Raw genomic sequence first — 56,349 nt, forward strand, 5'->3', positions numbered from 1 at the left:
ACCTAGGGTGAGGGCGTGACCACGCCCTCACCCGACGCGCGCTTCCGCCAGACCACGCCCGCCCCGCGCGCCGTCCGCCTCGTCGCGGTGGTGATGGCGGCGCTGGGTCTCGCGGTGCTGGGCATCTCCGCCATGGGCGGTGCCGCGTCGCCCGGGGTCATCGCGGGGGTGCTGCTGATCGTCGCGGCCTTCGTGGTCGACGGGCTCCGGATCCGCATCACGCTCGACGCCGACGAGGTCGAGGTGGCGCTCGTCCCGTTCCGGCGCATCCGGATCCCGTACTCGGCCATCGCGGACTGCGCGGTCGTCGACCACCTCCGTCCGCGGACCGTCGGGGGGATCGGGGTCCGCGCGCTCCCGGGCGGCGGCGCCGCGCTCCTGCTCGACGCCGGACCGGCGATCCGCATCGAGTCGGCCGACGGCACCCGCCACCTGGTCCGCAGCACGTTCCCGCGCGAGGCCGCCACGCGGATCCGCGACCGCGCCGCCGCCGCGCCCGTGGTCGACGGCCCGGGCGACCGCCCGGCGCCCACCGCCTAGGCTCGTCGCGTGACCACCGCACCCCCCGCCGCACGCCGTCCGCGCACCTCCCGCCCCGTCGTCGTGGCGCTCGCGGTCGTCGTGCTGGTGGTCGGCTTCGTCCTCGACCAGCTCAGCAAGAGCTGGGCCGTGGACGCGCTCGGGGACGGCACGACCATCCCGCTCGTGCCGACCGTCCGCTTCGCGCTCGTCTACAACCCGGGCGTCTCCTTCGGCATGGGCGCCGAGGTCGGGCCGCTCCTCACCGTCGGGATCATGGCGCTCGCGCTCGGCCTCGCGATCTGGGTCGGCTGGCAGATCCGCCACCGCGCGTCGCTTCTCCAGGTGCTCCTGCTCTCCGCCGTGCTCGCGGGCGCGCTCGGCAACCTCTTCGACCGCGTGACGCGCGCGGAGGACGGGCCGCTCTCCGGCCACGTCGTCGACTTCATCGCCGTCGAGTGGTTCGCGGTCTTCAACGTGGCCGACATCCTCACCGTGTGCGGCATGATCGCGTGGGCCCTCACCACGGTGTTCGGGCGCGACCACGTGGCGGACGCGCGCGCCGACTCCGAGCGGGACGCGGACGCGGAGCGGGACGCGAGCACGGACGCCGGCGTCGACGCCGGTCCCGCCCCCGCCGACCGCGCCTGACGCCCCGGCGTACCGTGAGGGGATGACCACGATCCCCACCCTGGAACTGTCCGACGGGAACCGCATCCCCGCCATCGGCCTCGGCACGTACGGGCTGGACGACGACGCGGGCGCCGAGCTCGTGTCCGGCGCGATCGGCGCCGGCTACCGCCTGCTCGACACGGCCCTCAACTACGGCAACGAGGCCGCGGTGGGCGAGGGCATGCGCCGCTCCGGCGTCCCCCGCGAGGAGCTCTTCCTCACCACCAAGCTGCCCGGCCGTCACCACGGCTACGACGAGACGCTCGCCTCGTTCGAGGAGTCGCGCGCCTCGCTCGGCGTCGACGTCGTGGACCTCTACCTCATCCACTGGCCGAACCCGAGCGTCGGGAGGTACGTCGACAGCTGGCGCGCGTTCATCGAGCTGAAGGAGCGCGGCCTCGTCCGCTCCATCGGCGTCTCGAACTTCACGCCCGCCCACCTGCAGCGCCTCGAGGACGAGACGGGCGTGCTGCCCGTCGTCAACCAGGTCGAGCTGCACCCGTCGTTCACGCAGGTCGAGCTCCGCGCCGAGCACGCCCGGCGGGGGATCGTCACGGAGAGCTGGTCGCCGTTCGGCACGCGAGAGCAGCTGATGCAGGACCCGCACGTGGTCGCGGCTGCGGAGGCGCACGGCGTGACGCCGGCCCAGACCGTCCTGCGCTGGCACATCCAGTCCGGCGCGCTCCCCATCCCGCGCTCGACGAATCCCGAGCGCCAGCGCCGGAACCTCGACGTCTTCGGCTTCGAGCTGAGCGAGGAGGAGGTGCGCGCGGTCGGCTCCGGCCCGCAGTCGCGCCTCTGGGACGGCGACCCGGACACGCACGAGGAGATGTAGCGGCGCGCGCCCGTCGCCCGCGGCCGTCGCGTCCCGAGGGGCGCGGCGGCCGCGTCACGTGGGGGACGCGCCGTGGGTCAGGCGCCGAGGAGCGTCGGGATCCCGAGCAGCAGCGCCCCGCCGACCAGGCACGCGGCCGCGACGAGCACGAGCACGCCGACCCAGAGGATCCCGGGCAGGTGCGTGAGCCGCCCGAGCTGATCGGCGTCGGACGCGCCCCCGCCCCGGCGGGACCGCGAGCGCTGCAGCTCCAGCGTCGCCCGCAGCGCGCCGAGGAGCAGGAAGAGCGCGAGCGCGTGCGCCGCGACGCCCTGCACGACCACGGGCGCGACCCCGGCCACCACGCCGACGACGACGCCGGCCACGAGGCACGACCAGAGACCGAACCAGTTGCGCACCTGGACCACCACGAGCGCCAGCAGCAGCAGCCAGAGCCACAGCACCGCGGCCGACCGGCCGGATCCCGCGAGCCAGGCCGCCCCGAGCCCCGCCAGCGCCGGCGCCGGGTAGCCCGCGAGCAGCGTCACCACCATGCCGGGGCCGCGCGGCCGGCCGACGCTGACGGTGAGGCCCGACGTGTCGGAGTGCAGCCGGATCCCCGCGAGCCGCCGACCGCTCAGCGTCGCCGCGAGCCCGTGGCCGCCCTCGTGCACGATCGTGACGGCGTGACGCGCGAGCCGCCACGCGGCCGGCACGAGCACGAGAGCCGCGGCGAGCGCCACGGCGGCGAGCGCGGGCCCCGCCTCGAGCGGCGCCTGGACGGCGGTCGCGCGCGCCACGACGTCGCGCAGGATCTCGACGGGGTCCATCGGGTGCTCCTCGGGGCGGGTGCGGCGGGCGGGGAGCGCCCAGCCCACCACACCCGCCTGACGGACGGCCCTCGCCGGGCCACCGACTACCGTTGTCGGGTGCCCGACACCCCCGTCTCCGACCTCGTCCGCTCCCTGCTGCTCACCGTCCCGGACTTCCCGCAGCCCGGGATCCTCTTCCGCGACCTGACGCCCGTCCTCGCCGACGGCCCCGCGCTCCGCGCCGTGGTCGACGACCTCGTGGCCGCCGGGGGACCCGTCGACGCGGTCGCGGGCGTCGAGGCGCGCGGGTTCCTCCTCGCGGCGGCCGCCGCGTACGCGTCCGGCGTCGGCACCCTGGCGGTCCGGAAGGCCGGCAAGCTCCCCGGCGAGGTGCTGCGCGAGTCCTACGACCTCGAGTACGGCGACGCGGCCATCGAGCTCCACCCCGGCCAGCTGCCCGTCGGATCCCGCGTGCTGCTCCTCGACGACGTGCTCGCGACCGGCGGCACCCTCGAGGCCGCGGCCCGGCTCCTGGAGCGCGCCGGCTACGAGGTCGCGGGCATCGGCGTGGTGCTCGAGCTCGAGGGCCTCGGCGGCCGCGCGCGGCTCGCGGGCCGCGACGTGCACGCCATCATCGCGCTCTGACGCGCACCTCCCAGGTGGTCCGCCGGTCGACCCGCCGCTGCGGGGACCTGCCGGCACGGGGTCATCCGCGAGGACGGGATCATCGGGACAGGGCGTCACGGCACCGGCACCTCCGACGGATCCGACGCCCGCGATGAGGCCGGATGATGGACGGATGCTCCTCCGCCACCCCGTCCTCGGATCCGCCACGGCCCTGTACCTCGGCCTGGTCGCCTGGATCACGCTGTCGCCGGAGCCGTACGACCGCCGCCTCGACGGCTTCCTGTCCCGCGCGCTGCAGGCCCTCCACCGGCACGGCGGCCCGTCGTGGATCACGTACGCGGCCGTCGAGGGGGCCGCGAACGTCGCGATGTTCCTGCCCGTCGGCATGTTCCTGGTGCTCCTCCTCGGGCGATCCCGGTGGTGGCTCGCCGTCGCGCTCGGCGTCGGCCTCTCGGCCCTCATCGAGACCGCGCAGCTGCTCCTGCCTACGCGCGTCTCCGACGTCCGCGACCTCGTGCACAACGGGCTGGGCGCGCTGCTCGGCGTCGTGCTCGTCCTGATCCTCACGGCTCGCTCCGAGAACGCCCGCCGCCGCGCGCTCCGCCGTCGCCCGCCGGCCGCGTCCACGGGCCCGCAGCCACGGGTCTCCCTGTCCCGCTGACCCCGGCGGGGCACCCCCGACGGCGCCGCCCGCCGCCCCGCCCGCGGTTCGGGGGCGTCACCTCGGCTCGATAGGATTGACGCCGGAATTCCAAGGGGTGTGCAGGTGACCGGTACGGAGCTGGAGCGCGAGCGCGAGTACGTCACGCGCCTCTACGGACGACTCGACGCGGTGCGGGCGGAGACCCGCGATCAGCTGACGGCGGTGCGCGACAGCCCCACCGGCGGCACGCACCAGAACCGGTCGGAGCGCGACGCGTTCGCCCGCATCTACGAGGACCGCCTGCAGGCGCTCCGCGAGGTCGACGAGCGCCTGGTCTTCGGCCGCCTCGAGTTCGAGGACGGCCACCTCCCGGAGGACGAGCCGCGGGGTGCCGCGCCCGCGGGGGAGTCCGCCGACGGCGATCCCGTCTCCCGCGCAGAGCCCGTGTACAGGTACATCGGCCGCATCGGCCTCCGCGACGACGACCTCCAGCCGCTCCTCCTCGACTGGCGCGTGCCGCAGGCGAGCGCCTTCTACCAGGCCACCGCCGCCACCCCGCTCGGCGCCCGGGCCCGTCGGCACCTCACGACGCGCGGTCGCGAGGTCGTGCACGTCGAGGACGAGATCTTCGACCCCGCGCTCCTCGACGAGGGCCGCACGAGCCTCCAGGGCGAGGGCGCGCTGCTCGCCGCGCTCTCCGCGGGCCGCACCGGGCGGATGAACGACATCGTCGCGACCATCCAGGCCGAGCAGGACCGCATCATCCGCTCCGACCTCCGCGGCGTGCTCGTCGTGCAGGGCGGGCCCGGCACCGGCAAGACCGCCGTCGCGCTGCACCGCGCGGCGTACCTCCTGTACTCGCACCGCGACCGCCTCGCGTCCTCGGGGGTCCTCGTCGTCGGGCCCAGCCGCTCCTTCCTCCAGTACATCGAGGCCGTGCTGCCGTCCCTCGGCGAGACGGGCGTCGTGCTCGCGAGCGTCGGCCAGCTGTTCCCCGGCGTGGAGGCGACCGCCGAGGACGCCCCCGAGGTCGCGGCCGTGAAGGGCGGATCCGAGATGGCCGGCCTCCTGCAGCGCGCGGTGCGCTCGCGCCAGGTCGCGCCCACCGAGCCCGTGACCCTCGACGTGAACGGCGAGCGCATCGTGCTCGAGCCGTCGCTCGTGGCGAGCGCGCTCCGGCGCGCGCAGGACAGCCGGAAGCCCCACAACGAGGCCCGGGTCGTCTTCAACAAGGCCGCGCTCGGATCCCTCGCGCAGGTCCTCGCGTCGCAGATGCGCCGCAACGGCAGCGCGCTCGACGACAGCGACCTGGCCATGCTCCGCGAGGACCTCCGCACCTCCTACGACGTGAAGGTCGCGCTCAACACCGCCTGGCTCCCGCTCACGCCGGAGAAGCTCGTGCAGGACCTCTACGCGCGGCCGCAGTGGCTGGCCTCGCTCACGCCGCGGTGGAGCCCGGAGAAGCGCGCGCTCCTCCGCCGCGACCGCGACGCGCCGTTCACCATCGCGGACGTGCCGCTGCTCGACGAGGCCGCGGAGCTCCTCGGCGAGTTCAGCGCGCAGGCCGACGCGAGCGCCCGCGAGCGCGAGCAGCAGCGCCTCCGCGACATCGAGAACGCCGAGCAGGCCATCGAGAACATGGGCGTCGGCGGCATGGTCACGGCCGAGCGCCTCGCGGAGGGCTTCGCCGAGCAGGCCGCCCGCCGCACGACGGCCGAGCGCGCCGCGTCCGACCGCACCTGGACCTACGGCCACATCGTGGTCGACGAGGCGCAGGAGCTGAGCCCCATGCAGTGGCGCGTGCTCCTCCGCCGCTGCCCGCTCCGGTCCTTCACGATCGTGGGCGACGTCGCGCAGGCCAGCTCCGCCGTCGGCGTCACCAGCTGGCAGGACGCGCTCGGCCCGGTGCTCGGCCGCGAGTGGCGTCTCGAGGAGCTCACGGTCAACTACCGCACCCCTGCGCGGATCGCCGAGGCCGCCGAGCGCATGGCCATCGCGCACGGCCTCCCCGTCACCCGCTCGCGCGCCGTCCGCGAGGGCGAGCACCCCATCGACACCGTCGAGGTCGCGGCCGACGAGGTCGTCTCCGAGGTCGTCGACGTGGTCGACGAGGAGCGCGAGGGCGGCGACCAGGGCACGCTCGCGGTCATCGCCCGCGACGACCGGGTCGAGGAGCTGCACCGGGCGCTCGCCGAGCGGTTCGGGTCCTCGGTCGGCATCGGCGTCGGCGGTCTCGGCCGGCCCATCGCGGTGCTCGGCTCGCAGGAGGCGAAGGGCCTCGAGTTCGACGTGGTGGTCATCGCCGAGCCGGACGAGATCCTCGCCCACACCTCCCGCGGCGCGGCCGGCCTCTACGTCGCGATGACCCGCCCCACGCAGCGCCTGCACATCGTCACCTCGACGGGCTTCTCCGCCTGATCCGCCGCCGTCGGCGACCGGCGCGGCGCCGCGCGTGAACACTATGGAGACAAGTGGCATCCGGGCCGGCACGCGCGGAGGATGGGCCGGTCATGACCCCTCCTCCCGCAGCACCCGGCCCCTCGTCCGCCTCCGGCAGGGGGAAGGACCCCGCCCCCGGCGACGCGGCGGATCCCGCGCCCGAGGGCGCCGCGTCGGCCCCGACCGCACGGTCTGACGCGTCAGTCGCTGCCACCCGCCGGGCCCGTCGCACGCGCCTGGTCCAGGTGGTCGTCATCGTCGCCGTCGCGGTCGGCATCGCCCTCGTGCCGCCGCCCGCCGGGGTCGACCCGCGCGGCATGCACATGGCCGGGATCTTCGTCGGCACGGTCCTCGCGCTCATCCTCCAGCCGCTGCCCACCGCGCCCGTCGCGCTCATCGGCCTCGCGGTCGCGATGCTCACGGGCACCATGGCCACCGACGGCGAGGCGCTCGAGGGCTTCGCGAACCCCACCATCTGGCTCATCGTCGCGTCGTTCTTCATCGCGGACGGCTTCCTCGTGACGGGCCTCGGCCGCCGCATCGCGCTCGCGTTCGTGGCGCGGCTGGGCGGATCCAGCCTCGGCCTCGCCTACGGCATGGCGCTCACCGACCTGGTGCTCGCGCCGGCGACGCCGTCGAACACCGCGCGCGCGGGCGGCGTCGTGTACCCGATCGTCGCGTCCCTCAGCCGCGTGCAGGGGTCGAGCCCCGAGTCCGACGCCTCGCGCCGCCGCCTCGGCTCGTACCTCGCGCTCACGAGCGTGCAGGTGAACACCGTCACGTCGGCCATGTTCGTCACGGCGATGGCCGGCAACCCGGTCGCGCAGAAGGCGGCCGCCGACCTCGGCATCGAGATCACCTGGGGCGGCTGGGCGCTGGCCGCGCTCGTGCCGGGACTCCTCAGCCTGGTGGTCGTTCCGTGGGCGATGTCGCGCGTCTACCCGCCGACGCTGACCCGCACCCCCGAGGCCCCCGCGCACGCCCGCGCGGAGCTGCGCGGGCTCGGACCGCTGTCCGGCCACGAGCGGATCATGGCGGCCACGTTCGTCCTGCTGCTCGTCCTGTGGTGCGGCGGATCCCTCCTCGGGATCCCCGCCACCGCCGCGGCGTTCGGCGGCATCGCGGTGCTGCTCGTCACGGGCGTCCTCCGGTGGTCGCACCTCGCGGCCAACGCGTCCGCGTGGTCGACGCTCGTCTTCTTCGCGGTGCTCGTGGGCATGGCCGACCAGCTCGACGCGCTGGGCGTCATCGACCTCGTGGGCGGAGCCGTCTCGGGATCCGTCGGCGGCCTGCCCTGGCCCGTGGCCTTCGCGGTGCTCGCGCTCGTCTACTTCTTCTCGCACTACCTGTTCGCGTCGAACACGGCCCACATCGTCGCGATGTACGCGGTCTTCCTCGGCGCCGCGGTGGCGACCGGCACGCCGCCGCTGTTCGCCGCGCTCGTGCTGGGCTTCGTCGGCAACCTCTTCGGCGGCATCTCGCACTACGCGTCGGGGCCGTCCGGCGTGGTCTTCGGATCCGGCTACGTGACGACCCGGGAGTGGTTCCGCGTCGGCTTCGCGATGGCCGTGGTGCTCATCGTCATCTGGGGCGTCGTCGGCACGGCGTGGATGGGCGTCCTCGGCCTCCTGGCCTGACCGCCGTCCGCCGGGGCGCGGAGATGGGCCGGCCCGATGACGGGCCGACCCGGCGGTCGTGGTGCCGGCGCCGAGACCCCTCTCCGTGCGCCGTCCGTGCGACCGCTCTCCCCATGACATCCGGACCCGTGGTGCATCGCGTCTCTGGTGGTCCGGAGCATTGCGGTCTCTTCGGAGCGCCCGGGCGATCGGATGGGTACCAAAGATGACGAAACGCTGAGGGACATTGATGTGTGACTTGTCCATCAATTGGAGACCGCGGAAGCTGGGTCTTTGTTTGACGCTCAAACTAACACGTGGACTTTAAGCGGTTGCAGAATGGATACAAGCGCGGCGCAAGGGTCCAACTCTGTACTTCACAGTGGCCCCTCAACGTTTTCTACGTACCACAACGCACTGATTTTAGCATCATCACTTTTTGGAATCGGATTTGCATTCCGGACGCGAAAGGTAGTGGGGACGCTCACGGCGCTACCGAAAATAAGGGCGTGCTGTTTTGGCAGAGATGGCAGGCGAGTCATGACCGCTTCGGACACGAATGGGGCCATGCGTCGGATGTGCTGTAAGTCCTCCGGATTTTGAATGCGGTGCACGACGTAGTTGGAACATTGCGACAGTACAGTACCGGACAATTCACTCGGGCGCTGAGACGCAAGCATCAAGAACAACCCGTATTTCCGACCCTCTTTCGCGATGCGATCAAATATACGAGAGGCATCGAGTGCATAGTCTGACGGTCGCGCGGCCACGTATCGGTGAGCTTCTTCCAAGATTACGTTAACGGGCGTTGAGTTCCTAGGCTCTCGCCGGCGCAATCGTTCAAAGATTAACCGACTTGTTACAGCGGCAATAATCTCGACGGCTTCATCTTCACTTTCGTTCAGATCTATAATGGTAATTTGCGACATCTTTTTATTTTCGCCGCCGCCTTCGGGTTGCCAGCCGAGTATAAGATTTACGTACTCAATTACACTCCGCTCGTGAGGAGCCATTGTCTGGGGATCGACGCGAAGGAAGGCATAGTCTGCCCTCGTAGAGACACTTTTAAGTCGTGTAAGCAGGGACGAGCAGTAGTCACGAATTTGACGGTTGCCGTGAGACTCCTCATACAGAATAGCGAGCTCCAGTGCAGGGCCTAATGTCTCGAATGCGAAAGGAGCATTAGAGTATTCGGGAATGACTATGTCATCGAGTACATACTCATCAAGATAATTATTAAGTTCATCTGCTTTGATAAGTTGGCCGTAATTTAGCGCCGTCAGTCGAGTGATCTTACTTCGCGTAATGTTCTCTGTGTTGAAGGTGTTTATCAGCCCTTGGATTCGTGATGCACTCGACGTGCCACTGTCGCTTGTTGCTAATATACTTCGTATAGCGGACGCAAGAATATGGTCCTTGGTTGACTCAAGTCCTGGTCCTGGTGTTGCAAAGAGTGATGTCAAGCCAAGGGCTGAACGAAGAGCGGGTCGCTGAGCTTTTTGGCTCGCCTGTAGGAGCAGGTCCCATTCCTCAGCGGACAGGAACCAGTGAGGCAATGTATAAGCCAGCGCTGATTCTTGACCGTTGATTACTTCTAGTTGTTGCGTCTCTGCGCCCGAAAGCTTTGCGTAAGTACGCCGGATGGGTGAACGAAATTCACTAAGTGCCTCTCGGTACTCGCCGTTTGTGTCAAATACAACAAAACTTGCCCCAATTGGATAGTGTCGCTCGGGCTTATTAAATATTGATTGTAAGATTGACGCTACGGTACAAGATTTGCCACTCCCTGTATTTCCGAGAATTGCGGCATGTCCGCCGAAGAACTCGTTGACTCGCACTTTTACTGCGTAATCATCGAAGACCACTGAGGTGCCGACGTCAAAAGCCCGCGTGCGAGTGTGGGTGCTGCCGGTGCTGGCCGGCTCAGTGGCGCCGGATACATCTAGAATGCGATCAAGGTCGTGTGTCTGCGTGTAAAGAGCGTCCGCATACAAGGGGGGAAAAACGGATATGCCAAACCGAAAAGGAGAGTCCAACCTGAATGGCAAGGTTCCTACGGGCACTACTTCGAGCGACTTTGATGAACCTATTGCCGCTGATTCGGCGTAATCGAAGCCGGTTGGCGCATTTGTAGCTCCATCTGTCTCTCGAAGTCCGACTACTTCCGCGACGATGTAAGCCGTCTGAACGGGTATCAAAACATAAGAACCGATTCGGGCCACGTAGTGTTGCCCGTCGAATCCGACCAACGTAAAACTATCACTTCCCTGTCGAAGCTGCACTGTGAATCGATCAGCACTTACGGAGCTTACTGTGCCGAGCGAGCGGCGACTGTCCAGTCGGCTACTCACTAGTTCTGCTCCTTTGGATTCGACTGGATTATGGATCGTAGGAGATTCTCGATTGCGGAGTCTGTTGGATCTTCTCCCAGCGAGGGCATAATGTCGTCTACGAAGTTGACGAAGTAGTGCGCCTTCCATTCGGCAGTTGATTCTTCTGTGCCGATTATCCAAATTCGGGGGTCATCAAGCTCCCGTAGCTGGCGCACAAGAGGACTGGCGTCGGGGTCAACGAAAGCTACTAGGCGGAATGTCGGAATGGTAAGCGCTTGGAAAATAATGTTGTTAACGTGCTCATCGCCGAACCCGTAGCCGATCGTTATAAGAGCGCTTTGCTCGCGCGCGACTCGGGACTGCAGCTCTCGAAACATGTCAGAGTACGGGGAAGCGAAACTTGCGTTTTGTTTTGCTGGTGTCGGGTAGATCAAGAGAGTGTCCAGCTTTAGCTCTGACTCATGGGGCCATGATTCGACCACGGGAAATAGGCCGTCTCGTGTTGATTGCCAACTTAGTGACCCATGAAGTTTGGCAAAGTACAAAAGGCTTTCCACAGAACTCCATCTGTGCTGACTTATGTTCATTTGCTCTGCAATGGTGTAGCGAAATGTTGACGGATTGAATCTACGCTCGATGGATCCTTGGAAGCCGTTGATATAAGGAATGCTGAGTCGATCCATGGCGAGCTCGTTGAACAGGTCGTAGTTTGTAGTGAAGATCCATGGTCGAGCCAAGTTCTTGTCGCGCTGTGAAAGCCTGCGATAAAAGCGCTCGTAGGTTTTCAAAACCGTGCCATCTGAATCGTCGGTTTGCCCAGTAATGCAGACCTTCAGGACGTGAAGTTTGACAGCGGATATTACCTCATTGACTAGCGGCAATGCCGCTGCCAAAGTGTGATTCTCGACCTGCTCCAGGGTGAATCGGAATCCGTATAAGACTTCCATGAGGCGCTCTAGATTGTTTGAAAAAGCTGGATCTTGCAGGTCCAGCCCTAAAGTTTTCTTTAGCTCAGCTTTTTTGTCTTCCGATACTGCGCCGGAAGTCAGGAAGGCTTTGGCTAGTGGGCCCATTGTAGGAATGCCTAATTCTTTGGATCCATTCCAGCTAGACGAGCACCCTGAGCCGAGCAAAAATGACAGGTGCTTCGAGTTCATTGCATCGGCTACATCGCGTCGAACAATCGCAAGCGCATCGTTGGGTGTAGAGCCCGCCGAACCCGCCAGGACGTTGTGTCGGCCCTTGTATATCGCAACTTGTTTCGGAGGCTGTGCGGCAATAGGGTCGGTGTCGCTCATAACGAAATCCTCCAACTGGTGCTGCGCGGCGCGGCTCCATCTGGTGCCAAGCTAGATGACCGGAGGGGGCTGTTGGGCTCCTTTGCCTACCCCCGATATGGGGGCTTGTTGGAATCGCAGTTGCGGCCACTGTAGATCCCATGGGGCGAAGCCCTCCGAGCCGAGGCATAGTCCACTGTTTGTGTTCAGAAGACGGGGATCGCTTCAGCGCAAAGGCCCAAGTCGCGTGTGCTGTCATTTTTGATGACGTCTGGTTACAACGAATTCCCGGCTTGCGCGGGCGCCGGCCAGCGCACGTCGTCGGAGGAGACGAGCGGCGCATCCGCGCACCCGTCGAGCACGCGCGCCATGGCGTCGCGCTCGGCCCGCGTGACGCTGAGCTCGGTGCGCACCTTGACGGACACCTGCCGGGCCACGAGCGCGCACGCGTCCCGCGGGTCCTCCGGCAGCCACGCGTCCGCCGTCGCGTCCGACTTCGAAGCGTTCTCGGCACCGGACGCGGCCACCAGCTCGAGCGGGTCGTTCGCGAACGCCGCGCGGTAGTCCGCGTCCCACCGCCACGCGCCCGACGACCAGGCGTCCGACAGCGACACGACGTGGTCGATCTGCACCGCCTCCGGATCCCGCGACCGGTCGAAGCGGATCCGCTCTCCCGAGTACGGGTCCTCGAGCACGCCCGCCTGCACGACGCAGCCGCGCGTGCCGTCGCGGATCTCGGCGTCCCGGAGGTCGCGCCGCAGCACGTCGTTGCGGGTGTCGCAGCCGTTGCGGTCCACGTCCTCGCGCCACGCGAAGGACTCCCGGTCGTAGCCGGGCACCCGGTCCTCGGTCCGCACCTCGAGCCCGTCGAGGGCGAGGCGCGCGGATCCGGTCGCCCCCGGCTCCGCGCCGAGCCCCGACCCCGGCGCCCCGCCCACCGAGCCCGCACCGGGTCCGGATCCCGGGTCGCCGCGCCACTGCACGAGCCCTGCGACGATCACCAGCACGAGCGCCGCGAGCGTCACCAGCACCGGGGTCCGCCGCCGCCGCCGCCGCGTCACGGGGTGGGGTTCCGGGAGTCGTAGTGCTCGAACGACGGCAGCGCCCGGATGAGGATCCACACCACCACCGCGATGAGCAGTCCGCCCACGAGGGACGGCACCCACAGCGCCGCGAACGCGGTCACGATGCCGATGTAGGCGTCGCCGAGCCGCGGCCCGCCCGTCACCACGACGATGAAGATGCCCTGCAGCCGCCCGCGCATGTTGTCGGGCACCGCGGTCTGCAGCATGGTGTTGCGGAAGATCGAGGAGATGTTGTCGGCCGCGCCCGTGCAGGCGAGGAGCACGGAGGCGGCGACGATGCCGGGCACGCTGGCATCCTCGATGCGCGATCCGATGCCGTGCAGCACGCCCGGCTGGGACGCGAGGAGGAGCACGAGCCCGAACCCGGCGGTCGAGAGGCCGTAGGCGACGATGGCCCAGCGGATCGCGCGGCCGTGCCGCGTCACGCGTCCGACGGAGCCGCTCAGCAGGCTGCTCACGAGGCTGCCGACGGCGCCCGCCGCCGTCAGGATGCCGACGGTCACCGGCCCGCCGCCCAGGACCACCGCGCCCACCGCGGGGAAGAGCACGCGGGGCTGCCCGAAGGTCATGGCGATGATGTCGACGATGAACGACATGCGGATGTTGGGCGCGGTCCGGAGGAACCCGATCCCGTAGCGGATGGACGCGAGTCCCGGCCTCTGCACCTCGCCCTCGGGCGCGATCCGCGGCAGCGCGAGCACGCCCGTGAACGCGGCGAGGAAGAGGACGGCGTCCACCGTGTAGGTCCACTGGAACCCGACGGTCGCCACGAGCACGCCCGCGAGCGCCGGGCCGACCGTGACCATGACGCCCAGGCTGATCCCGCCGAGCGCGCTGGCCGCGGGCAGGAGGTGCGCCGGGAGGATGCGGGGGAGGATCGCCTGCCGGCTCGTGCCGATCACGGTCGCCGCGACCGCGTTGAGGATGCTCAGCGCGTAGAGCGACCACACGGTCTCCGCGTGCGTCCACGCGAGCAGCGCCAGCGCGATGGTCGAGCCCCACGCGGCGCACGACGCGATGAGCGCGACCTTCCGCCGGTCGAAGGCGTCCGCGAGCATCCCGCCGTAGAGGCCCGCGAGGATCATCGGCACGAGCGACAGCACGCCCACGAGCGCCACGGCCCCGGTGGATCCGGTGATCTCGTACACGTGCAGCCCGATCGCCACGATGGTCATCTGGCTGCCGATGCCCGCGATCGCGTTGCCCGCCCAGAGCCGGGCGAAGGCCGGGCTCTCCCGCAGGGGCGTCAGGTCGACGAAGTGGCTGCCGCGCACCTGCCGCTCGTCGGGGATGGGGATGGGGGAGGTCTCTGGCGGGGTGCTCACGTGTCGCTGCGTCGTCTCTCTGGAGTGGATTTCCACGCTAGCCGAGATCACCGACGCGGCCGCCGTCGCGCCGCGTGCGCCAGCGGGTGCGGCCCTCTCCCTCTGGTATGCTCGTGCGGTTGCCGTCTGAACGGCCGCGGATCAAGAGAGCTCGCACATCCTGTGACGGGCGCCGCGCAACGAACACGAGAGGGGATCATCACATGGCTCTGGAAGCAGACGTCAAGAAGGCGATCATCGACGAGTACGCGACCCACCCCGGTGACACCGGATCCCCCGAGGTGCAGATCGCGCTCCTCACCAAGCGGATCACGGGCCTCACCGAGCACCTGAAGGAGCACAAGCACGACCACCACACGCGTCGTGGCCTGCTCCTCCTGGTCGGCCAGCGTCGTCGTCTCCTCGGCTACCTGTCCAACGTCGACATCGAGCGCTACCGCGCCCTGATCGTCCGCCTGGGCATCCGCCGCTGACACGCACCACGCGTCGCTGATCGCATCACGACGAACGCGCGAGCCGTCACCCTCCGGGGTGGCGGCTCGTCCGCGGTTAAGGGGAGCGTCGCCCGCCCGACACCCGGCGATCCCGGTCCTCCGGGGCCCGGAAGGGGTCCGGTGCTACCATGGACGCAGTGATCCGACGGGCGCCCAGCGTCACGACGGGATCACGACAGATGGAGCTGGCCGGCAGGAGCTGGCCGTTGGTGGTGGTATTCCGAGTCGCTCGGAGCATTCCCACTGATGGTCAGACATGCGCCCGCCGCCGTCGGCCACCGGCCGCCGAGCGGAACCAGCCGCGCACGTGCACCCGGGATCCGCATCAGGCGGACCCCGACGTGTCGCCTCGCCCGCTCCTCCTCTGTCGCAGGAGGTCCGCATCCACACGGGATGCAGGACGAGCGCCCGACGGGCGTCGCCGAGAGGCGCAACACGAAGGAGAGAGACCTCAATGGAAGGTCCAGAGATCAAGTTCGCCGAGGCAGTCCTCGACAACGGCAAGTACGGAACGCGCACGGTCCGGTTCGAGGCCGGCCGCCTCGCGCAGCAGGCGCAGGGCGCGGTCGCCGCGTACCTCGACGAGGACACCATGCTGCTGTCCGCCACCTCGGTGGGCAAGCACCCGAAGGACAACTTCGACTTCTTCCCCCTGACCATCGACGTCGAGGAGCGCAGCTACGCCGCGGGCAAGATCCCCGGCTCGTTCTTCCGCCGCGAGGGCCGCCCCTCCACCGAGGCGATCCTCGTCTGCCGCCTCATCGACCGGCCGCTGCGCCCGTCGTTCATCACGGGCCTCCGCAACGAGGTCCAGGTCGTCATCACCGTCCTCAGCATCGCGCCGGACGAGTTCTACGACAGCCTCGCCATCAACGCGGCGAGCGCCTCGAGCATGCTCTCGGGCATCCCGTTCTCCGGCCCCATCGCGGGTGTGCGCCTCGCGCTCATCGGCGACCAGTGGGTCGTCTTCCCGAAGCACTCGCAGCTCAAGGAGGCCGTCTTCGACATCACCGTCGCCGGCCGCGTCGTCACCGACTCTGAGGGCAACGAGGACGTCGCGATCATGATGGTCGAGGCCGAGGCCACCGAGGGTGCCTGGGACCTCATCCAGGCCGGCGCCACCAAGCCCGACGAGGCCGTCGTCGCGCAGGGCCTCGAGGCCGCGAAGCCGTTCATCCAGCAGCTCGTCGCCGCGCAGGCCTCGCTCGCGCAGCAGGCCGCGAAGCCCACGGTCGACTACCCCGTCTTCCTGCCGTACGCGCAGGAGTCGTACGACGCCGTCTCGGCCCTCGCCCTCGACGAGCTGGGCACCGTGTACCAGATCGCCGACAAGATCGAGCGCCAGGACGCCGACGACGCGCTCAAGACCCGCACCAAGGAGGCCGTGGCCGCCAAGGTCGAGGCCGGCGAGCTGCCGCAGTCGGCGCTCACCGAGTTCTCCGCGGCGTACAAGTCCGTCACGAAGACCGTCGTCCGCGGCCGGATCCTCCGCGACGGCATCCGCATGGACGGGCGCGGCCTCGCCGACATCCGCCCGCTCGACGCCGAGGTGCAGGTCATCCCGCGCGTCCACGGCTCGGCCATCTTCCAGCGCGGCGAGACCCAGATCCTGGGCGTCACCACGCTGAACATGCTCAAGATGGAGCAGCAGATCGACTCGCTGAGCCCCATCACGAAGAAGCGCTACCTGCACCACTACAACTTCCCGCCCTACTCCACCGGTGAGACCGGTCGCGTCGGGTCGCCGAAGCGCCGCGAGATCGGGCACGGCTTCCTCGCCGAGCGCGCCCTCGTGCCGGTGCTGCCGAGCCGCGAGGACTTCCCCTACGCGATCCGCCAGGTGTCCGAGGCCCTCGGGTCCAACGGCTCCACGTCGATGGGCTCCGTCTGCGCCTCGACCCTGTCGCTGCTGAACGCAGGTGTGCCGCTGCGCGCGCCCGTCGCCGGCATCGCCATGGGCCTCGTGTCCGACACCGTCGACGGCCAGGTCCGCTACGCCGCCCTCACCGACATCCTCGGTGCCGAGGACGCGCTCGGCGACATGGACTTCAAGGTCGCCGGCACGTCCGAGTTCGTCACGGCCATCCAGCTGGACACGAAGCTCGACGGCATCCCCACGTCGGTCCTCGACGGCGCCCTCAAGCAGGCGAAGGAGGCCCGCACGGCCATCCTCGGCGTGCTGAACCAGGCCATCGACGCCCCCGACGAGATGGCCCCGACCGCGCCTCGCGTGATCTCGGTCAACATCCCCGTCGACAAGATCGGCGAGCTGATCGGCCCGAAGGGCAAGACGATCAACGCCATCCAGGACGAGACCGGCGCCGACATCTCCATCGAGGAGGACGGCACCGTCTACATCGGCGCCGTCGACGGCCCGTCGGCGGAGGCCGCGCGTGCGCAGGTCAACGCCATCGCGAACCCGACGAACCCCGAGGTCGGCGAGTCCTTCCTCGGCACCGTCGTCAAGATCGCGACGTTCGGCGCGTTCGTCTCGCTGCTCCCCGGCAAGGACGGCCTGCTGCACATCAGCGAGGTCCGCAAGCTCGCCGGCGGCAAGCGCGTCGAGAACGTCGAGGACGTGCTCGGCGTCGGCCAGAAGATCCTGGTGGAGATCACCAAGATCGACGACCGCGGCAAGCTCTCGCTCGCCCCGGTGATGGAGGAGCCCGCCGATCAGGAGGGCCGCGACGCCGCGAGCGAGGGCCCCGAGGCCCCCGCCGAGGGCTAGTCCCGACGCACCCCGCACGACCCGGATGCCCGTCCCACCTCGGTGGGGCGGGCATCCGTCGTGTGCGGGCCGTCCTGCGACGCCCCGGGGAGCGCGCTCAGCGAGCCCGGGTGCGGCCGGGCTACTTCCCGTCGTCCGGATCCGTGGGGTACGGGACGTCACGTGCCGGCGGCACCGAGATGGACGGCACCGGGGCGAGGTCGCCGGTGGGGCTCGGCGCGGGCGTCGGAGCCGGGGTCCCCGTGTCGGTCGGCGTCGGCGTCGGCACGGGCGATGGCGTGGTGCCCGGCGTCGTCCGGGGCTCCCCGGTGGCGGGCACGGGCGACGTGGGCCCCGTCGGCTCGCCGCCCGGGGACAGCGCGGTCGCCGCGATGATCCCGGCGACCACGAGCGCCGCCGCGACCAGCGCGATCACGAGCGCGAGCCGGCGACGGCGGGGCGGGGCGTCGTCGCCCGCGTCCGCCGCCGTCCGCCCCTCGCCGTGCCGCGTCATGACGTGCCCCGCATCCGGTCCGGTCAGTCCGCGACGGTGATCGCGGTGCCGACGAGCTGGGCGCGCCCGATTACGTGCGGCAGCATCAGGAAGCCGAGGATCGCGGGGGTCGCGCCCTCGGGGACGTCGACCGACTCGACGTCGAGCGCGGTCACGGTGAAGTAGTACCGGTGCGTGCCGTGGCCGGCCGGCGGCGTCGCCCCGGCGAAGCGCGTCTCGCGCGCCTCGTTGTGCATGGTGACGGCGCCCTCGGGCAGCAGGCCGGCGTCCGGGTCGCCCGCTCCGGCCGGGAGCGAGGTCGTGTCGGCGGGGATCCCGCGCACGGCCCAGTGCCAGAAGCCGCTGCCCGTGGGCGCGTCGGGGTCGTAGGCGGTGAGCACGTAGCTGCGCGTGCCCTCCGGCGCGCCGGTCCAGTTCAGGGCGGGGGACAGGTCCTGCCCGCCCTGGCCCGCACCGCGTGCGGAGCCGGGGAGCGGTGCCCCGTCGGCGAAGTCGGGGCTGGTGAGGTGGAAGGGGGCGGCATCCGGCAGGCGGTGCAGCGGGTCGTTGGGCACAGGGGTTCCTCTCGGTCGTGCTGACGCCCCAGCCTCGCACGATGCCCCGATACCCCGCCGGGAGCCGTCCACGAGGCGCATGCCGGTGGTCGGCTCTCGCCGCGGTGCGGGGTCGGAGACCCTCCGCACCCCCGAAGAGGGGCTGGGGCCCGGTGAGGATCGGTCGATAGCGTGGGTTCTGCAGGCGGGTCCACGCGACCGCCTGCCTCCGGGGGACGCATCGGGGGATGCAGGCCGCCGAGGGGTGCCGGGGTCGGGGGATCCACGGCACCCCTTCCTGCGTCCGGTCGACGCGGATCGCTGCGCGCGCCTCGCCGGAGCAGCGCTCCGCCGCTCCCGCGACGCGGCGTCGCGACGTCCGGGCCGTGGATCCGCACCCTCGCACACCGCCCGGTGCCGCGCATGTCCCGACGACGAACCGGGCCCGTCGCAATCACTTGGTACCCAAACGTTTCGCGCGCTGGGCGGTACGCTGGGACACGTGACGACGTCTCTTCCCCTCGCCTCGAACGTCGTCCCCGGCTCCCCGCCCCGGCGCCATCGCGGCGGACCTCTCGGGGCCCTCCTCACGCGGAACGCCGAGACGGCGCCCAAGCCCGTGACTGCGCCCATCGTCGATGCCACCGTGCAGGCGGCCGGTGCCCTCGTCCAGTCAGCCGCCGAGCCCGGCCTGCGCACGGGCGGGAGCATCCCGAGCCCGGCACGTCGACGCGCGATCGGCGACACCGACCTCCGCGTCTTCCCCCTCGCGCTCGGCGGGAACGTGTTCGGCTGGACGGCCGGCCCCGACGACACCTCCGCCATCCTCGACCGGTACCAGGAGGCGGGCGGCAACTTCATCGACACCGCCGACTCCTACGCGAGCGGCCGCAGCGAGCACATGATCGGCACGTGGATGCGCGAGCGCCGCAACCGCGACTCCATGGTCGTCGCCACCAAGATCGGCAAGAGCGAGGACTTCCCCGGCCTCGGCGGATCCCGCATCGAGCGCGCCGTCGATGCGAGCCTGTCGCGGCTCGGCACCGACTTCATCGACCTCCTCTACTTCCACTGGGACGACCTCGACGTCCCGCTCGAGGAGAGCCTCTCCGCGGCCAGCCTCCTCATCGCGTCCGGCAAGGTGCGGCACCTCGCCGCGTCGAACTACGCGGCCGAGCGCCTGCTGCACGCCCGGATCATCGGCGGCCTGTACGACGCGCCCCGCTTCGTCGCGCTCCAGACGCACTACAACCTCGTCAACCGCGCGCCCTACGAGTCGGAGTTCCTCGACGTCGTCCGTGGTCAGCAGCTCGCGGTCATGCCGTACTTCGCGCTCGCGAACGGCTTCCTCACCGGCAAGTACCGCACGCGCGACTCCGTGCGCGAGGGCGCCCGCGGGCAGCGCGCGGCGAAGTACCTCAACCGACGCGGCCTCCGCGTGCTCACGGCGCTCGACGAGATCGCCGAGCACCACTCGACGAGCATCGGGACCATCGCCCTGGCCTGGCTCCTCGCCAAGCCGGGGGTCGTCGCGCCCGTCGCGAGCGCGAGCCGCCCCGAGCAGGTGCACGACCTGGTGCAGGCGGCGCACGTCCAGCTCTCGCGCCACGAGGTCGCCCGCCTCGACCGCATCACCGAGTAGCCCCTCCCCAGGCGCCGTCGGCGCGCGTCCGTCCGCGCGGTGTGGACCGACGCGGCCGTGCTCGCACGCTCTCGGCTAGCTTTCCCGGACCCGTGACGCGCGGATGACCGAGCATGTGCGCGCGGGCATCCGAACGGCCCGGGGGAGAACACCTTGCACGAACGAGCGCGCGACCTGACGCTGCGACGACGAGGCGGAGCGGCGGCGTGCGCGCTGGCCGCGGTGATCGCGATCCCGGTGCTGGCCGGCTGCACGGCGCCTCCGCCCGAAGCGCCCGCCCGCACGCCGGCGCCGTCCCCGTCGCTGACGCAGGAGCAGCAGGACGACCAGGCGTTCCGGGATGTCGTCACGCGGTACGTGGATCTCGACGCAAACACCGACACGGAAGACGACCTCGCGCAGCTCTTGACAGGAAACGTCCTGGATGGCGAGAAGTCCGGCCTGGCCGATGCGCGGGGAAGGGGAATCAATACGAGTGGCAAGAGCGTCGTATCCGGCTTTGACGTCACGGATCGCGGGATCGACCCGGAAGGCGCTCAGTACATGATTGCGCAGCTGTGCCTCGATGTCGGCGGCACGCGGTTCACGGACGCCAGCGGGACGGACGTCACTCCTCAGCGCGACCCACGCCTCTCGCTCCAGGTGAAGGCAGTGAAGTCCGAGGAGGCGCTCTGGCGGATCAGCGACATAGTCCGAAACGAGGATGTGCACGCATGCGAGTGACGGCGATCCCGGTGGGGCTCGTCATGATCCTCGGTCTCATGCCCGCGCAGATGGCCGCAGCGTACGCTGCGGACGCCGGCTGCGAATTCGCGCACAGTCAATCCAGTGCGTGCACGTCAGGAAGCATCGCCGGAGGAGCTGCCGCTCTCCATGCCCAGGACGAGATCGGTCGCTCTCCCGCTACCACGGACGCTGCGCCCGTCAGGAGCGTAGGAGGGGGACCACGAAGCTCCTCAGTGCCTCTGGTCCTCCATCCGGTGCCGCGGCAGGACCGTCTGGCCGCGGACGTGGACACGGCGTGTCGACCGGGGAGGGGCGCCTGCCTCGACGGGCAGCATGCGTTCCTCCCGCCCGCGCGGCCGCCCGTGAGGCCCGCCGATCCGGCCCCTGCCGCGCCCGCGGATCCGGGGGTGATGTTGGAGGACGTGGCGCAGTTCGTCCCGCGGTCCGCATCGATCCGGTCGCAGCCGAACGGGTGGGCGCTGGTCGGGGCGCCGGTGAACCTGCTCACGGACGCGTCCGCGCAGGTGGTCGACGGGACGCTGCTGGGAAGGCCGGCGCAGGTGCGGTTCGTGCCGGTGTCGTTCACCTGGGATCACGGCGACGGCACCGCCACGACGGTCGAGGGTCCGGGGGCGTCGTGGAAGCAGCTCGGTCAGCAGGACTTCACCCCCACGGACACGAGCCATGTCTATGCGAGCGTCGGGGACCGGCAGATCTCCCTCACGATCGCGTATGCGCCGTCCTACCGGTTCGACGGGGGCGGGTGGCAGCAGATCCCGGGCACGCTCCCGGTGCTGGTCGGTCCGGTGGTGATCCATGTGCTGCAGGGCTCCACGGTCCTGGTCGGCGGGGCGTGCGGATCGGCCCATGCCGGCCCCGGGCTGCTGACGCCTACCACCGCCCTCACCCCGCATCCGCCCCGATCCGAGACCAGGCCCGTGGCGTAGGGTGACGCTGATGTCCCGCGCCGTAGAACTCCCCCTCGACCTCCCCGAGCTCACCGTGCAGTCGGCGGGCGGTGCCCGCGTCCGACGCTCCGTCCTCCCGTCCGGCGTCCGGATCCTCAGCGAGGACGTGCCCGGCAGCAGCAGCGCCACCATCGGCATGTGGGTCGCGGTCGGGTCCCGCGACGAGCAGCCCGGCGACCTCGGATCCACGCACTTCCTCGAGCACCTGCTCTTCAAGGGCACCCCGTCGCGCTCGGCGCTCGACATCGCCGTGGCCTTCGACGCAGTCGGCGGCGAGCACAACGCCGTCACCGCCAAGGAGTACACGTGCTACTACGCCAAGGTGCGGGATCGCGACCTGGGCATGGCCGTCGACGTGCTGGCCGACATGGTCACGTCCAGCCTCATCGACGCCGAGGAGTTCGAGACCGAGCGCGGGGTCATCCTCGAGGAGCTCGCCATGGCGGACGACGACCCGGGCGACGTCACGAGCGAGCGCTTCTTCGAGGCCGTGCTCGGGGATCACCCGCTCGGCCGGCCCATCGGCGGCAGCCCCGCGGACATCGAGGCCGCCGAGCGCGACGCCGTCGTCGCCCACTACCGCCGCAACTACCGCCCGCAGGACCTCGTCATCACCGCGGCCGGTGCGGTGGACCACGATGCCCTCGTCGCCCGGGTCACCGCAGGCCTGGAGCGCGCCGGATGGGACCTGTCCGTCCTCGCCGCCCCCGTCGCCCGTCGCACCGGCGATGTCGGCGTCATCACGCGCGGCAGCGACCTCGTCGTCGTCGACCGCCCCATCGAGCAGACCAACATCCTGCTCGGCGTGCCGGGCCTCGCCGCGTCCGACGACCGGCGGCCCGCCCTCGCCATGCTCAACTCGGTGCTCGGCGGCGGCATGTCGTCGCGCCTGTTCCAGGAGGTGCGCGAGAAGCGCGGCCTCGCCTACTCCGTCTACTCCTTCGGCGCCTCCTACTCGGACGCCGGCGTCTTCGGCCTCTACGCGGGATGCACCGCGGCCAAGACCGCGCAGGTCTCCCGCCTCATGGTCGACGAGTTCCGGCGCCTCGCCGAGGACCACGTGACCGACGAGGAGCTGACCCGCGCCTTCGGCCAGCTCTCCGGGCAGTCCGCCCTCGCGCTCGAGGACTCGGACACGCGCATGTCGCGGCTCGGCCGCTCGGAGATCACGACGGGCGAGTACGTCGACCTCGACGAGACGCTCACCCGCCTGTCCCGCGTCACCGCCGAGGACGTCCGCTCCCTCGCAGCCGACCTCGTCTCCCGTCCGCTCTCGATCGCCGCTGTGGGCACCGTCGGCGCCGACGCGTTCGCCCCGCTGCTCGAGACCCGCTCGCTCCTCTAGGAGGAACCGTGTCCCACTACATCTACCTCGTCCGCCACGGCGAGCAGCAGGACGCCGAGCACGGGCTGCCCGACGGCCCGCTCTCCGGTCGCGGCAAGCGCCAGGCGCACTGCATCGCCGACCGGCTGAGCGGGGTGCCGTTCACGTCGGTGCGCCACTCGCCGCTCGCGCGCGCGGAGGAGACGGCGGCGATCATGGCCCAGCGCATGCCGGCCGTCGAGCCGGAGCCGTCGTCCCTGCTGTTCGACTGCATCCCGTCGGGCCCCGTGCCGGACATGCCGCACGCCTTCGAGTCGTTCTTCGGCGGGGTGACCGAGGAGGAGATCGACGCGGGCAGCGCCCAGATGTCCGACGCGGTGAGCGAGTTCCTGGCGCCGGCGCGCGGGGACCGGCACGACCTCCTCATCACGCACAACTTCGTCATCGCGTGGTTCGTGCGGCACGTGTTCGACGCCCCCGAGTGGCGCTGGATGGGGATCAACCAGGCCAACTGCGGCCTCACGATCATCCGGGTGCGCTCCGCGAAGCCGCCCGTCCTGGTGGTGCACAACGACCTCGGCCACCTCCCGGTGGAGCTGCGCACGGGACTGCCGGAGCAGCAGCCCTACTAGGCCGATCCGCCCGGCCGGCCAGCGTCGGCGCGGACCGCGCCGGTACGCTGGCGGGATGACAACCACGGTCGCCGTCGTCGGCGCAACGGGCCGCATGGGCCAGCTGATCACGCAGATCGTCGAGGCGAGCGCCGAGTTCGAGCTCGTCGCCAGCCTCGACTCGAAGGACGAGCTGTCCGACATGCTCGGCGCCGACATCGCGGTCGACGTCACGCTCCCGGCGGTCAGCCAGGGGGTCGTCGAGTACGCGGTCGCGCACGGCATGAACGTGCTCGTGGGCACCAGCGGCTGGACGGGTGAGCGGATCCAGGACCTCGAGCGGCGGATCACGGGCAACCTCGCCGTGGGCGTCGTCATCATCCCGAACTTCTCGGTCGGCAGCGTCCTCGCGACGTCCTTCGCGCAGATGGCGGCGCGCTTCTACGACTCCATCGAGATCGTCGAGGCGCACGGCGCCACGAAGATCGACTCGCCGTCGGGCACGGCCGTGCGCACCGCGGAGCTCATGTCGCAGGCCCGCGGCGCGCGCGGCCCGGTGCAGGCGCCGCACATCGACCAGCGCGCCCGCGGCCAGCAGGTGGCGAGCATCCCCGTGCACAGCCTCCGGATGCAGGGCGTCGTCGCCAAGCAGGACGTCGTGTTCGGCGGCAACGGCGAGGTCCTCACCATCAGCCATGACACGCTCGCGCCGAGCGCGTACGAGGCGGGGATCCTGCTCGCCCTCCGCGCGGTCCGCACCGCGCGGGGCGTGGTGGTCGGGCTCGACCGCCTCATCGACCTCGACGGGTCGCGCGAGCGCGCCACGCGGGACGCCGCCGCCGCGCCGACCGGTCCCGTGGACGACGGCGGGCCGAGCGGCCAGGCGGCCACCGTCACGAGCTCCTGATGGGCACGCGCATCGGCGTGGGCCTCATGGCCGTGCTCATGGTGCTGTACCTGGCGGTGGCCGGGCAGTTCGCCGTGCTGCTCATCGTGTCGGGCGAGCTCGTCGGCGTGGTGCTCGGCCTCAGCCTCGTCTTCCTGTCGCTCGTCGGCGCGTGGGCCCTCGTCCGCGAGCTCCTCTTCGGGATCCGCAGCGCACGGCTCACGCGGATCCTCGACGAGGAGGGCGGCCTGCCCGTCGCCGACCTGCCGACCCGCGCGAGCGGCCGGCCCCTGCGGGACGCGGCCGACGCCGCCTTCCCCGCATACCAGGCCGAGGTCGAGGCGGAGCCGGCCAGCTGGCGGGCGTGGTTCCGTCTGGGCCTCGCGTACGACGCGAGCGGCGACCGACGACGCGCGCGCGGAGCGATCCGCCGCGCGATCGCCCTGCACGGGTCGGTGCCGTCCGCCTGACCCGACCGGGCGACGGCGCGAACCCGGGGCTCAGGCCCTCGTGAGCAGCCGGTCGATCGCGAGCTCCACGGTGGGGTCGCGGAAGGCGAAGCCGTCGGCGAGGAGCTTCTCGGGGCGCGCGGGCTGGCTGGACAGCAGCAGCTCCTGGCCCGCGTCCCGCAGCGCCAGCCGGATGAGGGCCTCCGGCGCGGGCACGAGGTAGGGGCGGTGCATGCGCTTCGCGAGGTGGCGCATGAGGCGGTCGGCCATCACGGGCTCGGGACCGGTGAGGTTCACCGGGCCCGACAGCGGGGATGTCAGCAGGTGCACGATGGCGGCGGCCTCGTCGCGGAGGGAGATCCACGGCCAGACCTGCCCGCCCGTGCCGAGCTTCCCCGCCAGCCCCAGGTTCGTGAGGAGGCGCAGCGGGGCGAGGGCGCCCGCCTGCGCGAGCACGAGGCCGGTGCGGAGGGCGACGACGCGCACGTCGCCGGACGCCTCGAAGGCCTCGGCCTCCCACGCCTCCACGACCTCCGCGAGGAAGCCCGTCCCGCGCGGCGAGTCCTCGGTGAGGCGCTCGGCGGGGCGGTCGCCGTAGAACCCCACGGCGGATCCGTTCAGCAGCACCCGCGGCGGCGTCGACGCCGACGCCAGGGCGCCCACGATGGTGCGCGTGGCCTGCACGCGCGAGGACCGGATCTCCTCCTGGTACGGCTTCGTCCACGGAAGGCGGCTGATGGACGCGCCCGACAGGTTCACGACCGCGTCCACGCCGTCGAGCACGGCCGGATCCAGGCGGCCCTCCGCCGGCTGCCACTCGTGCTCGTCCGGACCCGAGGGGGCGTGCCGCACCAGCTTCTCCACGCGGTGCCCGGCCGCGCGCAGCTGCGCCTGCAGCTCGGTGCCGATGGTGCCGTCCGCGCCGGAGATCAGGACGGTGAGCGGGGCGGGGGATGCGGTGCTGTCGGACATGGTCGAGCCCTTCGTCGGTGCCCGACAGCCTACGGCCCGGTCCTCCCACGACCCGGGGCGGTCGCCGCGGGCGGTCGCGTACAGTGACGGTCGTGCCCCACGACGACATCGCCTTCCGATCCGACATGACCGTGGAGCTCGTCCGCTCGAGCGCCCACGACTCCGACGTGATCTTCGCCGCCCGCGTCTCGACCGCCGGCGAGAAGACCCTCGAGCATGCGCTCGACGAGCCGGACGGCCAGGACCGCGCCCTCGAGGGCGACGTCGACACGGAGGCCGAGGAGAAGCGCGTGAAGCGCGACCGCGGCCTCATCAACTACCTCATGCGCGACCGCCACGGATCGCCCTTCGAGCACAACTCCATGACCTTCTACGTGCAGGCGCCGATCTTCGTCTTCCGCGAGTTCATGCGCCACCGCATGGCCTCCTACAACGAGGAGTCGGGCCGCTACAAGGAGCTCGACCCCGTGTTCTACGTGCCCGGGCCCGAGCGCAACCTCGTGCAGGTCGGCAAGCCCGGCGCGTACGAGTTCCTCGCCGGGAGCCCGGAGCAGACCGAGCTCGTCCAGGCCGAGACCCGCCGCACCTCGACCGAGGCGTACGCGTCCTACCAGCGGATGCTCGGCGAGGGCGTGGCCCGCGAGGTCGCCCGCATCGTCCTGCCGCTCAACATCTACTCGTCCATGTACGTGACGCTCAACGCGCGCGCCCTCATGAACTTCCTGTCGCTGCGCACCAAGCACGAGGACTCGACGTTCCCGAGCTTCCCGCAGCGCGAGATCGAGATGTGCGCCGAGAGGATGGAGATGGAGTTCGAGCGGCTCATGCCCCTCACCCACGCGGCCTTCCAGAAGAACGGCCGCGTCGCGCCGTAGCGCGCCCGGACCCGACGACCGCCGACCGATACGATGGGTGCCGTGTCCACAGAGAACCCCTTCGGCCAGGTCCTGGTGGCGCTCGTCACCCCGTTCACGGCCGACGGCGAGGTCGACTGGCCGGGCGTCGAGAAGCACATCGACGACGTGATCGTGGCGGGCGCGGACGGCATCGTCGTCACGGGCACCACGGGCGAGACCAGCACGCTGACGGACCCGGAGAAGGTCAAGCTCGTCGAGGTCGGCCGCTCGGTGAGCGCGGGCCGGGCGAAGATCATCACGGGCGGCGGGTCGAACGAGACCGCGCACGCCATGCAGCTCGCCCGCCAGAGCGAGAAGGCCGGCGCGGACGGGAACATGATCGTCACGCCGTACTACAACAAGCCCACGCAGGCCGGCGTCCTCACCCACTTCCGGATGATCGCCGACGCCACCGACCTGCCGGTCATCCTGTACGACATCCCCGGCCGCACGGGCATCCCCATCCAGTACGAGACGATCCTCCGGGCCGCCAAGCACCCGAACATCCTCGCCATCAAGGACGCGAAGGGCGACCTCGCGCAGGCCAGCCGCGTGCTCAACCAGACGGGCCTCATGTACTTCGCGGGCGACGACGCGAACGCGCTGCCGACGCTCGCCATCGGCGGCACCGGCCTCATCGGGGTCACCGCCAACGTCACCGCCACGCCCTACCGCACCATGGTCGACGCCGTGAACGAGGGCGACCTGGCCGCCGCCACGCACGCGCACCAGCAGCTCGAGCCGCTCGTCCGCGCGGTGATGACGCACGTGCCCGGCACGGTCGCCGCGAAGTACATCCTCCACGGCCTCGGCCGCATCGGCAGCCCCCGCGTGCGCCTGCCCCTCGTAGGTCCGGAGGAGTGGGAGGCCGCCCAGATCGAGGACGAGATCGACCTCGTCCGCGACGTCCCCGGCGTCGACTTCCGCAACTTCCGCCCCGACCGCAACGCCGCCGCCGGCGGAGCGCTGCCGAAGATCGCGGGCACCACGCGCTGACGCGCCCACGCACATCCCCCGCCGGCCCCTTCGGGCCGCACCGCCGACCGAGGAGCCCCATGCCCCAGACGATCTACGATCCCCCCGCGCTCAAGCCCGGCATCCTGCGCATCACCCCCATCGGCGGCCTGGGCGAGATCGGCCGCAACATGACCACGTTCGAGATCGACGGCAAGATCCTCGTCGTCGACTGCGGCGTGCTCTTCCCCGAGGAGCACCAGCCGGGCGTCGACCTGATCCTCCCCGACTTCTCCTCCATCGCGGACCGCCTCGACGACGTCGTCGGCATCGTGCTCACGCACGGCCACGAGGACCACATCGGCGCGGTGCCCTACCTCCTCAAGCTGAAGCAGGACATCCCGCTGATCGGCTCCGGCCTCACGCTCGCCCTCATCGAGGCGAAGCTCAAGGAGCACCGGATCAAGCCGTACACGTTCCAGGTCAAGGAGGGCGACCGCGAGCGCCTCGGGCCGTTCGAGCTCGAGTTCGTGGCGGTCAACCACTCCATCCCGGACGCCCTGGCCGTCGCCATCAAAACCGAGGCCGGCAGCGTGCTGCACACCGGCGACTTCAAGATGGACCAGCTGCCGCTCGACGACCGCATCACCGACCTGCGCGCCTTCGCGCGCCTCGGCGAGGCCGGCATCGACCTCTTCATGTCCGACTCCACCAACGCGGACGTCCCGGGCTTCACGCCCACCGAGCGCTCGATCGGGCCGGTCCTCGAGGCCGTCATCTCGAAGGCGCCGCGCCGCGTCATCGTCGCGAGCTTCTCCAGCCACGTCCATCGCGTGCAGCAGGTGCTCGACGCCGCCGCCGCCAACGGGCGCCGCGTGGCGTTCATCGGCCGCTCGATGATCCGCAACATGACCATCGCGGCCGAGCTCGGCTACCTCAAGGTGCCGGAGGGGGTCCTCATCGACTCCAAGAAGGCCGTCAACCTGCCGGACGACGAGATCGTCTACATGAGCACCGGGTCGCAGGGCGAGCCGATGGCGGTGCTGAGCCGCATGGTCAACTCGGAGCACCAGATCGAGATCGGCCAGGACGACACGGTCATCCTCGCCTCGAGCCTCATCCCCGGCAACGAGAACGCCGTGTACCGGATCATCAACGGGCTCACGAAGCTCGGCGCGAACGTCGTGCACAAGGCCAACGCGAAGGTCCACGTCTCGGGCCACGCCGCCGCGGGCGAGCTGCTGTACTGCTACAACATCCTCAAGCCGCGGAACGTGCTCCCGGTGCACGGCGAGTACCGTCACCTGGTCGCGAACCAGCAGCTCGCGATCCAGACGGGCGTGCCGGAGCGCAACACGTTCCTCGCGGAGGACGGCACCGTCCTCGACATGAAGGACGGCCACGTGCGCGTCACGGGCCAGCTCGACATCGGCTACGTCTACGTCGACGGCTCCACCGTGGGCGAGATCACCGACGCCGACCTCAAGGACCGTCGCATCCTCTCCGAGGAGGGCTTCGTCACGATCTTCGCGGTCGTCGAGCCGCAGACCGGCAAGGTCATCGTGGGTCCGGAGATCGAGGCGCGCGGCTTCGCCGAGGACAGCAAGGTCTTCGACAGCGTCAAGCCGCTCGTCGTCAAGGCGCTCGCGGAGGCCGCGGCCAACGGAACCCGCGACACGCACGCGTACTCGCAGGTCGTCCGGCGCACGGTCGGCCGCTGGGTCAACTCGTCGCACCGGCGCCGGCCGATGATCATCCCGGTGGTCATCGAGGCGTAGCGCCACGGCCGCCGCCGGCGGAGCAGCGCGTCCCGGAGGGGGCGGGGGAGGCCCCGCCCCCTCCGTCGTCCCCGGCGTCGGCCGGTCCCTCGTCCGCACGTCCCGCCCGCCTCCTCCCGGGGCCCCCCGCCGCGGGCGCGCATGTCATCCCCGCGGCCGACCCGCCCGCCGTGCTCCGCCCCTAGCGTCGAGGGTGACCGGACGGACCGCTGGGGGACGCCGGGGAAGGAGCGGCCGTGGGCGTCTGGCGGAGATGGATCCTCCCGATCACGAGGCTCGTCGTGCTGGCCGCCATCGCGGCGGCCCTCGTGCGCATGGCGTTCTTCGGCACGACGGCGGAGGAGGCCTCCGAGGTGCCGACGGGCTCCGTGGTCGAGTCGCAGGTCGCGGCGTCGATCGCGACGGTGGTCAACGACGTGACCGTGAAGGGCAGCATCCAGCCCGACCCCGCCGTCCCCGTGAAGGCGACCCTGCAGGGCAAGGTCTCCAAGCTCGTCGCCGGGCAGGGAGCCACGGTCGCGGTCGGCGACCCGATCCTCGTCATCCGCCAGGAGACCCCGGTCGACCCGGTGGTCGCCGCGGACGGCACGGTCACGCAGCCGAAGCCCAAGGTCGTCACCGAGACGGTCACCGCGAAGGCGGCCGGCTCGCTCACCGAGCTCGGCGTCCTCGTGGGCCAGGAGGTCGCCGTCGGCGACGCGGTCGGCCGCATCTCGCCGCCCACCTTCCGCGCGAGCGCCCCGCTCACCGCGGAGGAGCAGTACCGGCTCGTGACCCAGCCGGCCGCGGCGCGCGTCGCGATCGCGTCGGGCCCCGCGCCCTTCGAGTGCGCCGACCTCCGCATCGGCCAGCCGTCCGCGGCTGCCGGCGACGGCGCGACGGGCGGCGCGGGCGACGCGGGGTCCACGGGAGCCGCCGGAGGCGCGGAGTCGGCGTCCACCGGCGCGACCGTCTCCTGCGCCGTGCCCGCCGGCACGCGCGTGTTCCCCGGCCTCGCCGCCGAGATCACGATCCCCGCGGGCGAGGCGCCCGACGTCCTCACCCTCCCCACCACCGCCGTCGAGGGCCTCGCCGACACGGGCAACGTCTGGCTGCCGTCGGAGTCCGGCGAGCCGGAGGAGCGCGCGGTCGGCCTCGGCATCAGCGACGGGAAGGTCGTGCAGATCACCTCCGGCCTCGCGGAGGGCGACATGGTGCTCGAGTTCGTGCCCGGCGCACCGGCGCCCACGGAGGACCCGATGATGATGCAGGGCGGGTACGGCGGATGAGCCTCATCCGCCTCGAGCAGGTGACCCGCACGGTCCTCCGCCCGGACGACGAGCCGCTGACGATCCTGCACGGCGTCGACCTCGACGTCTCGGTGGGCGACCACGTGTCGATCGTCGGCCGCTCCGGATCCGGCAAGTCGACGCTGCTCAACATCCTCGGCCTGCTCGACACCCCGACCACCGGCGAGGTCCTCCTCGACGACGTGCCCATGGCCCGCGTCTCGGGCTCCCGTCGCGACCGGGCCCGGGGCGGGGACATCGGCTTCATCTTCCAGCAGTTCAACCTGCTGCAGGGGCGCACGGCGCGCGAGAACGTGATGACGCCGCTGCTCTACTCCACCGGCCGCACCTTCTGGCGCCGCGCGTCCATCGCGGCCGACATGCTCGAGCGCGTCGGCCTCGGCCACCGGATCGACTCCATGCCGGAGACCCTGTCCGGCGGCGAGCAGCAGCGCGTCGCCATCGCGCGCGCCCTCGTCCGCTCGCCGCGGCTGATCCTCGCCGACGAGCCCACGGGCGCCCTCGACATCGAGACCGGCGCGACGGTCATGACCCTGCTGGCGGAGGTCGCGCACGCGTCCGGCGCGGCGCTCGTCACCATCACGCACGACCCGACCGTCGCGGCGCGCGCCGACCGGCACCACCGGCTGGAGGCCGGCGTGCTCGCGCCCGCCGAGGCGCTGGTCCGCGAGGTGCTCGCGTGAGCGGCTGGCTCGCCCGCACGGGCACGGGCCTCGTCGGCGCGGTCGTCGAGGCGTGGGCGGAGCTGCGGATCCACCGCACGCGCGTCCTCCTCTCCCTCATCGGCGTCGCCGTCGCGGTCACGGCCATCACCTCCGTCGTCGGCCTAGGCGGGGTGGTCGAGCAGGCGCAGACCGAGCAGTTCGAGCGCGAGTCCGGCCGGCCCGCGGCGCTGTCCGTGTCCACCTACTCGGAGACGGGGGCCGGGATGCCGTACGCGGACCAGCGGACGCTCCTCGCCGAGATCGCCGACCGCTACGGCATCACGTGGTCCACGGTGATCGCCTCCTCGCCGTTCCCGGTCGAGCTCCCGGGCGGCGCCGTCGAGGTGCAGGCGACCGTCGTGGACGTGGACTACGGCGAGATGCGCCGGGTCGACCTGGCCGACGGGCGGTGGTTCGACGACCGCGACGCCGACCGGCTCGCCCCGCCGATCGTGGTCAACGCGGCCTTCATGGCGGCCCTCGGATCGCCGGAGCTCGCGACGCACCCCACCGCCGTGCTGCGGGGAGCGGAGGGCGACGCCACCGGCGTCGTGGTGGGCGTCACGCCGAACCGGTATGCGGAGGAGCCGCCCGCGATGCTCCTGCTCGCCGCGTCGGCGGAGCGGCTGATGGGCCCGACCGGGCTGGACGCGACGCAGCCGCAGATGGAGTTCTGGGTGCCGGAGGCGGAGTCCGAGGGGCTGATGGCGGCGATCCAGTCGACGGACGTGGCGGCATCGGCTCCCGACGGCGTGCAGGCGTCCGTCAACCGGACCGACTACGGCACGTACGACTACGACCCGCTCCTCTCGCTGAAGATCCTGGTCGGGGGAGTGGCCGGCCTCGTGCTCCTCCTCGGCGCGCTCGGCCTCGTGAACATCTCGCTCGTCACCGTCGCCCAGCGGATCCGCGAGATCGGCGTCCGCCGGAGCTTCGGCGCGAGCGCGGGCCGCGTGTTCTTCGCCGTGATGATGGAGAGCGTCGTCGCGACGACGGCCGCGGGCGTGGTCGGCGTGATGGCGGCCGTCGCGATCGTCAAGAACCCCTGGATCCTCTCGTTCGTCGCCTCGGGCGTCACGGAGTTCCCGCCGTTCCCGCTCGATGCCGCGCTCCTCGGGCTCGGCGCCTCGCTCGTGGTCGGCGCCATCGCGGGCCTGCTCCCGGCGCTCGTCGCGGTGCGGGTCTCCGTCATCGATGCGATCCGGTACTGATGCCGGGTCCGGGCGGCGAGGGTCGCGCCCGGCTCGGCGGACGTCCGGCGACGGCGGCGCGGGATAACGTGGGTCGCATGGCTACGAGCACCAGGTCGACCAGTCGCGCCGGGAAGACCTCCTCGCCCGCGCCGCGCGCCACGCCCCCGCGCAAGGGGCGTGCCGCCGAGACGAAGCAGCAGACCGTCGCCTACCCCGTCCAGGCGGAGCGCCGCGGCCCGCTGGTCGTCGCGTGGATGGGCCTCGCCCACGCCACCGGGGCCCTCTTCCGCGCCCTGGGCCCCGAGAAGCTGGCGAAGGAGGAGCGCCGGGACGGCATCCCCTTCCTCCTCGTGGTCCTCGCGATCGCCGGCGTCGTGGTCGAGTGGTTCAACCCGCTGAACGACGTGGCGATGGCCTTCGACGCATACACGTTCGGCGGCCTCTTCGGCCGGGTCGCGTTCGCGCTGCCCATCGTGATGGTGCTCCTCGCGCTCTGGCTCTTCCGCCATCCGGCGTCCGTCAGCGACAACGGGCGGATCGGCATCGGCGTCACGCTCTTCCTCGTCTCCATCTCGGCGCTGTGCCACCTCTTCAACGGGGCGCCGGATCCGCGCGACGGCATGCTCGCGCTGGCCCGCGCGGGCGGCGTCCTCGGCTGGGTGCTCGCGGCCCCGCTCGCCCTCCTCATCACGCCGGTCGGCGCGGGCGTCGTGGCGGGGATCCTGCTCGTGCTGTCCCTCTTCATCATCACGCGCACGCCGCCGAACCGCGTCGGGGTCCGCCTCCGCGAGCTCTACTCCTACCTCTTCGGCGCCCCGCCGGTGGACGAGGAGCAGCGCGCGGCCGACCGTGCCGCCCGCCGGTCCGGCGCGACCGAGCAGGTCGAGCTCGACGGCCTCGATGACGGCCCCGTGGACACCGACAGCCTCCCGTGGTGGCGCCGCAACCGCAGCCAGCGCGAGGACGCGCCGGCGTTCGACAGCCCGGTGCTCGCGCCGCACGCCGGATCCGACGACGCGGACGAGGATCGGGACGACGACCGCGACCGGGGCCGCGGCCGTCGCGGTCGGCCCGCCGCCGAGGCTCCCACCGCCGTCATCGACCGCACCGTGGACCCGGACGCCTCCCGTCCCGAGCCCGGCGCCTTCGCCGGCGACGACGCCGCGACCCGGCGCATCGACCTCGCCGAGCCCGTCGCCGACCAGGCGGCCACCGCGATCCTCCCGTCCGTCCCCGCGCATCCCACGGGCATCCGCGACGACGACGAGCCCGCCGTGCTCCCCGGCTTCGAGGACGACGGATCCGACGCGGCGACCGTGTCGGGGGAGTCGGACACCCCGCAGGCTCCCTATCGACTGCCCGCGGCGAGCACGCTCTCGCCCGGCACGCCCGCGAAGTCGCGCTCGTCGGTCAACGACGAGGTGGTCCGCGCGCTCACCGAGGTGCTCACCAACTTCCAGGTCGACGCGACGGTCACCGGCTTCTCGCGCGGTCCGACGGTCACGCGCTACGAGCTCGAGCTGGCGCCCGGCGTCAAGGTCGAGCGCGTCACGGCGCTCGCCAAGAACATCAGCTACGCGGTCGCCTCCAACGAGGTCCGCATCCTCTCGCCCATCCCGGGCCGCAGCGCCATCGGCGTGGAGATCCCCAACACCGACCGCGAGATCGTCTCCCTCGGCGACGTCCTCCGCTCGTCGGCCGCCACGAACAGCGCGCACCCGATGACCATCGGCGTCGGCAAGGACGTCGAGGGCGGCTACGTCATCGCCAACCTCGCCAAGATGCCCCACCTCCTGGTCGCGGGATCCACGGGCTCCGGCAAGTCGAGCTTCGTGAACTCGATGATCACGTCGCTCCTCATGCGCGCGAAGCCCAGCGACGTGCGCATGGTCCTCATCGACCCGAAGCGCGTCGAGCTCACCATCTACGCGGGCGTGCCGCACCTCATCACGCCCATCATCACCAATCCGAAAAAGGCGGCCGAGGCGCTGCAGTGGGTGGTGAAGGAGATGGACATGAGGTACGACGACCTCGCCAGCTTCGGCTTCCGCCACATCGACGACTTCAACAAGGCCGTCACGAGCGGATCGATCGTGCTCCCCGAGGGCAGCGAGCGGACCCTCCGCCCGTACCCCTACCTCCTCGTCGTGGTGGACGAGCTCGCCGACCTCATGATGGTGGCGCCGCGCGACGTCGAGGACTCCATCGTCCGCATCACGCAGCTCGCGCGCGCGGCCGGCATCCACCTGGTGCTCGCCACGCAGCGCCCCTCGGTCGACGTCGTCACGGGCCTCATCAAGGCGAACGTGCCGTCCCGCCTCGCCTTCGCGGTGTCGAGCATGACCGACTCCCGCGTGATCCTCGACCAGCCGGGCGCCGACAAGCTCATCGGCCAGGGCGACGGCCTCTTCCTCCCCATGGGCGCCAACAAGGCGGTCCGCGTGCAGGGCGCGTGGGTGCAGGAGGCGGAGATCGCGAAGGTCGTCGAGCACGTGACGCGCCAGGCCCGCCCGGACTACCGCCAGGACGTCGCCGTCGCCGCGGAGCGCAAGGAGATCGACGCCGACATCGGCGACGACCTCGAGGTGCTGCTCGCCGCCGCCGAGCTCGTGGTCAGCACCCAGTTCGGCTCGACCTCGATGCTGCAGCGGAAGCTGCGGGTCGGGTTCGCCAAGGCCGGCCGCCTCATGGACCTCCTCGAGGCGCGCGAGATCGTCGGCCCGTCGGAGGGGTCGAAGGCGCGCGACGTGCTCGTCTCGGCGGAGCAGCTGCCGGGCGTCCTCGCGACGCTGCGGGGGGAGACACCCGCCGCCGCGCCCGTGGCGCCCACCGCGGCAGCGCCTGCCGCGGTCGCCGCCGAGCCGGTCGACGACGACCGCTACCCGTCGGATCCGCTCCACAAGGACCTCGACGCCTACGAGCAGGTGGAGGCCGAGGGCGACGACGACGCCTGGGGCCTCACGGGCAGGGACTGAACCGTGGCCGAGTCGAGCGGATCGGGCGCCACCGGGATCGGGGCACCGCGCGTCTGGCGCGCGGGCGACTCCCCGGCGAGCCCCTGGAACGTCGCCAACGTCCTCACGATGGCCCGGATCCTGCTGGCCCCGGTCTTCGTCGTCCTGCTCGTGGCGGACGACGGCGCCGACGGGCCGCTCCGCTACGCGGCCGCCGCGCTGTTCGTGATCGCCATCGCGACCGACGGCGTCGACGGGCACATCGCGCGCAGCCGCAACCTCGTGACCGACCTCGGCAAGCTCCTCGACCCCATCGCCGACAAGGTGCTGACGGGCGCGGCCCTCGTGATGCTGTCCGTGCTCGGCGAGCTCCCGTGGTGGGTGACGATCGCGATCCTCGTCCGCGAGCTCGGGATCACGGCCTACCGCTTCGCGGTGCTCCGCGACCGGGTCGTGGCCGCGTCGCGCGGCGGCAAGCTGAAGACGGTCGCGCAGGCCGTGGCCATCAGCGTCGCGCTGCTGCCCCTGTGGGACGTCGTGGGCGACGGGATGCACGTCGTGAACACGGTGCTGATGTCGATCGCCTTCGCCCTCACGATCCTCTCCGGCCTCGACTACGTGCGGCAGGCGCTGCGAGCGGAGCGCGCGTCATGAGCGCCGTCGACGACGCGACCGACGAGCAGCTCGCCGAGTGCGTGATCGCCGCCCTCGTCGCCAGCGGGCGCCGCATCGCGGTCGCGGAGTCACTCACGGGCGGCCTGCTCACGGCGGCCCTCGTCGGCGTCCCCGGAGCCTCCCGCGCCCTGTCGGGCGGGATCGTCTCCTACGACACGGCCCTCAAGCGCACGATCCTCGGCGTCGAGTCGTCGATCCTCGCGGTCCACGGAGCGGTGCATCCGGACGTCGCGCGGCAGATGGCCCGCGGCGTGCGCAAGGTCTGCGCGGTCGACGGACGCCCGGCGGACGTGGGCGTCTCCACCACGGGAGCCGCGGGTCCCGACCCGCAGGACGGACAGCGGCCGGGCACGGCGTTCGTGGGCCTCTCCATCGACGGCGACTCGCGCGCCGTCGCCCTCCACCTCGACGGGGACCGCCAGGCGGTCCGGGCCGGGGTGGTCCGGGAGGCCCTAGTGGCCCTCGTCGACGCGCTCGAATCCGGCGGGAACATCTGATGCGGGTCCCGCGTTGTCATGATCAGGTTCACAAGCAACGCCCAGTGGCCCTGCTTAGCCTGAGGCCTCGGCCGGATGCTCACCCATCAGCCCCGGACCTCCGGTTCGATCAGGCACCAGGCGCAACGAGGAGGGTCCCGTGGTACTAGTCCGTCAGGAGATCGGCGACGTCCTTCGGGACTTCCGCCTGCAGAAGGGGCGCACGCTCCGACAGGTCGCCAGCAAGGCCAGCGTCGCGCTCGGCTACCTCAGCGAGGTCGAGCGGGGTCAGAAGGAGGCGTCGAGCGAGATCCTCGCGTCCGTCGCCGACGCGCTGGACACGCCCATCTCGGTCATCATGCGCGAGGTCGGCGACCGCCTCGCGGTCATCGAGGGGCTCAACCCCATCCCGGACACGATCCCCGACGAGCTCGTCGCCGGCTTCGACAGCGGGCTCGTCGCACGCTGACCCCATCACCACGACCTCGCGCCCCGCCCGTCCTCGCGACGGGCGGGGCGTCGTCGTCCCGGGCGCAGCGGGTAGCGTGAGGGCATGCGACTGAGCGAGTTCCAGCGGGCCGTCTCCGACGAGTTCGGTGCCGGCTACGGGCCGGTGCTCGTCGCGGACCTCGTGCTCGGCGATCTCGGCGGGCGCACGTGCGCGCAGGCGCTGAAGGACGGCACGCCCGCCCGCGAGGTCTGGCTCGCCCTCTGCCGGGCGCAGGACGTGCCGCGCTCGCGCTGGAACGGCGCCGGCGTGCCCGAGCCGCGGGCCTGAGGGCTCCTCGCCGCCCGTCCACGCGGGATCCCCTGGCGACACGCGGCGCGCCGTTCGAATATCCCTTCGAACGCGCGTAGTCTCCCCACAGGAGCGATTCGAAGCGCGGACTGCACAGGTCCGGCCTCGACGGCAGCGATGTCGTCGGTGCCGCATAACGTGCACCTCGCGGAGATCACCCGTCGCCTTGTCGGTGCCGGATCCCGCGGCCAGCGGGAGCGGAGCGACAGCCTGCAGGCACATCACCTTCGACACGAGGAGCACCCCATGGCATCATCGGCAGACCGCGAGAAGTCCCTCGAGACCGCGCTCGCCCAGATCGACCGTCAGTTCGGAAAGGGCTCGGTCATGCGCCTGGGCAGCGACGAGCGCGCGCCCGTCGCCGTCATCCCCACCGGCTCCGTCGCGCTCGACGTGGCCCTCGGCATCGGCGGGCTCCCGCGCGGCCGCATCGTCGAGATCTACGGCCCGGAGTCCTCGGGGAAGACCACGCTGACGCTGCACGCCATCGCGAACGCGCAGCGCGCCGGCGGCATCGCCGCCTTCATCGACGCGGAGCACGCGCTCGACCCGGAGTACGCGAAGAAGCTCGGCGTCGACATCGACGCGCTCCTCGTCTCCCAGCCCGACACGGGTGAGCAGGCCCTCGAGATCGCGGACATGCTCGTGCGCTCGGGCTCCATCGACCTGGTCGTCATCGACTCGGTGGCGGCGCTCGTGCCGCGCGCCGAGATCGAGGGCGAGATGGGCGACTCGCACGTCGGCCTCCAGGCGCGCCTCATGTCGCAGGCGCTCCGCAAGCTCACGGGCGGTCTCAGCCAGACGCAGACCACCATGATCTTCATCAACCAGCTCCGCGAGAAGATCGGCGTGTTCTTCGGCAGCCCGGAGACCACCGCGGGTGGCAAGGCGCTCAAGTTCTACGCGTCCGTGCGCCTCGACATCCGTCGCATCGAGACCCTGAAGGACGGCACCGACGCGGTCGGGAACCGCACCCGCGTCAAGGTCGTCAAGAACAAGATGGCGCCGCCCTTCAAGCAGGCGGAGTTCGACATCCTCTACGGCACGGGCATCTCGCGCGAGGGCAGCCTCATCGACTTCGGCGTCGAGCACGAGATCGTCCGCAAGTCCGGCGCCTGGTACACGTACGACGGCGACCAGCTCGGGCAGGGCAAGGAGAACTCGCGCAAGCACCTCCTCAACAACCCGGAGATCGCGGCCGAGATCGAGCAGAAGATCAAGGTCAAGCTCGGCCTCGTGAAGGACCCGAACGCCGACGCGGCCGCGGCCGACGCGGCTCCGGCGCCCGTCGCCGCCGTGGCGCCGAAGGCGTCCGCCCGCAAGAGCGCCTGACCCGGCGCTCCACCGGCGGGGCGCGTCGAGCCGACGCGCCCCGCATTCCGCATGACACCGGCACGACGCTGCGACCCGCGCTCCGCGGGATCCGCCGTCGTCCACCCGAGGACGGAAGCACCATGGTCAGATTCCCCTCCGAGGACGAGCAGGGCACCGGCCCCGGCCCGGACGAGGTGGCGCCCGTCGCGTCGCTCGCCGACCGCCGCTCCCGCCGCGCCGCCGCTCGACCGTCCCTCGAGCCGGCGGCACCCGTCGAGGAGCCGCCCGCGCCGCGGGTCGAGCCCACGCATCCGTCACGGGGCCGCACGGTCACCGAGGTCGACGGCATCGTCACGATCGGCGCCGCGGTCGACGCCTCCGAGGCGGGTCGTGCGCTGGCCGCGCAGGAGCGCATCGCCGAGGCGCGCCGCGTCCTGGCGGAGGCCGAGGCGCAGGCGGCTCGAGGGGCGTCCGACTCCGGATCCGCTCCGTGGGCGGAGCTGTCTGCGGACGAGACCGGCCCCGAGCCCGACGAGACCCCCGCAGCCTGGCGCGCTGAGCAGGAGCGTGCGGAACGCGCACGCGCGAAGGCCGAGCAGGACGAGGCGTACCGGCAGGACATGCTCCGGCTCGAGGAGGACCGCGTCGAGGACGCGCGTCGTGAGGCGGAAGCCGAGGAGGAGCGCGCCGCCGAGCGCACGCCGGAGCGCCAGCGTCGGCGCGCCGACAACGTGCTGGCCAACCGCCTGCGCGGCCGGGGCCTCTCGCTCGCCGAGGCGCGCGAGGTGCTCGACGGCGCCGAGATCGACCCCGACATCGCCGAGGAGACGCTCGCGCGCTACGTGTCCCTGCAGTACATTGACGAGGCGGCGCTGGCGGAGCAGATCCTGCACACGCACCTCGACCGCAAGGGCCTCGGGCGGCGCTCGGTCGAGATGGAGATGCGACGCCGCAGGCTCGACCCCCTCGTCATCGAGGAGGCCATGGCCGAGCAGCCCGACGAGGAGCTCGCCCGCGCCACCGAGGTGGCGATGAAGCGCGTCGGGCAGCTCTCGTCCTACGACGACGAGACCGCCGAGCGCCGCCTCACGTCGTTCCTCATGCGTCGCGGGTACGGCGGCGGCGTCGTGCGCGATGCCGCGAAGGCGGCGTTGGCCACGCGTCGTGGATCGTCGCGCGTGCGCTTCCGCTGACCGGCCGGCGGGGAGCGCGGGGCACGCCCGCACGTAGGATCGAGTCATCATGAGCACCGTCGCCGAGCACGTCCGTGTCGCCGTCCCGCCCGCCGCCGACCGGCCGCGGACGTACGAGGTCCGCACGTACGGCTGTCAGATGAACGTCCACGACTCCGAGCGCCTCACCGGGTCTCTCGAGGCCGCCGGCTACGTCTCCGCGGAGGGCGCCGAGGCCGACATCGTCGTCATCAACACCTGCGCCGTGCGCGAGAACGCGGACAACAAGCTCTACGGCAACCTCGGCCACCTCGCCGGGGTGAAGCGCCGGCACGAGGGCATGCAGATCGCCGTCGGGGGCTGCCTGGCGCAGAAGGACCGGGCCACGGTCCTCGAGAAGGCGCCGTGGGTGGACGTCGTGTTCGGGACCCACAACATGGGCGCCCTCCCCACGCTGCTCGAGCGCGCGCGGCACAACGGCGAGGCGCAGCTCGAGATCCTCGAGAGCCTCGAGACGTTCCCGTCGACGCTCCCCACCAAGCGCGACGAGATCGCGAGCGGCTGGGTCTCCATCTCCGTCGGGTGCAACAACACGTGCACGTTCTGCATCGTGCCTGCGCTACGGGGGAAGGAGAAGGACCGCCGGCCCGGCGACATCCTCGCCGAGATCCAGGCCCTCGTGGACGACGGCGCGGTCGAGGTCACGCTGCTCGGCCAGAACGTGAACTCCTACGGCGTCGAGTTCGGCGACCGGCAGGCGTTCGGCAAGCTCCTGCGGGCCGCGGGCGCCATCGAGGGGCTCGAGCGGATCCGCTTCACCAGCCCGCACCCGGCGGCCTTCACGGACGACGTGATCGACGCGATGGCCGAGACGCCCGCCGTCATGCCGCAGCTGCACATGCCGCTGCAGTCGGGCTCCGACCGCATCCTCAAGGCCATGCGGCGGTCCTATCGTTCTGAGCGGTTCCTCGGGATCCTCGACCGGGTGCGCACGCGCATCCCGGACGCGGCCATCACCACCGACATCATCGTCGGCTTCCCCGGCGAGACCGAGGAGGACTTCCAGGAGACCCTGCGCGTGGTGGAGGCCGCGCGCTTCTCCTCCGCGTTCACGTTCCAGTACTCCATCCGCCCGGGCACCCCCGCCGCGACCATGGACGAGCAGGTCCCCGCGGACGTCGTGAAGGAGCGCTACGCCCGCCTCACCGCGCTGCAGGAGCGCATCAGCCACGAGGAGAACCAGCGCGTCGTCGGCCGCACGGTCGAGGTGCTCGTGAGCGCCCACGAGGGGCGGAAGGACGGCGACACCCGTCGCGTCACGGGCCGTGCCCAGGACGGCCGCCTCGTCCACCTCGACGTCCCCGCCGGCAGCGGCGAGCCGCGGCCCGGCGACGCCGTGCAGGTGGAGGTCACCCGTGCGGCGCCGTTCCACCTCATCGCGGACTCCGTCGACCAGGCGCCGCTGCGCATCCGGCGCACCCGGGCCGGCGACGCCTGGGAGCGCGCGCAGGCGGACTCGTGCGGCGTGCCCGCGCCCGCTCTCGGGACCACCACGGCCGGCGGCGCGCCCCGCGTGTCGCTCGGCCTGCCGTCGCTCCGGGTGCCGTCGCCCGCGGTCGACGGGGCCGCGCACCCGCGTCACCGCGCGTGACCCCGATCCTCGCGGTCGTCGGGGCCACCGGCACCGGCAAGTCCGCGCTGTCCCTCGACATCGCGGAGCGCCTGCGCGCCGAGGGGCGCGCCGCGGAGATCGTCAACGCGGACGCGATGCAGCTGTACCGCGGCATGGACGTCGGCACGGCGAAGCTCCCCGAGTCGGAGCGTCGCGGCATCCCGCACCACCTGCTCGACGTCCTCGAGGTCACGGCGGAGGCCACGGTCGCCGCGTACCAGGAGGAGGCGCGGGCGGCGGTCGGCGGCATCCTCGCGCGCGGCGCCGTCCCGATCCTCGTCGGCGGATCCGGGCTCTACATCTCGTCGGTCCTGTTCGAGTACGCGTTCGCGGGCACCGACCCGGAGATCCGGCAGCGCCTCGAGCGGGAGCTCGCGTCCACCGGTCCCGGCATGCTCCACCGGCGGCTGCGGGAGCTCGATCCCGCGGCCGCCGAGCGCATCGGCGCCCACAACGGACGGCGGCTGGTGCGGGCGCTCGAGGTGGTCGAGATCACGGGCCCCCAGCCGGCGCGGGAGTCCGCCGAGCCGCGCGCCTGGCATCCCGCGCGGATCCTCTCGCTCACGCTGCGGCGCGAGGAGCTCGTGCCCCGGCTCGACACCCGCGTCGCCGGCATGTGGGCCGACGGCCTCGTGGACGAGGTGCGGGGGCTGCTGCCCGCGGGGCTCGCCGACGGCGTCACGGCGTCGCGCGCCATCGGGTACGCGCAGGCCGCGCGTCAGATCGCGGGGGAGCTGACCGAGGAGGAGGCGATCGAGGAGACGCGCGCCCTCACGCGTCGGTACGCGCGCCGGCAGGTGTCGTGGTTCGGCCGCTACGCCGACGCCGTGCGGCTCGACGCGCGCGACGACCGGCTACTCGAGCACGCCCTCGACGCCCTCCCGGCGGCGCGCCCGTAGGCTGGCGGGATGGCAGACCTGCAGTTCACCAAGGGCCAGGGCACGGGCAACGACTTCGTGCTGTTCGCGGATCCCGCGGGCGAGATCGACCTGACCGACACCCAGGTGCAGGCGCTCTGCGACCGCCACTTCGGCATCGGCGCCGACGGCACGATCCGCGCGGTGCTCTCCAGCCGCATCCCCGAGGGCCGGGCGGCGCTCGACGAGGATCCCGACGCGGAGTGGTTCATGGACTACCGCAACGTCGACGGCAGCCCCGCGGAGATGTGCGGCAACGGCATCCGCGTCTTCACGCTCTTCCTCATCGAGAACGGGCTCATCGAGCTGCCGCCGGGGCGCACCGTCCCGATCGGCACGCGTGCCGGCGTGCGGGACGTCCAGCGGAGCGGATCCGGCTTCCAGGTCGACCTCGGCCGCTGGTCCCTGGCGGGCGGCGAGCCGCTCGTGCGCGCGAAGGACCTCCAGGTCGCGCGGCCGGGCCTCGGCATCGACGTCGGCAACCCGCACGTGGTCGTCGCGCTGTCGAGCGAGGACGAGCTCGCCGAGGCCGACCTCGCGTTCGTGCCGCAGCTGGACCCCGAGCCCGCGGACGGCGCCAACGTGGAGCTCGTCGTGCCGGCCGACCCGCTGGTCGTCGACGGGATCGGCCACATCGCCATGCGCGTCCACGAGCGGGGGAGCGGCGAGACGCTGAGCTGCGGTACGGGGGCCGCGGCCGCCGCCCTCGCCATCCGGCACTGGGCCGGTGCCGCGGCACCCCACCAGTGGCGGGTCCAGCTGCCGGGCGGCGTGCTCGGCGTGCGGATGTTCCCCACGGAGGACGGCGAGCACGTGGGGCTCTCGGGTCCGGCGGAGCTCGTCTTCGACGGGGTCGTGGCGCTGGCCTGATCGCTCGCGCGGTCTGGACGACCCGCAGGACGGCGTCGAGGCGGTTGCGGGAGGCGCGGGACCGGTGCCGGCGGGGAAGCCCAGCCGGAGGATCCGCCCTAGGAGTCGGCGCCGCGGTGGACCCGGAGCACCCGGAAGCCCTTGTCGGACGCGGCGCGCGTCGTCTCGAGGCCCGCCGGCAGCGCGTCGGCGAGCCAGCGCTGCAGCGAGTCGGATCCGAGGTGGCGCTGCACGACGAGCCACGCGTCGGCGTCGGGCGCGAGCCGCGGCACCCAGTCGAGCAGGATCGCGTGCAGCGCCTCCTTGCCCACGCGGATGGGCGGGTTCGACCAGACGGTCGCGAAGCGGAGGTCCGCGGGAACATCCTCGGGCAGCACGGCGTTGACGTTATCGAGACCGAGGGACCGGGCATTCGCCCGCGTCAGCTCGAGAGCACGCTCGTTCACGTCGACCGCCCACACGGTGGCCGACGGCGACCGCATCGCCAGATCGAGCGCCACCGGACCCCAGCCGCAGCCCACGTCCAGCAGATGACCCTCACGAGGAGGCGTCGGGACGTGGCGCAGCAGGACCAGGGTCCCCTGGTCGACGTGCTCGGGGCTGAAGACGCCGCCCGCGGTCTCGACGTCCACCGTCCGTCCCCCCAGCTCGACCGCGATCGTGCGGGTGCGCAGGGGACCGGCCGGCGACGAGGAGAAGTAATGCGCGTCGGCCATACCGGGACGATACCGGACGCCGAGGCTACGATGGGAGCACATGATCACGCACGACGAGCACGACCACGAGTCCACGGACACGACGACGACGTCCACCGAGAGCAGCATCGGGGATGACGTCGTCGCGCGCGTCCTCGCCCGGGCGGAGAACCGGTCCGCCGGCTACGCCCTCTTCCGCGGATCGGGCGCGCAGGCGCTGTCCGCGAACCCCGACACCGAGCAGGGGTCCGACGGCGACCAGAGCGAGCGGGCCGACCGCCAGGCGCTGCGCCGCGTCGCCGGGCTCTCAACCGAGCTCGAGGACGTCACCGAGGTCGAGTACCGGCAGCTGCGCCTCGAGAACGTCGTCCTCATCGGCGTCTACTCGCAGGGGTCGGTCGACGACGCCGAGAACAGCATGCGCGAGCTCGCGGCCCTGGCCGAGACGGCGGGCGCCGTGGTGCTCGACGGCCTCCTCCAGCGCCGTCCCACCCCGGACCCCAGCACCTACTTCGGCAGCGGCAAGGCGGAGGAGCTGCGTGCCCTCGTGGCGGCGGTCGGCGCGGACACCGTCATCGCCGACACCGAGCTCGCGCCCAGCCAGCGGCGCGCCCTCGAGGACGTGGTGAAGGTCAAGGTCATCGACCGCACGGCCGTGATCCTCGACATCTTCAGCCAGCACGCCAAGAGCCGCGAGGGCAAGGCCCAGGTCGAGCTCGCACAGCTGCAGTACCTCCTGCCGCGCCTCCGCGGATGGGGCGACTCGATGTCGCGCCAGGCCGGAGGCCAGGTCGGCGGCGCGGGTGCCGGCATGGGATCCCGCGGACCCGGTGAGACGAAGATCGAGCTCGACCGCCGCCGCATCAACACGCGCATGGCCAAGCTCCGGAAGCAGATCGCCGGGATGAAGCCGGCCCGCGACACCAAGCGCGCCAATCGCGACCGGAACGCCGTGCCGTCGGTGGCGATCGTGGGGTACACGAACGCCCGCCGGCAAGTCGTCGCTGCTCAACCGCGTGACGAAGGCGGGCGTGCTCGTCGAGAACGCCCTGTTCGCGACGCTGGACGCCACGGTCCGCAAGACCGAGACGGACGAGGGGCAGCTGTACACGCTCGCCGACACCGTCGGGTTCGTCCGGAACCTGCCGCACCAGCTGGTGGAGGCGTTCCGCTCGACCCTCGAGGAGCTCGCCGACGCGGACGTGCTCGTGCACGTCGTCGACGCCTCCCACCCGGATCCCGCCGCCCAGCTCGCGACGGTGCACGAGGTCATCGCCGAGGTGGACGCCTCGTCCATCCCGGAGATCGTCGTGTTCAACAAGAGCGATCTGGCGTCGGACGACGACCGCGTCGTGCTGCGCGGGCTCGTCCCGCAGGGCGTCTTCGTCTCGGCCCGCACGGGCGAGGGCGTCGACGAGCTGCGTCGCCGCATCGCCGAGCTGCTCCCGCAGCCGACCATCGAGGTCGACCTGCTGGTGCCGTTCGAGCACGGCGAGATCGTGGCGATGCTGCACGAGGGCGCCAAGGTCCTCGAGACCTCGTACGTGGAGGAGGGCACGCGCGTCCGGGCCCTCGTCACGGCCGAGCAGCAGGCGCAGGTCCAGGACTACGCGGTGGCGTCCGCGGTCTGATCCGCGTCGCCCGCACGCACGAGAGCGGCCGCTCCCCTCGGGGACCGGCCGCTCTCGTGCGTCGTGGCGAGGGTCAGACGGAGCGCATGACCGCCACGACCTTGCCGACGACCTCCGCGAAGTCGCCGAGGATCGGCTCGAACGCGCTGTTGCGCGGCAGCAGCCACGTGTGCCCGTCGCGCTGGCGGAACACCTTGACGGTGGCCTCGTCGTCGAGCATGGCGGCGACGATGTCGCCGTTCTCCGCCGTCTTCTGCTGGCGGACGACGACCCAGTCGCCGTCGCAGATGGCCGCGTCGATCATCGAGTCGCCGACGACGCGCAGCATGAAGAGGTCGCCCTTGCCGACCAGCTGGCGGGGGAGGGGGAAGACCTCCTCGACCATCTGCTCGGCCGTGATGGGGATGCCGGCGGCGATGCGGCCGACCATCGGGACCATCGCCGCGTCGCCCACGGGCGTCGACGGCTCGCCGGTCTCCGCGGCGCCGCTGCCGGGCAGGTCGATCAGCACCTCGAGGGCGCGCGGGCGGTTCGGGTCCCGGCGGAGGTAGCCCGAGAGCTCGAGCTGGTTGAGCTGGTGCGTGACGCTCGAGAGCGACGCCAGGCCGACGGCGTCGCCGATCTCGCGCATGCTCGGCGGGTAGCCCTGGCCGGCGATGGCGCGCTGGATGAACTCCAGGATCGAGATCTGCTTGTCGCTGAGGCTCTTGCGGCGCCTCGTCGCGCCGCCTCCCGCTGCTCGCTCGTCCGCCATGCCACGGCCCGCCTCTCGTCGCCGACGCCCTCCGCGGCTCGTCGACCCGGCGGGCCGACCCCTCGCGAGGGCGATGTCGGTGGTACCCGGTCCAATGGACTCTAGGCACTCGAAACTGTATCCAGCCGAGGCACCCCGGGCAAACACCTGTTCGAGCGTGTCGCGCGTCGGAGGCGCGAATCGAGGCGAAGTGGGCTTGCGGAGGGCTGGTTTCGAATGTATGTTCGGAACACAGCTTCGCACCCGGCTCTCCCGGCCGAGAGCCGGGTGCGAGCTGCCCGACCCGCATCGCATGCCGTACCGCACTGCACCGCCGGGCGCGTCGCCTCGACGCCCCACCGTCTCGCACGAGAGGTCACCATGAACACCGCAGCAGCAACCCCCATCGTCTCCGCCGCCGCCGACTCCGCCGTCCCCGTCACGGAGGCAGCCGTCGCGCCCCGCACGCGCCTGCGCATCACGCGCCGCGGTCGCATCGTCCTCACCGCGCTCGTCGCGGCCCCGCTCGCGCTCGGCGCCGGGCTCGTCGCCCTCAACGGCGGTGCGGCCGTCGCCTCGAAGGACGCATCGGGCGCCGCGTTCGAGTACGTCACCGTGTCGAGCGGCCAGTCCCTGTGGGACCTCGCCGAGGAGATCGCGCCCAGCGCCGACCCGCGCGACGTCATCGCGTCGGTCGTCGACCTCAACCGCCTCCCCACGTCGGACGTCGCGGCGGGCCAGCAGCTCGCCGTGCCCGCGGAGTACGCGCACTGAGCACTCCCGCGCCGCGTCCCGCAGTCGCGGGTCGTCGGCGCGGACGGGCCGGCCTCGCTCCCGGTGGCGGCCGGGAGCGAGGTCGGGCGGTCGGAACCGATCGGTAGCATGGAGGGCATGAGCACCCTCGCGCGCACCGCGCACGTCACGCGGCAGACCAGCGAGTCCAGCATCGAGCTGCAGCTCGACCTCGACGGCACGGGCGTCTCCGAGATCAACACGTCGGTCCCGTTCTACGACCACATGCTCACCGCGTTCGCGAAGCACTCGCTCACCGACCTGAAGGTCACCGCCACGGGTGACACGCACATCGACGTGCACCACACCGTGGAGGACGTCGGCATCGTCCTCGGCCAGGCCATCCGCCAGGCGCTCGGAGACAAGTCGGGCATCGCCCGCTTCGGCGACGCGCTCGTCCCGCTCGACGAGGCGCTCGTGCAGGCGGTCGTCGACATCTCGGGCCGCCCCTTCCTCGTCCACTCGGGCGAGCCCGCGGGCTTCGAGATGCACCTCATCGGCGGGCACTTCACCGGATCCATGGTCCGTCACGTCTTCGAGGCCATCACGTTCCACGCGGGCCTCACCGTGCACGTCACGGTGCTCGGCGGGCGCGATCCCCACCACATCGCGGAGGCGGAGTTCAAGTCCTTCGCCCGCGCGTTCCGGCAGGCGAAGGAGCTCGACCCCCGCGTCTCCGGCATCCCCTCCACCAAGGGCGCGCTGTGACGCGCCCGTCCGTCGTCGTCCTCGACTACGGCAGCGGCAACGTCCACTCGGCCGTCAAGGCCCTCGAGCTGGCCGGCGCGGACGTCGAGCTGACGGGCGACCCGAAGCGGGCGCACGAGGCCGACGGCCTCCTGGTCCCCGGGGTGGGCGCGTTCTCGGCCGTCATGACCGCGCTCCGCGCCGCCGGCGGCGACCGCGTGGTCGACCGACGACTCGCGGGCGGGCGTCCGGTGCTCGGCATCTGCGTCGGCATGCAGGTCATGTTCGACCGGGGCGTCGAGCGCGGCGTCGACGTGGCCGGGCTGGGGGAGTGGCCCGGCACGGTGGGGCGCCTCGAGTCCGACGTGCTCCCGCACATGGGCTGGAACACGGTCGACGTCCCCGAGGGCTCCGCGCTGTTCGCGGGGCTCGAGGAGGAGCGGTTCTACTTCGTCCACTCGTACGCCGCGCGCACGTGGGGCATCGACCCGCTCCCGCCGCTGCCGGCGCCGCGCGTCACCTGGGCCACGCACGGCGAGCGGTTCGTCGCCGCCGTGGAGAACGGCCCGCTCACCGCCACGCAGTTCCACCCCGAGAAGTCGGGGGAGGCCGGGATCCGGCTCCTCGCGAACTGGCTCGGCACCCTCCGCGCCGCCTGACCCGGCCCGCACCGCGCCCCCGCCGTCCCCGACGGCCCCGCCCGTCCCGTCCGACCGATCGAAGGCCCTCCCATGAGCGAGTTCACCAGCACGCCCCGTCTGACCCTCCTGCCCGCCGTCGACGTCGCGGGCGGCCAGGCCGTCCGCCTCACGCAGGGCGCGGCCGGCACCGAGACGGGCTACGGCGACCCCGTCGACGCCGCGCGCGACTGGGCCGAGCAGGGCGCCGAGTGGCTGCACCTGGTCGACCTCGACGCGGCGTTCGGCCGCGGGGACAACCTCTCCGTCATCTCGCGGGTGATCCGCGCCATCGACGGCGTCCAGATCGAGCTGTCCGGCGGGATCCGCGACGACCGCTCCCTCGACGTGGCCCTGGAGAGCGGCGCGACCCGCATCAACCTGGGCACGGCGGCGCTTGAGAACCCCGAGTGGGCGGCGAGCGTCATCGCGCAGCACGGCGAGGCCGTCGCGGTCGGGCTCGACGTGCGCGGCCGCACGCTCTCCGCCCGCGGCTGGACGCAGGACGGCGGCGACATCTGGGAGGTGCTGGAGCGCCTCGAGGAGGCCGGCTGCGCGCGCTACGTCGTGACCGACGTCACCAAGGACGGCACCCTCCAGGGCCCGAACCTGCAGCTGCTCCGGGACGTGCTCGAGCGCACCGAGCGCCCCGTCGTCGCCTCCGGCGGCGTGTCGAGCCTCGACGACATCCAGGCGCTGCGCGAGCTCGTGCCGCTCGGACTCGAGGGCGCCATCGTCGGCAAGGCCCTCTACGCCGGCGCGTTCACGCTCGCCCAGGCGCTCGACGTCGCCGGGGAGTGATGACGGGCTCCACGCCGCACGCCGACTCGGCCGGGACCCCCTGGGCCGGTCGTTCCTTCGAGCCCACCGCCTTCCCCGGGGACGACGGGTCCGCGCCGCCTGCCCTGGCCGACGCGCTGGCGCGGCACGGCCGCGGCGAGGCCGGCCAGGCGGACGTCGTCGACGCCCTGCGGGAGGCGCGCCTGCTCATCCCGCTGGTGGCCCGCCTCGGCGAGGAGGGCGTGAACGACGCCGGCCTCAGGGTCGACAAGAGCGCGGAGCTCTCCATCATCACGGTCGCGGGACCCGACGGGCGAACGGTGATGCCGGTATTCACGTCGGTCGCCGCCATGGGCCGCTGGAACCCCGCCGCGCGTCCCGTGCCCGCCGACGCCGTGCGCGTCGCGCTGGCCGCGGCGAGCGAGGAGACCGACCTCGTCGTGCTGGACCCGATGTCGGAGACGGAGTTCGTGCTGCGGCGCCCGGCCGTGTGGGCCGTGGCGCGGTCGCTGCCGTGGACGCCGAGCCCGGAGGACCCCGAGGTCGCCGCCGCGCTCCAGGCGAGCGTCGTCGAGGAGCCCGCGGTCGTCGCGCTGGGCACGTCGGCGGGCGATCCCCGGGCGCGCCTCGCGGGCCCGGAGCTGATGATCGCGCTCGAGCTCGTCGACGGCCTCGACCGCACCGCGCTGGACGCGCTGCTCGCGCGCCTGCAGGGGGAGTGGTCGCGGAGCGCCGTGCTCGCCGAGCGGGTCGACAGCATGGGCCTGCGCATCGTCTCGGCCCGCTGAGGGGAGGACGCCGTTCACCGGTGCCGCGTTCGCCCCACCGGCGACCCGCGCGGGCCGGATGCCTAGGAGACGGGGCCGGTGTACTTCTCGCCCGGTCCCTTGCCGACCGCGTCCGGGTACGGGGACGCCTCGCGGAAGGCGAGCTGCAGGGAGCGCAGGCCGTCGCGGAGGCTCCGCGCGTGCTGGTCGCCGAGCTCGGGCGAGGCCGCGGTGACGAGGCCCGCGAGCGAGATGATGAGCTTCCGCGCCTCGGCGAGGTCCGTCTGCGTGGCGGGATCGTCGGCGAGCCCGCACTTCACGGCGGCCGCGCTCATGAGGTGGACGGCCGTGGTCGTGATGACCTCCACGGCGGAGACGTCGGCGATGTCCCGCGCGTACTGGTCGGCGACGAAGTCCGCGGTGTCGTCGTCGGCGACGCCCGGGGCGGTCGTCGTCGTCCCGGCATCGGCGCCGGCCGGCTCCTCGAAGCGGTGGACGTGCGCGTCGGCGGCGTCCGCGTGGTCGGGGCGGGGCGAGTCGGTCATGTCTGTCCTCGGGCTCGGGGCGGTGGCGGTCTGCGGCCGGCGGCGGGACCCGGGCGATGGCCCGCCCTTCCGGGACGAGGTCGGCGTCTGCTATGCTGATCGACGGCTCCGGGGCTGTCACAGTCCCGGTTCGAAAGAGGATTGATCTCCCACCCGCGCTTGACCGCCTCCATAGGTTACCGGGTCGATTTCGCTCCCCCGTCCGAGCGGCTCCCCAGAGGGCGTCGTGCACGACGGGAGCCCCGCGTCAGCGGGCATGGGCGTGTTGCCGAGTACGACGCACGCGTCGGACCCTGGTGAAGAACCCTCCTCGTCTCGAATCCGAGCGGCTCACGCAGCCGCCGGGCCACCCGAAGACACGAATAGGAGCAGTCCATCAGCGATCCCCGTACCAACGATCGAATCCGAGTTCCCGAGGTTCGCCTCGTTGGCCCAGCAGGCGAGCAGGTCGGCGTCGTATCCATCGACGTCGCACTCCGGCTCGCGCAGGAAGCCGACCTCGACCTCGTCGAGGTCGCGCCCAATTCCAAGCCCCCCGTGGCGAAGATCATGGACTACGGCAAGTTCAAGTACGAGGCCGCGCAGAAGGCCAAGGAAGCGCGTCGCAACCAGGCGAACACCATCCTCAAGGAGGTGCGCTTCCGCCTGAAGATCGACAAGCACGACTACGAGACCAAGCGCAAGCGCGCCGAGGGCTTCCTGCAGGACGGCGACAAGGTCAAGGCGATGATCCTGTTCCGCGGTCGCGAGCAGTCGCGTCCGGACCAGGGCGTGCGCCTGCTCAAGATGTTCGCGGAGGACGTCGCCGAGTTCGGCAGCGTCGAGTCCACCCCCACGATCGACGGCCGCAACATGGTCATGGTCATCGGACCGCACAAGAACAAGTCCGAGGCCAAGGCCGAGGCCAACGCGAAGCGCGACGCCACCAAGGCGAGCGCACGAGAAGCGAGAGAAGAGAACAATGCCTAAGCAGAAGACCCACTCGGGTGCCAAGAAGCGATTCAAGGTCACCGGCAGCGGCAAGATCATGAAGCAGCAGGCCGGCATGCGCCACAACCTCGAGGTCAAGTCCTCCAAGCGCAAGGCGCGACTCAACCAGGACCAGCCCCTGGCCAAGGCCGACATGAAGGTCGCCAAGAAGCTCCTCGGCCGCTAGGCCCCTCGTCGTCCGCGACACCTGAACTCGAATAGGAATCACTGAAATGGCAAGAGTCAAGAGGGCCGTCAACGCCCACAAGAAGCGTCGGGTCATCCTCGAGCGCGCCGCCGGTTACCGCGGCCAGCGCTCGCGCCTGTACCGCAAGGCCAAGGAGCAGGTCACCCACTCCCTCGTCTACGCGTACCGCGACCGCCGCGCCAAGAAGGGCGAGTTCCGCCGCCTCTGGATCCAGCGCATCAACGCGGCCGCGCGTCTCAACGGCCTCACGTACAACCGCCTCATCCAGGGCCTCGCCCTCGCCGGCGTCCAGGTCGACCGTCGCATCCTCGCGGACCTCGCCGTCCACGAGCCCGCGACCTTCGCCTCGCTCGTCCAGACGGCCAAGGCCGCCCTGCCCGCGAACACCTCGGCCCCCAAGGTCGCGGCGAACGCGTAGCGCCCCCGCACCACCGCCGACGGCGCGTCCCCGACAGGGGGCGCGCCGTTAGTGTTGGGGCCATGCTCGACAACCCCCGCTCCCCGCGTGTCCGTGGCGTCGCCAAGCTCGCGAAACGGGATGCGCGCGCCGACACCGGCCTCTTCCTCCTCGAGGGGCCGCAGGCCGTCTCCGAGGCGCTCGCGTTCCGTCCGGACCTCGTCCAGGAGCTCTTCGCGACGCCCACCGCCCTCGACCGCTACCCGGACCTCGCGCGCGCGGTCCGCGAGTCGGCCGTCGAGGTGGAGTTCGTCACGGAGGACGTGATCGCGGCCATGGCCGACACCGTCACCCCGCAGGGCGTCGTCGGGGTCTGCCGCCAGTTCCCCACGTCGCTCAAGCAGATCCTCGGCGACGAGCCGCGCCTCATCGCGATCCTCGAGGAGGTGCGCGACCCGGGCAACGCCGGCACCATCATCCGCGCGGCCGACGCCGCCGGGGCGGACGCCGTCGTGCTCACCGGCCGCTCGGTCGACCTCTACAACCCGAAGGTCGTGCGCGCCACGACGGGGTCCCTCTTCCACCTGCCGGTCGCGATCATGCCGGAGCTCGACGCCGTGCTCCAGCGGGTCCGCGAGGCCGGCCTCCAGGTGCTCGCCGCCGACGTGAAGGGCGACGACCTCCTCGCCGAGCGCACCTCGGGCGGGCTCGCCGCGCCCACCGCGTGGCTGTTCGGCAACGAGGCGCGCGGCCTCCAGGACGACCACCTCGCGCTCGCCGACCGCGCCGTCGTCGTGCCCATCTACGGGCAGGCCGAGTCCATGAACCTCGCCACCGCCGCGTCGGTGTGCCTGTACGAGTCCGCGTTCGCGCAGCGCGCCTGACCGCGGATCCGCCGACGCCTGACGGGCGGGCGGCGTCCGCCGTCCCCGGACACCGGCTCTGATCGGCGCAAACGCGCGTCCCGCGTCACGAGTGGGTGACGATGCCGCGAGGAAACGCGGACGAAACACCGTCATCGATATGGTGTTCGCATGGAGCAGAGCCCCACGGCGGACACCGCCTCGCCCGCCGCGGTCGCGGTCGGCGAGCCCCTGGTCGTCGTATCCCACGTCAACAAGCACTTCGGGGACCTGCACGTCCTCAAGGACATCTCGACCACGGTGAACCGCGGCGAGGTCGTCGTCGTCATCGGCCCCAGCGGGTCCGGCAAGTCGACGCTGTGCCGGGCGATCAACCGCCTCGAGACCATCGACGACGGCACCATCACGATCGACGGCCAGGACCTCCCGTCCGAGGGCGCCGAGCTCGCGCGCCTCCGCGCCGACGTCGGCATGGTGTTCCAGTCGTTCAACCTCTTCGCGCACAAGACGGTGCTCGAGAACGTCACGCTCGGCCCCATCAAGGTGCGCAAGAAGGGCAAGGCGGAGGCGGAGAAGCGGGCGATGGAGCTCCTCGACCGCGTCGGCGTCGCCAACCAGGCGCAGAAGATGCCGGCCCAGCTCTCCGGCGGACAGCAGCAGCGCGTCGCCATCGCCCGCGCGCTGGCGATGGACCCGAAGCTGATCCTGCTCGACGAGCCCACCTCGGCCCTCGACCCGGAGATGATCACCGAGGTCCTCGACGTCATGGTCGGCCTCGCGAAGGACGGCATGACGATGATGGTCGTCACCCACGAGATGGGCTTCGCCCGCAAGGCCGCCGACCGCGTGATCTTCATGGCCGACGGCGCCATCGAGGAGGACACCACCCCGCAGGCGTTCTTCGACGACCCGCAGAGCCCGCGCGCGAAGGACTTCCTCTCGAAGATCCTCGCCCACTGACGCCCGCGGAGGGCCGACGCCCTCCCGCGCACCGCTCCCGGACGCCGTCGAGGCAGGCGCGTCCGGGTGCCGCATAACCGCCCCACCCGCACGATCGGCACGACCCGCACCACGGGCGCATGCGCTCGCCTCCGTCATCCACCTCACCAGCAGAGAAACGGGAACCATGAAGCACAGGAAACTCTCCATCCTCGCGGCCGCCGCCGCGGTCGTCGTCGGCCTCACCGGCTGCGGCGCGGCCGGCAGCGCGTCCGGCCCCGCCGTCGACGCGGGCACCGACGCCCCCGCCAACGGCGACGGGCCCTACAAGCTCGAGCTCGCCGAGGACCCCACGTTCGACGAGGGCACGACGATGGCGCGCCTCGCCGAGGCGGGCTCCATGAAGGTCGGCACGAAGTTCGACCAGCCGCTCTTCGGCCTCGCGGGCCTCGACGGCAAGCCCGCCGGCTTCGACGTCGCCATCGCGGCGCTCGTCGCCAGCAAGCTCGGCATCGGCTTCGACGACATCGCCTTCACGGAGACGGTGTCCGCGAACCGCGAGCCCTTCATCCAGAACGGCTCGGTCGACGCGGTCGTCGCGACGTACACGATCAACGACAAGCGCAAGGAGGTCGTGGACTTCGCGGGCCCGTACTACGTCGCCGGCCAGGCGCTCATGGTGCTCGCGGACGACACCGCGATCAACACGCCCGAGGACGTCCGCGGCAAGCAGGTCTGCTCGGTCGCCGGATCCACCCCCGCCGCGAACATCGAGGCCACGTTCGGCGCGGTCGTCGTGCCGACCGACGTCTACAGCAAGTGCCTCGACCCGCTGCGCAACGGCCAGGTCGCCGCGGTCACCACCGACAACGTGATCCTCTCCGGCTTCATCGACCAGAACGAGGGCGATTTCAAGCTCGTCGGCGACGGCGAGACGTTCACGGAGGAGCCCTACGGCATCGGCATCGCCAAGGACGACGAGGCGTTCCGCACCTTCATCAACGACACGCTGGAGGAGGCCTACGAGGACGGCACCTGGGCGCGCCTGTTCGAGGCGACGGCCGGCACGGTCATCGACACGCCGGAGCCCCCGGCGGTCGACCGCTACTAGCACGACCGGGTCCCGCACGCCCTGCGCGTGCGGGACCCGTCCCTGTCCGGGCCCCCGAGGCCCCGACCCGACCCGCCCGGCCTCGCCGGTGCCCAGCCAGGAGGTGTGCCGTGGACGTGATCCTCGACAATCTCGACGTGTTCCTGCGGGGGTTCGGCGGCACGCTGCGCCTCCTCCTCACCACGGTGCTCTTCGCGCTCCCGCTGGGGGTCGTGATCGCCGCCATGAGGATCTCGCCCGTCGCGAGCCTCCGCGCGACCTCCACGGTCTACGTCGAGCTGCTGCGGAACACCCCGCTGCTGCTCGTCTTCACCTTCTTCAGCGTCGTGATCACGTCGATCTCGGGCGCGCTTCCGTTCATGACGGCCGCGGTGCTCGCGCTCACGCTGTACACGGCGCCCTTCTTCGCCGAGGCGATCCGCTCCGGCATCAACAGCGTGCCCGTCGGCCAGGCGGAGGCGGCGCGCAGCATCGGGCTGACGTTCTCCCAGACGCTCGGGCACGTGATCCTGCCGCAGGCGCTCCGTACGGTCGTGCCGCCGCTGATCAACGTGGTCATCGCGCTCACCAAGAACACGTCCATCGCGGGCGCGTACTTCATCTACGAGCTGTTCAACGTGGGCCGCGACGTCGCGAACGCCAACGGGAACGCGGTCGTCTGGGTGTTCGTGGGCGTGGCGTTCTTCTACCTCATCATCACGGTCCCGCTCGGCCAGCTGGCGGACCACCTCGAGAAGCGAGTGGCGGTCTCCCGATGAGCCAGGTCCTCTACGACGTCCCCGGGCCCCGCGCCCGCCGGCGCTCGCGCATCCTCTCCGTCGTCACGGGCGTCGTCCTCGTCGCCGTGCTCGCGTTCGCCGCCGTCCGCCTCCAGCAGGCCGGGCAGTTCAGCCCCGACATCTGG

56 protein-coding genes and 1 pseudogene (1 of these 57 only partly in view) are annotated in these 56,349 nt (G+C 71.6%); 46 read left to right on the top strand and 11 right to left on the bottom strand.

Annotated features, from left to right (window positions below):
- The first annotated feature begins 15 nt into the window (after nt 1-15).
- The 3 genes from QFZ62_RS15185 to QFZ62_RS15195 are packed head-to-tail and all read left to right on the top strand — an operon-like array spanning nt 16 to nt 2,026.
- The gene (locus QFZ62_RS15185; RefSeq protein ID WP_307507456.1) at nt 16-540 is read left to right on the top strand and encodes a hypothetical protein; all 525 of its coding nucleotides are present in this window, start codon (nt 16-18) and stop codon (nt 538-540) included.
- A 9-nt stretch (nt 541-549) separates the two neighbouring features.
- Nucleotides 550-1,170 carry a signal peptidase II gene (locus QFZ62_RS15190; protein ID WP_307507458.1) on the top strand — a complete coding sequence of 207 codons (621 nt, stop codon included), beginning with the start codon at nt 550-552 and terminating at the stop codon, nt 1,168-1,170.
- 22 nt (nt 1,171-1,192) lie between these two features.
- Complete coding sequence (locus QFZ62_RS15195) at nt 1,193-2,026, top strand: aldo/keto reductase (protein ID WP_307507461.1); 834 nt, start codon at nt 1,193-1,195, stop codon at nt 2,024-2,026.
- Nucleotides 2,027-2,103: 77 nt separating this feature from the next.
- Here the strand turns inward: QFZ62_RS15195 and QFZ62_RS15200 are convergent, their stop codons facing one another.
- On the bottom strand, nt 2,104-2,835 hold the full coding sequence (locus QFZ62_RS15200; RefSeq protein ID WP_307507463.1) for a M50 family metallopeptidase: 732 nt from the start codon (nt 2,833-2,835) through the stop codon (nt 2,104-2,106).
- 99 nt (nt 2,836-2,934) lie between these two features.
- Between QFZ62_RS15200 and QFZ62_RS15205 the strand changes: the two genes are divergently transcribed.
- The 4 genes from QFZ62_RS15205 (at nt 2,935) to QFZ62_RS15220 (ending at nt 8,163) form a co-directional block, all read left to right on the top strand.
- Nucleotides 2,935-3,462 carry an adenine phosphoribosyltransferase gene (locus QFZ62_RS15205; RefSeq protein WP_307507466.1) on the top strand — a complete coding sequence of 176 codons (528 nt, stop codon included), beginning with the start codon at nt 2,935-2,937 and terminating at the stop codon, nt 3,460-3,462.
- Nucleotides 3,463-3,616: 154 nt separating this feature from the next.
- Nucleotides 3,617-4,105 carry a VanZ family protein gene (locus QFZ62_RS15210; protein WP_307507468.1) on the top strand — a complete coding sequence of 163 codons (489 nt, stop codon included), beginning with the start codon at nt 3,617-3,619 and terminating at the stop codon, nt 4,103-4,105.
- Between the two features lie 105 nt (nt 4,106-4,210).
- The gene (locus QFZ62_RS15215) at nt 4,211-6,505 is read left to right on the top strand and encodes an AAA family ATPase (RefSeq protein WP_307507471.1); all 2,295 of its coding nucleotides are present in this window, start codon (nt 4,211-4,213) and stop codon (nt 6,503-6,505) included.
- A 92-nt stretch (nt 6,506-6,597) separates the two neighbouring features.
- Nucleotides 6,598-8,163 (top strand): DASS family sodium-coupled anion symporter, encoded by a 1,566-nt coding sequence (locus QFZ62_RS15220; protein WP_307507474.1) that lies wholly within the window; start codon nt 6,598-6,600, stop codon nt 8,161-8,163.
- 356 nt (nt 8,164-8,519) lie between these two features.
- Here the strand turns inward: QFZ62_RS15220 and QFZ62_RS15225 are convergent, their stop codons facing one another.
- The 4 genes from QFZ62_RS15225 to QFZ62_RS15240 all read right to left on the bottom strand — a co-directional run bounded on the left by QFZ62_RS15225 (nt 8,520) and on the right by QFZ62_RS15240 (nt 14,162).
- Complete coding sequence (locus QFZ62_RS15225) at nt 8,520-10,493, bottom strand: ATP-binding protein (RefSeq protein ID WP_307507477.1); 1,974 nt, start codon at nt 10,491-10,493, stop codon at nt 8,520-8,522.
- The gene (locus QFZ62_RS15230; RefSeq protein ID WP_307507480.1) at nt 10,493-11,773 is read right to left on the bottom strand and encodes an SIR2 family protein; all 1,281 of its coding nucleotides are present in this window, start codon (nt 11,771-11,773) and stop codon (nt 10,493-10,495) included. Before QFZ62_RS15230 ends, QFZ62_RS15225 begins: the two co-directional genes overlap by 1 nt.
- A 254-nt stretch (nt 11,774-12,027) precedes the next feature.
- Entirely contained in the window at nt 12,028-12,783 is a 756-nt protein-coding gene (locus tag QFZ62_RS15235) for an HNH endonuclease family protein (protein ID WP_307507483.1), read from the bottom strand.
- A gap of 26 nt (nt 12,784-12,809) precedes the next feature.
- The gene (locus QFZ62_RS15240) at nt 12,810-14,162 is read right to left on the bottom strand and encodes an MFS transporter (RefSeq protein WP_307507486.1); all 1,353 of its coding nucleotides are present in this window, start codon (nt 14,160-14,162) and stop codon (nt 12,810-12,812) included.
- 203 nt (nt 14,163-14,365) lie between these two features.
- Between QFZ62_RS15240 and rpsO the strand changes: the two genes are divergently transcribed.
- Together rpsO and QFZ62_RS15250 are read left to right on the top strand one after the other, a co-directional pair.
- Nucleotides 14,366-14,635: a 30S ribosomal protein S15 gene (gene rpsO, locus QFZ62_RS15245; RefSeq protein WP_086514442.1), complete on the top strand. Its 270-nt coding sequence runs from the start codon at nt 14,366-14,368 to the stop codon at nt 14,633-14,635.
- 475 nt (nt 14,636-15,110) lie between these two features.
- Entirely contained in the window at nt 15,111-17,384 is a 2,274-nt protein-coding gene (locus tag QFZ62_RS15250) for a polyribonucleotide nucleotidyltransferase (RefSeq protein WP_307507490.1), read from the top strand.
- A 121-nt stretch (nt 17,385-17,505) separates the two neighbouring features.
- Here the strand turns inward: QFZ62_RS15250 and QFZ62_RS15255 are convergent, their stop codons facing one another.
- A complete protein-coding gene (locus QFZ62_RS15255; protein ID WP_307507494.1) occupies nt 17,506-17,877 on the bottom strand; it encodes a hypothetical protein in 372 nt (123 codons plus the stop codon).
- A 23-nt stretch (nt 17,878-17,900) separates the two neighbouring features.
- Complete coding sequence (locus QFZ62_RS15260) at nt 17,901-18,431, bottom strand: YbhB/YbcL family Raf kinase inhibitor-like protein (protein WP_307507497.1); 531 nt, start codon at nt 18,429-18,431, stop codon at nt 17,901-17,903.
- Between the two features lie 481 nt (nt 18,432-18,912).
- Here QFZ62_RS15260 and QFZ62_RS15265 point away from each other — a divergent pair, with 481 nt between their 5' ends.
- The 7 genes from QFZ62_RS15265 to QFZ62_RS15295 all read left to right on the top strand — a co-directional run bounded on the left by QFZ62_RS15265 (nt 18,913) and on the right by QFZ62_RS15295 (nt 25,037).
- Nucleotides 18,913-20,052 (top strand): aldo/keto reductase, encoded by a 1,140-nt coding sequence (locus tag QFZ62_RS15265; protein WP_307507499.1) that lies wholly within the window; start codon nt 18,913-18,915, stop codon nt 20,050-20,052.
- Nucleotides 20,053-20,205: 153 nt separating this feature from the next.
- Complete coding sequence (locus QFZ62_RS15270) at nt 20,206-20,775, top strand: hypothetical protein (RefSeq protein WP_307507501.1); 570 nt, start codon at nt 20,206-20,208, stop codon at nt 20,773-20,775.
- 425 nt (nt 20,776-21,200) lie between these two features.
- Nucleotides 21,201-21,725 (top strand): hypothetical protein, encoded by a 525-nt coding sequence (locus QFZ62_RS15275; protein WP_307507503.1) that lies wholly within the window; start codon nt 21,201-21,203, stop codon nt 21,723-21,725.
- 10 nt (nt 21,726-21,735) lie between these two features.
- Entirely contained in the window at nt 21,736-23,091 is a 1,356-nt protein-coding gene (locus QFZ62_RS15280; protein WP_307507506.1) for a pitrilysin family protein, read from the top strand.
- Between the two features lie 8 nt (nt 23,092-23,099).
- A complete protein-coding gene (locus QFZ62_RS15285; protein ID WP_307507508.1) occupies nt 23,100-23,702 on the top strand; it encodes a histidine phosphatase family protein in 603 nt (200 codons plus the stop codon).
- A 55-nt stretch (nt 23,703-23,757) separates the two neighbouring features.
- Entirely contained in the window at nt 23,758-24,588 is an 831-nt protein-coding gene (gene dapB / locus QFZ62_RS15290) for a 4-hydroxy-tetrahydrodipicolinate reductase (RefSeq protein WP_307507511.1), read from the top strand.
- On the top strand, nt 24,588-25,037 hold the full coding sequence (locus QFZ62_RS15295) for a hypothetical protein (RefSeq protein WP_307507514.1): 450 nt from the start codon (nt 24,588-24,590) through the stop codon (nt 25,035-25,037). The genes dapB and QFZ62_RS15295 overlap by 1 nt, the downstream gene beginning before the upstream one ends.
- Nucleotides 25,038-25,067: 30 nt before the next feature.
- Here QFZ62_RS15295 and QFZ62_RS15300 read toward each other — a convergent pair whose 3' ends face one another.
- Entirely contained in the window at nt 25,068-25,988 is a 921-nt protein-coding gene (locus tag QFZ62_RS15300; RefSeq protein ID WP_307507517.1) for a TIGR01777 family oxidoreductase, read from the bottom strand.
- Between the two features lie 83 nt (nt 25,989-26,071).
- Between QFZ62_RS15300 and thyX the strand changes: the two genes are divergently transcribed.
- The 16 genes from thyX to dapF all read left to right on the top strand — a co-directional run bounded on the left by thyX (nt 26,072) and on the right by dapF (nt 43,651).
- Complete coding sequence (gene thyX, locus QFZ62_RS15305; protein WP_307507520.1) at nt 26,072-26,863, top strand: FAD-dependent thymidylate synthase; 792 nt, start codon at nt 26,072-26,074, stop codon at nt 26,861-26,863.
- Nucleotides 26,864-26,896: 33 nt separating this feature from the next.
- Complete coding sequence (dapA, locus tag QFZ62_RS15310) at nt 26,897-27,880, top strand: 4-hydroxy-tetrahydrodipicolinate synthase (protein ID WP_307507522.1); 984 nt, start codon at nt 26,897-26,899, stop codon at nt 27,878-27,880.
- Between the two features lie 59 nt (nt 27,881-27,939).
- Nucleotides 27,940-29,616, top strand: coding sequence for a ribonuclease J (locus tag QFZ62_RS15315; protein WP_307507525.1), 1,677 nt, complete (start codon nt 27,940-27,942; stop codon nt 29,614-29,616).
- A gap of 236 nt (nt 29,617-29,852) precedes the next feature.
- Nucleotides 29,853-30,884, top strand: coding sequence for a hypothetical protein (locus QFZ62_RS15320; protein WP_307507528.1), 1,032 nt, complete (start codon nt 29,853-29,855; stop codon nt 30,882-30,884).
- Nucleotides 30,881-31,588, top strand: coding sequence for an ABC transporter ATP-binding protein (locus tag QFZ62_RS15325; RefSeq protein WP_307507530.1), 708 nt, complete (start codon nt 30,881-30,883; stop codon nt 31,586-31,588). Before QFZ62_RS15320 ends, QFZ62_RS15325 begins: the two co-directional genes overlap by 4 nt.
- Entirely contained in the window at nt 31,585-32,820 is a 1,236-nt protein-coding gene (locus tag QFZ62_RS15330) for an ABC transporter permease (RefSeq protein ID WP_307507532.1), read from the top strand. The genes QFZ62_RS15325 and QFZ62_RS15330 overlap by 4 nt, the downstream gene beginning before the upstream one ends.
- Nucleotides 32,821-32,897: 77 nt before the next feature.
- Nucleotides 32,898-35,777 (top strand): DNA translocase FtsK, encoded by a 2,880-nt coding sequence (locus QFZ62_RS15335; RefSeq protein ID WP_307507535.1) that lies wholly within the window; start codon nt 32,898-32,900, stop codon nt 35,775-35,777.
- A gap of 3 nt (nt 35,778-35,780) precedes the next feature.
- Nucleotides 35,781-36,410 (top strand): CDP-diacylglycerol--glycerol-3-phosphate 3-phosphatidyltransferase, encoded by a 630-nt coding sequence (gene pgsA / locus QFZ62_RS15340; protein WP_307507538.1) that lies wholly within the window; start codon nt 35,781-35,783, stop codon nt 36,408-36,410.
- Entirely contained in the window at nt 36,407-36,928 is a 522-nt protein-coding gene (locus QFZ62_RS15345) for a CinA family protein (protein WP_307507540.1), read from the top strand. The genes pgsA and QFZ62_RS15345 overlap by 4 nt, the downstream gene beginning before the upstream one ends.
- Before the next feature lie 139 nt (nt 36,929-37,067).
- Complete coding sequence (locus tag QFZ62_RS15350) at nt 37,068-37,376, top strand: helix-turn-helix domain-containing protein (protein ID WP_307507543.1); 309 nt, start codon at nt 37,068-37,070, stop codon at nt 37,374-37,376.
- 84 nt (nt 37,377-37,460) lie between these two features.
- Nucleotides 37,461-37,685 (top strand): DUF3046 domain-containing protein, encoded by a 225-nt coding sequence (locus tag QFZ62_RS15355; protein ID WP_043561787.1) that lies wholly within the window; start codon nt 37,461-37,463, stop codon nt 37,683-37,685.
- Between the two features lie 267 nt (nt 37,686-37,952).
- Nucleotides 37,953-39,038 carry a recombinase RecA gene (gene recA / locus QFZ62_RS15360; protein WP_307507547.1) on the top strand — a complete coding sequence of 362 codons (1,086 nt, stop codon included), beginning with the start codon at nt 37,953-37,955 and terminating at the stop codon, nt 39,036-39,038.
- A gap of 122 nt (nt 39,039-39,160) precedes the next feature.
- The gene (locus tag QFZ62_RS15365; RefSeq protein ID WP_307507550.1) at nt 39,161-40,213 is read left to right on the top strand and encodes a RecX family transcriptional regulator; all 1,053 of its coding nucleotides are present in this window, start codon (nt 39,161-39,163) and stop codon (nt 40,211-40,213) included.
- A 49-nt stretch (nt 40,214-40,262) separates the two neighbouring features.
- Nucleotides 40,263-41,843: a tRNA (N6-isopentenyl adenosine(37)-C2)-methylthiotransferase MiaB gene (gene miaB / locus QFZ62_RS15370; RefSeq protein WP_307507552.1), complete on the top strand. Its 1,581-nt coding sequence runs from the start codon at nt 40,263-40,265 to the stop codon at nt 41,841-41,843.
- Entirely contained in the window at nt 41,840-42,763 is a 924-nt protein-coding gene (gene miaA / locus QFZ62_RS15375; protein WP_307507556.1) for a tRNA (adenosine(37)-N6)-dimethylallyltransferase MiaA, read from the top strand. The genes miaB and miaA overlap by 4 nt, the downstream gene beginning before the upstream one ends.
- A 9-nt stretch (nt 42,764-42,772) precedes the next feature.
- Nucleotides 42,773-43,651, top strand: a complete 879-nt coding sequence (dapF, locus tag QFZ62_RS15380; RefSeq protein WP_307507559.1) for a diaminopimelate epimerase — start codon at nt 42,773-42,775, stop codon at nt 43,649-43,651.
- 98 nt (nt 43,652-43,749) lie between these two features.
- Here dapF and QFZ62_RS15385 read toward each other — a convergent pair whose 3' ends face one another.
- Nucleotides 43,750-44,367 (bottom strand): class I SAM-dependent methyltransferase, encoded by a 618-nt coding sequence (locus tag QFZ62_RS15385; RefSeq protein WP_307507561.1) that lies wholly within the window; start codon nt 44,365-44,367, stop codon nt 43,750-43,752.
- A 40-nt stretch (nt 44,368-44,407) separates the two neighbouring features.
- On the opposite strand from QFZ62_RS15385, the pseudogene hflX reads away from it, so the two are divergent.
- A pseudogene (gene hflX / locus QFZ62_RS15390) lies at nt 44,408-45,977 on the top strand (GTPase HflX).
- 73 nt (nt 45,978-46,050) lie between these two features.
- Here hflX and lexA read toward each other — a convergent pair.
- Entirely contained in the window at nt 46,051-46,731 is a 681-nt protein-coding gene (gene lexA, locus QFZ62_RS15395) for a transcriptional repressor LexA (RefSeq protein WP_307507565.1), read from the bottom strand.
- Nucleotides 46,732-47,091: 360 nt separating this feature from the next.
- On the opposite strand from lexA, the gene QFZ62_RS15400 reads away from it, so the two are divergent.
- The 5 genes from QFZ62_RS15400 to QFZ62_RS15420 all read left to right on the top strand — a co-directional run bounded on the left by QFZ62_RS15400 (nt 47,092) and on the right by QFZ62_RS15420 (nt 50,434).
- On the top strand, nt 47,092-47,484 hold the full coding sequence (locus tag QFZ62_RS15400) for a hypothetical protein (protein WP_307507568.1): 393 nt from the start codon (nt 47,092-47,094) through the stop codon (nt 47,482-47,484).
- A gap of 117 nt (nt 47,485-47,601) precedes the next feature.
- Nucleotides 47,602-48,210, top strand: a complete 609-nt coding sequence (gene hisB, locus QFZ62_RS15405) for an imidazoleglycerol-phosphate dehydratase HisB (RefSeq protein WP_307507570.1) — start codon at nt 47,602-47,604, stop codon at nt 48,208-48,210.
- Nucleotides 48,207-48,848 (top strand): imidazole glycerol phosphate synthase subunit HisH, encoded by a 642-nt coding sequence (gene hisH / locus QFZ62_RS15410; protein WP_307507574.1) that lies wholly within the window; start codon nt 48,207-48,209, stop codon nt 48,846-48,848. Before hisB ends, hisH begins: the two co-directional genes overlap by 4 nt.
- 72 nt (nt 48,849-48,920) lie before the next feature.
- On the top strand, nt 48,921-49,667 hold the full coding sequence (priA, locus tag QFZ62_RS15415) for a bifunctional 1-(5-phosphoribosyl)-5-((5-phosphoribosylamino)methylideneamino)imidazole-4-carboxamide isomerase/phosphoribosylanthranilate isomerase PriA (protein ID WP_307507578.1): 747 nt from the start codon (nt 48,921-48,923) through the stop codon (nt 49,665-49,667).
- Nucleotides 49,667-50,434 (top strand): SseB family protein, encoded by a 768-nt coding sequence (locus QFZ62_RS15420; protein WP_307507580.1) that lies wholly within the window; start codon nt 49,667-49,669, stop codon nt 50,432-50,434. The genes priA and QFZ62_RS15420 overlap by 1 nt, the downstream gene beginning before the upstream one ends.
- Before the next feature lie 62 nt (nt 50,435-50,496).
- On the opposite strand, the gene QFZ62_RS15425 is transcribed toward QFZ62_RS15420, so the two are convergent.
- Nucleotides 50,497-50,958, bottom strand: coding sequence for a DUF1844 domain-containing protein (locus QFZ62_RS15425; RefSeq protein WP_307507582.1), 462 nt, complete (start codon nt 50,956-50,958; stop codon nt 50,497-50,499).
- Between the two features lie 375 nt (nt 50,959-51,333).
- Here QFZ62_RS15425 and infC point away from each other — a divergent pair, with 375 nt between their 5' ends.
- The 8 genes from infC to QFZ62_RS15465 form a co-directional block, all read left to right on the top strand.
- A complete protein-coding gene (gene infC / locus QFZ62_RS15430; protein ID WP_015490649.1) occupies nt 51,334-51,927 on the top strand; it encodes a translation initiation factor IF-3 in 594 nt (197 codons plus the stop codon).
- Entirely contained in the window at nt 51,920-52,114 is a 195-nt protein-coding gene (gene rpmI / locus QFZ62_RS15435; RefSeq protein ID WP_012298616.1) for a 50S ribosomal protein L35, read from the top strand. The genes infC and rpmI overlap by 8 nt, the downstream gene beginning before the upstream one ends.
- 46 nt (nt 52,115-52,160) lie before the next feature.
- The gene (gene rplT / locus QFZ62_RS15440; protein ID WP_094116169.1) at nt 52,161-52,553 is read left to right on the top strand and encodes a 50S ribosomal protein L20; all 393 of its coding nucleotides are present in this window, start codon (nt 52,161-52,163) and stop codon (nt 52,551-52,553) included.
- Nucleotides 52,554-52,615: 62 nt separating this feature from the next.
- Entirely contained in the window at nt 52,616-53,416 is an 801-nt protein-coding gene (locus QFZ62_RS15445) for an RNA methyltransferase (RefSeq protein ID WP_307507589.1), read from the top strand.
- Nucleotides 53,417-53,566: 150 nt separating this feature from the next.
- On the top strand, nt 53,567-54,355 hold the full coding sequence (locus QFZ62_RS15450; RefSeq protein ID WP_373425964.1) for an amino acid ABC transporter ATP-binding protein: 789 nt from the start codon (nt 53,567-53,569) through the stop codon (nt 54,353-54,355).
- 166 nt (nt 54,356-54,521) lie between these two features.
- The gene (locus QFZ62_RS15455) at nt 54,522-55,445 is read left to right on the top strand and encodes a glutamate ABC transporter substrate-binding protein (RefSeq protein ID WP_307507592.1); all 924 of its coding nucleotides are present in this window, start codon (nt 54,522-54,524) and stop codon (nt 55,443-55,445) included.
- 110 nt (nt 55,446-55,555) lie between these two features.
- Nucleotides 55,556-56,203 (top strand): amino acid ABC transporter permease, encoded by a 648-nt coding sequence (locus tag QFZ62_RS15460; protein WP_270981152.1) that lies wholly within the window; start codon nt 55,556-55,558, stop codon nt 56,201-56,203.
- A protein-coding gene (locus QFZ62_RS15465; RefSeq protein WP_307507596.1) for an amino acid ABC transporter permease crosses the window boundary here: on the top strand, nt 56,200-56,349 show its 5' portion. 675 nt of this gene lie beyond the right edge of the window; the window shows 150 of its 825 coding nt (coding positions 1-150); the start codon lies at nt 56,200-56,202; its stop codon lies beyond the right edge, outside the window. The genes QFZ62_RS15460 and QFZ62_RS15465 overlap by 4 nt, the downstream gene beginning before the upstream one ends.

Origin of the sequence: Clavibacter sp. B3I6, assembly GCF_030816895.1 — a bacterium.
Taxonomy (GTDB): domain Bacteria; phylum Actinomycetota; class Actinomycetes; order Actinomycetales; family Microbacteriaceae; genus Clavibacter.

Excerpts from the sequence above, each read along its gene's own strand:
- QFZ62_RS15195 (WP_307507461.1), top strand. The coding sequence starts at position 1,193 with ATGACCACGATCCCCACCCTGGAACTGTCCGACGGGAACCGCATCCCC.
- QFZ62_RS15315 (WP_307507525.1), top strand. The coding sequence starts at position 27,940 with ATGCCCCAGACGATCTACGATCCCCCCGCGCTCAAGCCCGGCATCCTG.
- rpmI (WP_012298616.1), top strand. The coding sequence starts at position 51,920 with ATGCCTAAGCAGAAGACCCACTCGGGTGCCAAGAAGCGATTCAAGGTC.
- QFZ62_RS15335 (WP_307507535.1), top strand. The coding sequence starts at position 32,898 with ATGGCTACGAGCACCAGGTCGACCAGTCGCGCCGGGAAGACCTCCTCG.
- rpsO (WP_086514442.1), top strand. The coding sequence starts at position 14,366 with ATGGCTCTGGAAGCAGACGTCAAGAAGGCGATCATCGACGAGTACGCG.
- miaB (WP_307507552.1), top strand. The coding sequence starts at position 40,263 with ATGAGCACCGTCGCCGAGCACGTCCGTGTCGCCGTCCCGCCCGCCGCC.
- QFZ62_RS15450 (WP_373425964.1), top strand. The coding sequence starts at position 53,567 with ATGGAGCAGAGCCCCACGGCGGACACCGCCTCGCCCGCCGCGGTCGCG.
- QFZ62_RS15220 (WP_307507474.1), top strand. The coding sequence starts at position 6,598 with ATGACCCCTCCTCCCGCAGCACCCGGCCCCTCGTCCGCCTCCGGCAGG.
- hisB (WP_307507570.1), top strand. The coding sequence starts at position 47,602 with ATGAGCACCCTCGCGCGCACCGCGCACGTCACGCGGCAGACCAGCGAG.
- QFZ62_RS15365 (WP_307507550.1), top strand. The coding sequence starts at position 39,161 with ATGGTCAGATTCCCCTCCGAGGACGAGCAGGGCACCGGCCCCGGCCCG.
- QFZ62_RS15455 (WP_307507592.1), top strand. The coding sequence starts at position 54,522 with ATGAAGCACAGGAAACTCTCCATCCTCGCGGCCGCCGCCGCGGTCGTC.
- QFZ62_RS15210 (WP_307507468.1), top strand. The coding sequence starts at position 3,617 with ATGCTCCTCCGCCACCCCGTCCTCGGATCCGCCACGGCCCTGTACCTC.
- QFZ62_RS15325 (WP_307507530.1), top strand. The coding sequence starts at position 30,881 with ATGAGCCTCATCCGCCTCGAGCAGGTGACCCGCACGGTCCTCCGCCCG.
- QFZ62_RS15400 (WP_307507568.1), top strand. The coding sequence starts at position 47,092 with ATGAACACCGCAGCAGCAACCCCCATCGTCTCCGCCGCCGCCGACTCC.
- recA (WP_307507547.1), top strand. The coding sequence starts at position 37,953 with ATGGCATCATCGGCAGACCGCGAGAAGTCCCTCGAGACCGCGCTCGCC.
- QFZ62_RS15300 (WP_307507517.1), bottom strand. The coding sequence starts at position 25,988 with ATGTCCGACAGCACCGCATCCCCCGCCCCGCTCACCGTCCTGATCTCC.
- dapF (WP_307507559.1), top strand. The coding sequence starts at position 42,773 with ATGGCAGACCTGCAGTTCACCAAGGGCCAGGGCACGGGCAACGACTTC.
- QFZ62_RS15355 (WP_043561787.1), top strand. The coding sequence starts at position 37,461 with ATGCGACTGAGCGAGTTCCAGCGGGCCGTCTCCGACGAGTTCGGTGCC.
- QFZ62_RS15200 (WP_307507463.1), bottom strand. The coding sequence starts at position 2,835 with ATGGACCCCGTCGAGATCCTGCGCGACGTCGTGGCGCGCGCGACCGCC.
- QFZ62_RS15280 (WP_307507506.1), top strand. The coding sequence starts at position 21,736 with ATGTCCCGCGCCGTAGAACTCCCCCTCGACCTCCCCGAGCTCACCGTG.
- dapA (WP_307507522.1), top strand. The coding sequence starts at position 26,897 with ATGGGTGCCGTGTCCACAGAGAACCCCTTCGGCCAGGTCCTGGTGGCG.
- QFZ62_RS15255 (WP_307507494.1), bottom strand. The coding sequence starts at position 17,877 with ATGACGCGGCACGGCGAGGGGCGGACGGCGGCGGACGCGGGCGACGAC.
- lexA (WP_307507565.1), bottom strand. The coding sequence starts at position 46,731 with ATGGCGGACGAGCGAGCAGCGGGAGGCGGCGCGACGAGGCGCCGCAAG.
- QFZ62_RS15295 (WP_307507514.1), top strand. The coding sequence starts at position 24,588 with ATGGGCACGCGCATCGGCGTGGGCCTCATGGCCGTGCTCATGGTGCTG.
- QFZ62_RS15385 (WP_307507561.1), bottom strand. The coding sequence starts at position 44,367 with ATGGCCGACGCGCATTACTTCTCCTCGTCGCCGGCCGGTCCCCTGCGC.
- rplT (WP_094116169.1), top strand. The coding sequence starts at position 52,161 with ATGGCAAGAGTCAAGAGGGCCGTCAACGCCCACAAGAAGCGTCGGGTC.
- QFZ62_RS15345 (WP_307507540.1), top strand. The coding sequence starts at position 36,407 with ATGAGCGCCGTCGACGACGCGACCGACGAGCAGCTCGCCGAGTGCGTG.
- dapB (WP_307507511.1), top strand. The coding sequence starts at position 23,758 with ATGACAACCACGGTCGCCGTCGTCGGCGCAACGGGCCGCATGGGCCAG.
- QFZ62_RS15445 (WP_307507589.1), top strand. The coding sequence starts at position 52,616 with ATGCTCGACAACCCCCGCTCCCCGCGTGTCCGTGGCGTCGCCAAGCTC.
- QFZ62_RS15425 (WP_307507582.1), bottom strand. The coding sequence starts at position 50,958 with ATGACCGACTCGCCCCGCCCCGACCACGCGGACGCCGCCGACGCGCAC.
- QFZ62_RS15250 (WP_307507490.1), top strand. The coding sequence starts at position 15,111 with ATGGAAGGTCCAGAGATCAAGTTCGCCGAGGCAGTCCTCGACAACGGC.
- priA (WP_307507578.1), top strand. The coding sequence starts at position 48,921 with ATGAGCGAGTTCACCAGCACGCCCCGTCTGACCCTCCTGCCCGCCGTC.
- QFZ62_RS15230 (WP_307507480.1), bottom strand. The coding sequence starts at position 11,773 with ATGAGCGACACCGACCCTATTGCCGCACAGCCTCCGAAACAAGTTGCG.
- QFZ62_RS15420 (WP_307507580.1), top strand. The coding sequence starts at position 49,667 with ATGACGGGCTCCACGCCGCACGCCGACTCGGCCGGGACCCCCTGGGCC.